57 protein-coding genes and 1 pseudogene (1 of these 58 running past the window's edge) are annotated in these 57,671 nt (G+C 39.7%); 26 read left to right on the top strand and 32 right to left on the bottom strand.

Annotation, left to right across the window (positions count from 1 at the left end; all coding sequences use genetic code 11):
- Together H5119_RS08545 and H5119_RS08540 are read right to left on the bottom strand one after the other, a co-directional pair.
- Positions 1–1,184 carry the 5' portion of a peptidase domain-containing ABC transporter gene (locus tag H5119_RS08545; protein WP_182701913.1) on the bottom strand. The gene continues 922 nt to the left of window position 1, outside the view, so only the first 1,184 of its 2,106 coding nucleotides appear in the window; the start codon lies at positions 1,182–1,184; its stop codon lies beyond the left edge, outside the window.
- 33 nt (positions 1,185–1,217) lie between these two features.
- Entirely contained in the window at positions 1,218–2,462 is a 1,245-nt protein-coding gene (locus tag H5119_RS08540) for an HlyD family efflux transporter periplasmic adaptor subunit (protein WP_182701912.1), read from the bottom strand.
- A 176-nt stretch (positions 2,463–2,638) separates the two neighbouring features.
- On the opposite strand from H5119_RS08540, the gene H5119_RS08535 reads away from it, so the two are divergent.
- Positions 2,639–2,827: a hypothetical protein gene (locus H5119_RS08535; RefSeq protein ID WP_182701911.1), complete on the top strand. Its 189-nt coding sequence runs from the start codon at positions 2,639–2,641 to the stop codon at positions 2,825–2,827.
- A gap of 54 nt (positions 2,828–2,881) precedes the next feature.
- Here H5119_RS08535 and glmU read toward each other — a convergent pair.
- The 20 genes and pseudogenes from glmU to rpmH form a co-directional block, all read right to left on the bottom strand.
- A pseudogene (glmU, locus tag H5119_RS20450) lies at positions 2,882–3,096 on the bottom strand (bifunctional UDP-N-acetylglucosamine diphosphorylase/glucosamine-1-phosphate N-acetyltransferase GlmU); the annotation flags it as partial.
- Positions 3,097–3,517: 421 nt separating this feature from the next.
- Positions 3,518–3,940, bottom strand: a complete 423-nt coding sequence (locus H5119_RS08530) for a F0F1 ATP synthase subunit epsilon (protein ID WP_077536550.1) — start codon at positions 3,938–3,940, stop codon at positions 3,518–3,520.
- A gap of 13 nt (positions 3,941–3,953) precedes the next feature.
- Positions 3,954–5,339, bottom strand: coding sequence for a F0F1 ATP synthase subunit beta (gene atpD, locus H5119_RS08525; protein WP_024611288.1), 1,386 nt, complete (start codon positions 5,337–5,339; stop codon positions 3,954–3,956).
- A gap of 33 nt (positions 5,340–5,372) precedes the next feature.
- Entirely contained in the window at positions 5,373–6,233 is an 861-nt protein-coding gene (atpG, locus tag H5119_RS08520; RefSeq protein ID WP_077536549.1) for a F0F1 ATP synthase subunit gamma, read from the bottom strand.
- A gap of 60 nt (positions 6,234–6,293) precedes the next feature.
- Positions 6,294–7,835 (bottom strand): F0F1 ATP synthase subunit alpha, encoded by a 1,542-nt coding sequence (atpA, locus tag H5119_RS08515; protein WP_138584863.1) that lies wholly within the window; start codon positions 7,833–7,835, stop codon positions 6,294–6,296.
- Positions 7,836–7,849: 14 nt separating this feature from the next.
- Positions 7,850–8,383: a F0F1 ATP synthase subunit delta gene (gene atpH / locus H5119_RS08510; protein WP_077536547.1), complete on the bottom strand. Its 534-nt coding sequence runs from the start codon at positions 8,381–8,383 to the stop codon at positions 7,850–7,852.
- Positions 8,384–8,399: 16 nt separating this feature from the next.
- Positions 8,400–8,870 carry a F0F1 ATP synthase subunit B gene (gene atpF, locus H5119_RS08505; protein ID WP_182701910.1) on the bottom strand — a complete coding sequence of 157 codons (471 nt, stop codon included), beginning with the start codon at positions 8,868–8,870 and terminating at the stop codon, positions 8,400–8,402.
- A 41-nt stretch (positions 8,871–8,911) separates the two neighbouring features.
- A complete protein-coding gene (gene atpE / locus H5119_RS08500; RefSeq protein WP_008112128.1) occupies positions 8,912–9,154 on the bottom strand; it encodes a F0F1 ATP synthase subunit C in 243 nt (80 codons plus the stop codon).
- A gap of 61 nt (positions 9,155–9,215) precedes the next feature.
- Positions 9,216–10,073 carry a F0F1 ATP synthase subunit A gene (gene atpB / locus H5119_RS08495; protein WP_077536545.1) on the bottom strand — a complete coding sequence of 286 codons (858 nt, stop codon included), beginning with the start codon at positions 10,071–10,073 and terminating at the stop codon, positions 9,216–9,218.
- A 15-nt stretch (positions 10,074–10,088) separates the two neighbouring features.
- The gene (locus tag H5119_RS08490; RefSeq protein WP_182701909.1) at positions 10,089–10,469 is read right to left on the bottom strand and encodes an ATP synthase subunit I; all 381 of its coding nucleotides are present in this window, start codon (positions 10,467–10,469) and stop codon (positions 10,089–10,091) included.
- A 142-nt stretch (positions 10,470–10,611) separates the two neighbouring features.
- Positions 10,612–11,538 (bottom strand): ParB/RepB/Spo0J family partition protein, encoded by a 927-nt coding sequence (locus tag H5119_RS08485; RefSeq protein ID WP_182701908.1) that lies wholly within the window; start codon positions 11,536–11,538, stop codon positions 10,612–10,614.
- A 19-nt stretch (positions 11,539–11,557) separates the two neighbouring features.
- Positions 11,558–12,343, bottom strand: a complete 786-nt coding sequence (locus H5119_RS08480) for a ParA family protein (RefSeq protein ID WP_077536542.1) — start codon at positions 12,341–12,343, stop codon at positions 11,558–11,560.
- Between the two features lie 14 nt (positions 12,344–12,357).
- Positions 12,358–12,978 (bottom strand): 16S rRNA (guanine(527)-N(7))-methyltransferase RsmG, encoded by a 621-nt coding sequence (gene rsmG / locus H5119_RS08475; protein ID WP_077536541.1) that lies wholly within the window; start codon positions 12,976–12,978, stop codon positions 12,358–12,360.
- Between the two features lie 15 nt (positions 12,979–12,993).
- Positions 12,994–14,883 (bottom strand): tRNA uridine-5-carboxymethylaminomethyl(34) synthesis enzyme MnmG, encoded by a 1,890-nt coding sequence (gene mnmG / locus H5119_RS08470; protein ID WP_077536540.1) that lies wholly within the window; start codon positions 14,881–14,883, stop codon positions 12,994–12,996.
- A 428-nt stretch (positions 14,884–15,311) separates the two neighbouring features.
- Positions 15,312–15,761 (bottom strand): FMN-binding protein MioC, encoded by a 450-nt coding sequence (gene mioC / locus H5119_RS08465; RefSeq protein ID WP_182701907.1) that lies wholly within the window; start codon positions 15,759–15,761, stop codon positions 15,312–15,314.
- A gap of 1,103 nt (positions 15,762–16,864) precedes the next feature.
- Entirely contained in the window at positions 16,865–18,229 is a 1,365-nt protein-coding gene (mnmE, locus tag H5119_RS08460; RefSeq protein ID WP_077538909.1) for a tRNA uridine-5-carboxymethylaminomethyl(34) synthesis GTPase MnmE, read from the bottom strand.
- A gap of 165 nt (positions 18,230–18,394) precedes the next feature.
- Positions 18,395–20,029, bottom strand: a complete 1,635-nt coding sequence (gene yidC, locus H5119_RS08455) for a membrane protein insertase YidC (protein ID WP_182701906.1) — start codon at positions 20,027–20,029, stop codon at positions 18,395–18,397.
- A gap of 8 nt (positions 20,030–20,037) precedes the next feature.
- Positions 20,038–20,307 (bottom strand): membrane protein insertion efficiency factor YidD, encoded by a 270-nt coding sequence (gene yidD, locus H5119_RS08450; RefSeq protein ID WP_077536537.1) that lies wholly within the window; start codon positions 20,305–20,307, stop codon positions 20,038–20,040.
- Positions 20,308–20,436: 129 nt separating this feature from the next.
- On the bottom strand, positions 20,437–20,859 hold the full coding sequence (gene rnpA, locus H5119_RS08445; RefSeq protein WP_077536536.1) for a ribonuclease P protein component: 423 nt from the start codon (positions 20,857–20,859) through the stop codon (positions 20,437–20,439).
- A 7-nt stretch (positions 20,860–20,866) separates the two neighbouring features.
- Positions 20,867–21,001, bottom strand: a complete 135-nt coding sequence (gene rpmH / locus H5119_RS08440; RefSeq protein ID WP_004335215.1) for a 50S ribosomal protein L34 — start codon at positions 20,999–21,001, stop codon at positions 20,867–20,869.
- A 517-nt stretch (positions 21,002–21,518) separates the two neighbouring features.
- Here rpmH and dnaA point away from each other — a divergent pair.
- From dnaA to H5119_RS08400, 8 genes are all read left to right on the top strand, one after another.
- The gene (dnaA, locus tag H5119_RS08435; protein WP_077536535.1) at positions 21,519–22,907 is read left to right on the top strand and encodes a chromosomal replication initiator protein DnaA; all 1,389 of its coding nucleotides are present in this window, start codon (positions 21,519–21,521) and stop codon (positions 22,905–22,907) included.
- A gap of 13 nt (positions 22,908–22,920) precedes the next feature.
- Positions 22,921–24,024 (top strand): DNA polymerase III subunit beta, encoded by a 1,104-nt coding sequence (gene dnaN / locus H5119_RS08430; protein ID WP_182701905.1) that lies wholly within the window; start codon positions 22,921–22,923, stop codon positions 24,022–24,024.
- A 15-nt stretch (positions 24,025–24,039) separates the two neighbouring features.
- Positions 24,040–25,134, top strand: a complete 1,095-nt coding sequence (gene recF, locus H5119_RS08425) for a DNA replication/repair protein RecF (RefSeq protein ID WP_182701904.1) — start codon at positions 24,040–24,042, stop codon at positions 25,132–25,134.
- A gap of 12 nt (positions 25,135–25,146) precedes the next feature.
- Positions 25,147–27,573, top strand: coding sequence for a DNA topoisomerase (ATP-hydrolyzing) subunit B (gyrB, locus tag H5119_RS08420; protein ID WP_182701903.1), 2,427 nt, complete (start codon positions 25,147–25,149; stop codon positions 27,571–27,573).
- A 142-nt stretch (positions 27,574–27,715) separates the two neighbouring features.
- Positions 27,716–28,618, top strand: a complete 903-nt coding sequence (glyQ, locus tag H5119_RS08415; RefSeq protein WP_007377648.1) for a glycine--tRNA ligase subunit alpha — start codon at positions 27,716–27,718, stop codon at positions 28,616–28,618.
- A 2-nt stretch (positions 28,619–28,620) separates the two neighbouring features.
- Positions 28,621–30,690 carry a glycine--tRNA ligase subunit beta gene (gene glyS / locus H5119_RS08410; protein ID WP_182701902.1) on the top strand — a complete coding sequence of 690 codons (2,070 nt, stop codon included), beginning with the start codon at positions 28,621–28,623 and terminating at the stop codon, positions 30,688–30,690.
- A 75-nt stretch (positions 30,691–30,765) separates the two neighbouring features.
- Positions 30,766–31,215: a hypothetical protein gene (locus H5119_RS08405; protein WP_182701901.1), complete on the top strand. Its 450-nt coding sequence runs from the start codon at positions 30,766–30,768 to the stop codon at positions 31,213–31,215.
- Between the two features lie 324 nt (positions 31,216–31,539).
- Entirely contained in the window at positions 31,540–32,064 is a 525-nt protein-coding gene (locus H5119_RS08400; protein ID WP_182701900.1) for an REP-associated tyrosine transposase, read from the top strand.
- Positions 32,065–32,126: 62 nt separating this feature from the next.
- Here H5119_RS08400 and tusA read toward each other — a convergent pair whose 3' ends face one another.
- The 3 genes from tusA to fadB all read right to left on the bottom strand — a co-directional run bounded on the left by tusA (position 32,127) and on the right by fadB (position 35,985).
- The gene (tusA, locus tag H5119_RS08395; RefSeq protein ID WP_007377644.1) at positions 32,127–32,366 is read right to left on the bottom strand and encodes a sulfurtransferase TusA; all 240 of its coding nucleotides are present in this window, start codon (positions 32,364–32,366) and stop codon (positions 32,127–32,129) included.
- A 285-nt stretch (positions 32,367–32,651) separates the two neighbouring features.
- Positions 32,652–33,821, bottom strand: coding sequence for an acetyl-CoA C-acyltransferase FadA (gene fadA / locus H5119_RS08390; RefSeq protein ID WP_004335189.1), 1,170 nt, complete (start codon positions 33,819–33,821; stop codon positions 32,652–32,654).
- Between the two features lie 4 nt (positions 33,822–33,825).
- Complete coding sequence (fadB, locus tag H5119_RS08385) at positions 33,826–35,985, bottom strand: fatty acid oxidation complex subunit alpha FadB (protein ID WP_138584851.1); 2,160 nt, start codon at positions 35,983–35,985, stop codon at positions 33,826–33,828.
- Between the two features lie 192 nt (positions 35,986–36,177).
- Between fadB and H5119_RS08380 the strand changes: the two genes are divergently transcribed.
- From H5119_RS08380 to H5119_RS08340, 9 genes are all read left to right on the top strand, one after another.
- Positions 36,178–38,064: a transglycosylase SLT domain-containing protein gene (locus H5119_RS08380; RefSeq protein WP_182701899.1), complete on the top strand. Its 1,887-nt coding sequence runs from the start codon at positions 36,178–36,180 to the stop codon at positions 38,062–38,064.
- A 114-nt stretch (positions 38,065–38,178) separates the two neighbouring features.
- Positions 38,179–39,501, top strand: coding sequence for a Xaa-Pro dipeptidase (gene pepQ, locus H5119_RS08375; RefSeq protein WP_182701898.1), 1,323 nt, complete (start codon positions 38,179–38,181; stop codon positions 39,499–39,501).
- Between the two features lie 73 nt (positions 39,502–39,574).
- Positions 39,575–40,189: a YigZ family protein gene (locus H5119_RS08370; protein ID WP_182701897.1), complete on the top strand. Its 615-nt coding sequence runs from the start codon at positions 39,575–39,577 to the stop codon at positions 40,187–40,189.
- Between the two features lie 95 nt (positions 40,190–40,284).
- Entirely contained in the window at positions 40,285–41,736 is a 1,452-nt protein-coding gene (locus H5119_RS08365) for a TrkH family potassium uptake protein (RefSeq protein WP_138584848.1), read from the top strand.
- Positions 41,737–41,769: 33 nt separating this feature from the next.
- The gene (locus H5119_RS08360) at positions 41,770–42,435 is read left to right on the top strand and encodes a flagellar brake protein (protein ID WP_182701896.1); all 666 of its coding nucleotides are present in this window, start codon (positions 41,770–41,772) and stop codon (positions 42,433–42,435) included.
- 457 nt (positions 42,436–42,892) lie between these two features.
- Complete coding sequence (locus H5119_RS08355) at positions 42,893–43,105, top strand: EF-hand domain-containing protein (RefSeq protein WP_182701895.1); 213 nt, start codon at positions 42,893–42,895, stop codon at positions 43,103–43,105.
- Positions 43,106–43,168: 63 nt separating this feature from the next.
- The gene (locus H5119_RS08350) at positions 43,169–43,381 is read left to right on the top strand and encodes an EF-hand domain-containing protein (protein WP_138584847.1); all 213 of its coding nucleotides are present in this window, start codon (positions 43,169–43,171) and stop codon (positions 43,379–43,381) included.
- A gap of 144 nt (positions 43,382–43,525) precedes the next feature.
- Positions 43,526–43,738, top strand: a complete 213-nt coding sequence (locus tag H5119_RS08345; protein WP_182701894.1) for a calmodulin — start codon at positions 43,526–43,528, stop codon at positions 43,736–43,738.
- A gap of 77 nt (positions 43,739–43,815) precedes the next feature.
- Positions 43,816–44,031, top strand: a complete 216-nt coding sequence (locus tag H5119_RS08340) for a calmodulin (RefSeq protein WP_138584846.1) — start codon at positions 43,816–43,818, stop codon at positions 44,029–44,031.
- 81 nt (positions 44,032–44,112) lie between these two features.
- On the opposite strand, the gene trkA is transcribed toward H5119_RS08340, so the two are convergent.
- From trkA to def, 4 genes are all read right to left on the bottom strand, one after another.
- On the bottom strand, positions 44,113–45,489 hold the full coding sequence (gene trkA, locus H5119_RS08335) for a Trk system potassium transporter TrkA (RefSeq protein WP_077536518.1): 1,377 nt from the start codon (positions 45,487–45,489) through the stop codon (positions 44,113–44,115).
- A 79-nt stretch (positions 45,490–45,568) separates the two neighbouring features.
- Entirely contained in the window at positions 45,569–46,867 is a 1,299-nt protein-coding gene (gene rsmB, locus H5119_RS08330) for a 16S rRNA (cytosine(967)-C(5))-methyltransferase RsmB (protein WP_138586673.1), read from the bottom strand.
- Positions 46,860–47,813, bottom strand: coding sequence for a methionyl-tRNA formyltransferase (gene fmt, locus H5119_RS08325; protein ID WP_182701893.1), 954 nt, complete (start codon positions 47,811–47,813; stop codon positions 46,860–46,862). The genes rsmB and fmt overlap by 8 nt, the downstream gene beginning before the upstream one ends.
- A 21-nt stretch (positions 47,814–47,834) precedes the next feature.
- Positions 47,835–48,341: a peptide deformylase gene (gene def, locus H5119_RS08320; protein ID WP_138586672.1), complete on the bottom strand. Its 507-nt coding sequence runs from the start codon at positions 48,339–48,341 to the stop codon at positions 47,835–47,837.
- A 118-nt stretch (positions 48,342–48,459) separates the two neighbouring features.
- Here def and H5119_RS08315 point away from each other — a divergent pair, with 118 nt between their 5' ends.
- The 6 genes from H5119_RS08315 (at position 48,460) to hemF (ending at position 53,410) form a co-directional block, all read left to right on the top strand.
- The gene (locus tag H5119_RS08315) at positions 48,460–49,581 is read left to right on the top strand and encodes a LysM peptidoglycan-binding domain-containing protein (RefSeq protein WP_182701892.1); all 1,122 of its coding nucleotides are present in this window, start codon (positions 48,460–48,462) and stop codon (positions 49,579–49,581) included.
- Between the two features lie 31 nt (positions 49,582–49,612).
- A complete protein-coding gene (gene dprA, locus H5119_RS08310; RefSeq protein WP_182701891.1) occupies positions 49,613–50,704 on the top strand; it encodes a DNA-processing protein DprA in 1,092 nt (363 codons plus the stop codon).
- 1 nt (position 50,705) lies between these two features.
- A complete protein-coding gene (locus tag H5119_RS08305) occupies positions 50,706–51,179 on the top strand; it encodes a DUF494 family protein (RefSeq protein ID WP_138586671.1) in 474 nt (157 codons plus the stop codon).
- Between the two features lie 114 nt (positions 51,180–51,293).
- The gene (locus tag H5119_RS08300) at positions 51,294–51,869 is read left to right on the top strand and encodes a type I DNA topoisomerase (protein WP_138586670.1); all 576 of its coding nucleotides are present in this window, start codon (positions 51,294–51,296) and stop codon (positions 51,867–51,869) included.
- A 25-nt stretch (positions 51,870–51,894) separates the two neighbouring features.
- Entirely contained in the window at positions 51,895–52,458 is a 564-nt protein-coding gene (locus H5119_RS08295) for an L-threonylcarbamoyladenylate synthase (protein ID WP_182701890.1), read from the top strand.
- Position 52,459: 1 nt separating this feature from the next.
- A complete protein-coding gene (gene hemF / locus H5119_RS08290; RefSeq protein WP_077536509.1) occupies positions 52,460–53,410 on the top strand; it encodes an oxygen-dependent coproporphyrinogen oxidase in 951 nt (316 codons plus the stop codon).
- Positions 53,411–53,526: 116 nt separating this feature from the next.
- Here the strand turns inward: hemF and H5119_RS08285 are convergent, their stop codons facing one another.
- Both H5119_RS08285 and H5119_RS08280 read right to left on the bottom strand, forming a co-directional pair.
- Positions 53,527–55,128 carry a methyl-accepting chemotaxis protein gene (locus H5119_RS08285; protein ID WP_182701889.1) on the bottom strand — a complete coding sequence of 534 codons (1,602 nt, stop codon included), beginning with the start codon at positions 55,126–55,128 and terminating at the stop codon, positions 53,527–53,529.
- 105 nt (positions 55,129–55,233) lie between these two features.
- A complete protein-coding gene (locus tag H5119_RS08280) occupies positions 55,234–55,671 on the bottom strand; it encodes a group II truncated hemoglobin (protein ID WP_182701888.1) in 438 nt (145 codons plus the stop codon).
- Positions 55,672–55,724: 53 nt separating this feature from the next.
- Between H5119_RS08280 and aroE the strand changes: the two genes are divergently transcribed.
- Both aroE and H5119_RS08270 read left to right on the top strand, forming a co-directional pair.
- The gene (aroE, locus tag H5119_RS08275; protein WP_182701887.1) at positions 55,725–56,549 is read left to right on the top strand and encodes a shikimate dehydrogenase; all 825 of its coding nucleotides are present in this window, start codon (positions 55,725–55,727) and stop codon (positions 56,547–56,549) included.
- Positions 56,546–56,800, top strand: coding sequence for a DUF1488 family protein (locus tag H5119_RS08270; RefSeq protein ID WP_007377622.1), 255 nt, complete (start codon positions 56,546–56,548; stop codon positions 56,798–56,800). Before aroE ends, H5119_RS08270 begins: the two co-directional genes overlap by 4 nt.
- Here the strand turns inward: H5119_RS08270 and H5119_RS08265 are convergent.
- Positions 56,792–57,337: a gamma carbonic anhydrase family protein gene (locus H5119_RS08265; protein ID WP_077536505.1), complete on the bottom strand. Its 546-nt coding sequence runs from the start codon at positions 57,335–57,337 to the stop codon at positions 56,792–56,794. The genes H5119_RS08270 and H5119_RS08265 overlap by 9 nt on opposite strands.
- Positions 57,338–57,671: the final 334 nt, after the last annotated feature.

Here is a 57,671-nt window from a genome sequence, read left to right as displayed (position 1 = left end):
TTATAATTTCCTAAACGGATGTTTTGGTTAATCGCATTTGCATAACGATTTTGCCACTGACCTTCACGCTTAACTTCAGAACCAAATAGTTTAATAGTTTGAATACCTCGAACCGTTTCCATAAAGTTAGAGTTTTCTTCTGCTCGTGCCATTATTTCTTGTTCGCTGATGGTGCGAAATGGTTTATACATCGCAATACGAACACCCGTATAAACTAATACCGCCACAAGTACCACAACCGAAAGTGTAGGGCTATAAAAGAAGATCATCGCTAATGTAATAATTGCCATTAAACCATCTATTATCGCTTCAATAACGCCTGTAGTAAGCAATCGCTTTACTTCTTGTAATGATCCAAACCGCGAGACAACATCACCCATATGGCGTTTTTCGAAATAAGAAAGGGGCAGGCGTACTAAATGATGAAATAAATTGGCTCCCAACTGTATATTCATCTGGTTACCAAAGTGCAACAAGGTAAAACCTCGTAAAGCGTTAGTGGCAATTTCAAATACCATCACTAGTAAAAACCCGACTGCTAGCACAGTAAGCAAGGAAGTATCAGAGGTCAGTATCACATCATCGATGACCAATTGAATATAGTAAGGCGCAGCTAAGGTAAATACTTGTAATAACATTGATAAAGTGAAAATTAATATTAATGATTGCTTTAAACCTGAGATCCGACTCCAAAAATCGGAAAACCTCAATGTCGGTTTCGTTTCTTGTTTTTCAAAGCTTTTAGTTGGAGTAAGCTCTAATGCTATACCTGTAAAATGTTTAGATGCCTCCTCAAAGGTTAAAGTTTTTTCACCCGAAGCAGGATCGTGAATCACAATACGTTTATCGTTGGCTTTTTTAAGGACAACAAAATGATTCATATCCCAATGCAAAATACAGGGTGTTTGCAGAGCGTCTAAATCTTCAAGTTCTATACGTAATGGCCGCGAAGAAAGCGCTAACTTTTCAGCAAACTGCATAATATCAAGCAATGTAGCTCCTTCTAAAGAGATACTAAAACGCTGTCTTAGTGAAACAAGATCACTTTGATGACCATGAAAAGAGGCAACCATTGCCAAACTCGCTAAGCCACATTCTGCAGCTTCTGATTGTAGAATGATCGGTAAAGAAGAACGCGACCAAAATTGTAATTTATTAGCGGGTAAATCGTCATCGTTATGCATAATAAGCTGACTTCCTATTGTTATTATTACAGCTTATAGCTGACCTTTAATACTAAATACAGGGTCAAATAACCAGCGTAATAATGAACGCTCTTCAATGACAATATCTGCATCGAGCATCATTCCAGCTCGCAATTCCATTGCTTTTCCGTAGGCTTGAATGGATTGCTCGTTTAATGCAACCACCACACGATAAGCTGGTTCAGTAATTATTCCTGGCGTGATAGTTTCTTCAGGTAATATAACACTGCTACTGACCTCTTTTATCTTGCCACTGAATACCCCAAACCTTTCGTATGGAAATGCATGGTACCTCAAGCGTATAACTTGCCCTCCCTCTATAAAGCCAAAAGCAGAAGTAGGAACATAAATTATGGCCTGCATTTCACTGTTTTCTGGCAATACAGTCAATAGGCTTTGCCCTTGAGTAACATTTTTACCCGCTTTAACTAATAAGCCACTAACAACCCCTGATTTAGGAGATAGTAACTCTCCCATACGCTGCTGCTCTATTGAAGAAAGTTGTATCTGCAGATCTGCTTTTTGCGACTCTAATTGCGACCATCTTTGCTTTTGCTCTAGTGGTAATTTTTCTAATTGGGATTGGAGCTGTTTAATTTGATTAGTTAATGTTAGGCGCTCAGATTTAATATTTGATGCTTGTTGCTTTAACGACAGAAAGGTATCTTTCTGTCTTTGTAATTCTAGCTCTGAAATATAACCAGACCCTTTCAAGGTGCTAATTTGGTCGATCATTCGTTGATTTAATTGCAAACGAATATTAAATGTTTGCGCTTGGCTATCTAGCTCAGCCAACCGAGCAATCGCATTACGTTTTTGTTCTTCTAGTTCTAATCCATCAAGCTCATCTTGGCCTCTTTGCTGTACAAACTGTGATTCTAAGTTCTGCAACTGAAAACTATACTGATTCATTAATGCTTGATTAAGTTCTAAACCTTGTTTTGAATGCTTTGCTGAGGCGATGCGTAAAATAGTTTGTCCAGCTTCCACAAACTCACCTTCTTTGACTAACACTTCAAAAATAATCCCGGTTTGTGAAGCTTGAAGGCGTAATAACCCTGTGTTTGGCTCAATCACACCACTTACCCGTTCTTTACGTGTATATTTTCCAATTGCAAGAAAACACAGACTAATAATAACAATTATTATAATTAAAAGAGTTAGCTTTTTAAAAACAGGTGGTTGTACTAAAGAAATGGCTCCTTCTAAACGATGACGTTTATTTTCTAGCACTTCTTTACGAAATAGGTTTTCCATAGGTTACTTCTTAAATGTTAACGATAAATTAACTTTGAAAATTAATGTATCACTTTCCTTGCTGCTTATAAATGCAAAATCTCTATTTCATGTAAAGCTATATGTCTGCAAATCAGATGTTGACAAAAAAGGAACGATAAATTAGTTTATAATTTAAACAAATAAGGAAAGATAAAATGAAATTAAAATTAAATAAAAAAACATTCAAAAAACTAAACTTAAATGGCGCTAACTTACCTGCAAAAATGACCCCTCGCGTAGGTGGAGGTGCTGGGCGACCTTTTACTCTTTTGTATGACGGTCAGGCAAGCGATTCAGCGGTCTGTGATCCCGTATGCATCATTCAGATAAACCCAAATGACTAACAATTAAGAAATATGAAGTAGCTTTAAAGCTACTTCATAGCAATGATATAAAAATTATTTACTGGACGCTTGCTTACTGCGCATAACGGCTAATTGCTCATTTTCTACTGTTGAAGTAATCACAAAATCTACACCGACTGGCGCAGCCAAAGCAGAGTTAATAATGATAAAAGCGTTATTGCCGATGACGGTTTTTTATTTATTAACGCCATCATAGTAATAAGTAATAGTATCTTTTCACCAACTTCAGCATCGCCTAAGTAAGATAATTAGCTTTTGACTTAGGTTTCTTTGAGCAAGTATCTCAAAATGACAACTACAGTTTGATCAGAAAAATTAAAACATCAACCCAATCGTTATATTAGATCATTGCGCTGGTATAGAACTTAAAGAAAAAAACTTTACTCAAGAAATTAGCAAGCTAATCTCTTGAATTAATAACACGCTGGAAGAAAAATGGAAATCACACGCTCTGTATTCCTTAAGAACTAAGCTATGAAGTTCCGTTAACACAGAGTCCTTATTATTTACTTGTATCTAAGTGTTACCCCAGTCAAAAAAACATCTTTAAACAAATCACTCAATCCTCTTCAATAAATCAGTCATAAATGTATAAACGCACTTCAGGACAAGACAGCAACAGGCACAAAAAAGCCCACATAAAGTGGGCTTTTAACAAACCGGATAGGCTTACTTGTGACGTAACTGCTGAATTACGCGTAACTGCGCAATTGCTTCTGCAAGTTGTACGGCTGCATGTTGATAATCCAACTCTGTTGCAGACGTTTTTGTCATTTGCTCTTCAGCTTCACGTTTAGCTTTTTGCGCAGAGTCTTCATCTAAATCTTCACCACGAACTGCAGTATCTGCAAGAATCGTAATGCGATTAGGTTGAACCTCTAACGTACCGCCAGCAACATACATCACGTCTTCGTGACCAAATTGCTTAACTAAACGTACCATACCAGGTTTAAGGGCAGTTAGTAATGGAGCGTGGCCTAGGTTTACACCTAGCTCGCCTTCACTACCAGATACTTGAATCGATTCAACAAGACCAGAAAATAAACTCTGCTCAGCGCTTACTACGTCAAGATGTACAGTCATAGCTGTCATACTACCCTCCTATTTACATGCCTTTGGCTTTTTCTTGAGCTTCTTCGATAGAGCCAACCATGTAGAACGCTTGCTCTGGAAGGTCATCAAACTCGCCGTTTAGAATACCTTTAAAGCCAGCAATTGTATCTTTTAGTGATACGTATTTACCCGACGCGCCTGTAAACACCTCTGCCACGAAGAATGGCTGAGATAGGAAACGTTGGATTTTACGCGCACGAGATACAAGTTGCTTATCTTCGTCAGAAAGCTCGTCCATACCTAGGATTGCAATGATGTCCTTAAGTTCTTTGTAACGCTGAAGAACTGTTTGAACGCCACGTGCTGTATCGTAGTGCTCTTGACCAATTACTTGTGGGTCAAGTTGACGTGAAGATGAATCAAGTGGATCTACCGCTGGGTAAATACCAAGTGATGCGATATCACGTGAAAGTACTACAGTTGCATCTAAGTGAGCAAAGGTCGTTGCTGGAGATGGATCTGTTAAATCATCCGCAGGTACGTATACCGCTTGGATTGATGTAATTGAACCCGTCTTAGTTGAAGCGATACGCTCTTGAAGCACACCCATTTCTTCAGCAAGTGTCGGCTGGTAACCTACCGCTGATGGCATACGACCAAGTAGTGCAGATACTTCTGTACCAGCAAGTGTGTAACGGTAGATGTTATCTACGAAGAAAAGTACATCGCGACCTTCGTCACGGAACTTTTCAGCCATAGTAAGACCTGTTAACGCTACGCGTAAACGGTTACCTGGAGGCTCGTTCATCTGACCATATACAAGCGATACTTTATCAAGTACGTTTGAATCGTTCATCTCATGGTAGAAATCGTTACCCTCACGTGTACGCTCACCAACACCTGCGAATACTGAGTAGCCGCTGTGCTCGATTGCGATGTTACGGATAAGTTCCATCATGTTTACAGTTTTACCAACACCGGCACCACCGAATAAACCAACTTTACCACCTTTAGCAAATGGACATACAAGGTCGATAACCTTGATACCAGTTTCTAAAAGTTCAACTGAACTTGATTGCTCTTCGTATGAAGGCGCTGCACGGTGAATAGACATACGGTCTTCTTCGCCGATTGGACCCGCTTCATCAATTGGCTCACCAAGTACGTTCATGATACGACCAAGCGTTGCTTTACCAACTGGAACTTGAATCGATTCACCTGTATTCATAACTAAAGCACTACGACGTAAACCGTCTGTAGTACCCATAGCGATAGTACGCACTACACCGCCACCTAGCTGCTGCTGGACTTCTAAAGTCAAGCCCGCTAAGTCGCCATCTGTTACTCTTAGTGCGTGATATACCGCTGGCACGCTATCTTGTGGAAATTCAATATCCACAACGGCGCCGATAATTTGGACGACCTTACCTAAACTCATGTCTATTCCTCTCGTTAATCTTTACCCGAAGCATTAAACTGCTGCTGAGCCAGAACAAATCTCACTAATTTCTTGTGTGATTGCTGCTTGGCGAGCCTTGTTATAAACAAGCTGTAGCTCATCCATAAGGTCACCTGCGTTATCAGTTGCAGCTTTCATTGCAACCATACGAGCAGCCTGTTCAGAGGCAGCATTTTCTACCACACCTTGGTATGCTTGAGACTCAATAAAGCGTACTAACAAAGACTCTAAAATAGCCTCTGGGTTTGGCTCATATAAGTAATCCCATGTGTGGGCAGATACATCTTCTTCAGCTTTTGGCAAAGGGAGTAACTGATCTATAATTGGCTCTTGCTTCATGGTATTAACGAATTTGTTATATACCAAGAATAAACGGTCTATTTTGCCTTCAGAAAATGCATCAAGCATTATTTTTACAGGACCTATAACGTCTTGTACTGAAGGTTTATCTCCTAGGCCCGCTTTTTTAGCGAGTAGTTGACCACCAAAACGTTGAAAGAAGCCAGCTGCTTTACTACCTAAAGTAGCAAATTCAGCATTAACACCTTTTTCTTTCCACGCTTTAACATCAAGTGCAACTTTCTTAAACTCGTTTGAGTTTAAGCCGCCACACAGACCACGGTCTGTAGAGATAACAATATAACCAACTCGTTTTACTTCACGTTCTTTTAAGAACGGGTGAGTAAAATCAAGATTTGCTTGAGCAACACGACCAATTACTTCACGTAATTTGTCAGCGTATGGACGGCTTGAAGCAACGCGTTCTTGCGCCCTTTTCATTTTAGACGCAGCAACCATTTCCATTGCGCTAGTGATCTTTTGAGTATTTTTAATACTCCCGATCTTGCTTTTAATCTCTTTTCCGCTGGCCATGACTCTCTCTCCGAATCAAGGTGTGCTTTAGTTTCCTAAAGCGCACCATTAATAACTAAATTACCAAGTTTGCGTAGACTTGAACTTCTCTAGAAGTTCTTTAAGCTGCGCTTCGATCTCGGCATTTAAGTTACCTGTTTCATTGATTTGAGCCACAAGCTCTGCGTATGTGCTAGTTGCATAAGAAAGTAAAGCCTCTTCAAAGTCACCGATTTTCGCGATTTCGATATCTTGAAGGAAGCCTTTTTCAGCAGCAAATAGCGACAAAGACATTTCAGCAACAGACATTGGCGCGTACTGCTTCTGCTTCATTAGCTCTGTTACACGCTCACCATGCTCAAGTTGAGCACGAGTTGCATCATCAAGGTCAGACGCGAACTGCGAGAACGCAGCTAATTCACGGTACTGAGCTAGGGCTAGACGAATACCGCCACCTAGTTTCTTAACGATTTTAGTTTGCGCAGCACCACCAACACGCGATACCGAGATACCAGCATTTACTGCCGGACGGATACCTGAGTTGAATAAGTCAGTTTCTAAGAAAATCTGACCATCGGTGATAGAGATAACGTTAGTCGGTACGAACGCAGAAACGTCGCCGCCTTGAGTTTCAATGATTGGCAATGCCGTCAATGAACCTGTTTTACCTTTCACTTCACCATTGGTGAACTTTTCAACGTACTCAGCGTTTACACGCGATGCACGCTCTAAAAGACGAGAGTGAAGGTAGAATACGTCACCTGGGTATGCTTCACGGCCTGGTGGACGCTTAAGTAGTAATGAAATTTGACGATAAGCAACTGCTTGCTTAGACAAATCATCATATACGATTAACGCGTTTTCACCACGGTCACGGAAGTATTCACCCATAGTACAGCCCGCGAACGGTGCTAAGTACTGAAGTGCCGCAGATTCAGAAGCAGATGCAACAACTACGATAGTATTTGCTAGTGCACCATGCTCTTCTAATTTACGTACTACGTTAGCAATAGTAGATGCTTTTTGACCAATCGCTACGTACACACACTTAACGCCTGTGTCTTTTTGATTGATGATTGCATCGATTGCTAGTGCAGTTTTACCTGTTTGGCGATCCCCAATGATAAGTTCACGTTGACCACGACCAACTGGAATCATCGCATCAATAGATTTATAACCAGTTTGAACTGGCTCATCTACAGATTTACGCTCGATTACACCTGGTGCAATTTTTTCTACAGGTTCAAACCCGTCGTTATCTAAAGCGCCTTTACCATCGATTGGTGCACCTAGTGTGTTTACAACACGACCAAGTAGACCAGGACCAACAGGAACTTCTAAGATACGACCAGTTGTGTATACTTTTACGCCTTCAGTAAGGTCAGCGTAAGGACCCATTACTACTGCACCAATTGAGTCGCGCTCAAGGTTTAGTGCGATAGCATAACGGCTGCCTGGAAGCTCAATCATTTCACCTTGCATACAGTCAGCTAGACCGTGGATGCGGATGATACCGTCAGTAACAGATACAATAGTACCTTCGTTACGAGCTTCACTTACAACTTCGAACTTCTCAATACGTTGTTTGATTAGTTCTGAAATTTCAGTGGAATTAAGTTGCATGCTCTTTTTCCCAATTACGATTGTAGTGTTGTGGCTAAGCGATTTAATTTACCGCGTAAAGAGCCGTCGATTACAGTGTCACCCGCCTTAATAATAAGGCCGCCAACAACTGTAGCGTCTTCACTACAATTCAGCTTAACTTTGCGTGCGAAACGTTTTTCAAGTGCCGCTACCAATGACTCCTGCTGCGTTGCAGCAAGAGGTGTTGCCGAAATCACGTCTACTTCGATTTCTTTGTCGTATTCTGCTTTAAATTCAGCAAATAACTGTGCAACTGCAGGTAGTGCTATCAAACGTCCATTTTCAGCCATCACCTTAACTAGGTTTTGACCTTGTTCGTTGAGCTGCTCTGCACAAATGCTGATAAATAATTCAGCTTGTGCATGAGCAGTAGGCAATCCAGATAGAATGGCTGATGCTTGTTCATCACCGGCAACGTGGCCAGCAAAGAACAACATGTCATTCCAACTTTCTATAGTGCCTTTTTCAACGGCAAGTTCAAAAGCCGCTTTAGCGTATGGGCGAGCGATAGTAGTCAATTCAGACATGCTCATACCCTCCTAATTACAGCTCAGCGACAAGTTTTTCAACGATGTCACTATGTGCGGCTTGATTAATTTCACGCTCTAAAATACGTTCTGCGCCAATCACTGCAAGAGTTGCTACTTGCTTACGTAGCTCTTCTGTTACACGATTACGCTCAGACTCAACTTCAGAGTGCCCTTGAGCAATGATATTTTCACGCTCTTGCTGTCCACGAACTGTTTCTTCGTCAACAATTAGCACTGCACGCTTTTTAGCTTGATCAATGATATCAGCCGCTTGAGCTTTTGCATCTTGAAGCTGCTGTGCAGCTTTCTTTTGCGCAAGTTCTAAGTCTTTTTCGGCTCTATCAGAGGCAGCTAAACCATCTTCGATTTTTTTCTGGCGAGCTTCAATTGCACCGTTTAGTGGTGGCCATACGTATTTCATACAAAATAATACGAACACCGTAAACGCAATCAATTCACCGATAAGAGTGGCGTTTAAATTCACAACCGCTCCTCCTTAAATAGTAAGCTGTTCAAAAAATAAAATTAAAGTACGAACAACAATACCATAGCGATACCAACACCAATCATTGCTACAGCATCGATTAGACCAGCAAGAATAAACATCTTAACTTGTAGCGAAGGTGCAAGCTCAGGTTGACGCGCACATGCTTCAAGGAATTTACCGCCCATGTTACCAAAGCCGATTGCAGTGCCGATTGCACCAAAACCGATTAGTAAAGCTACTGCGATGTATTTTAAGCCGTTTAATAATTCTAAAGCTTCCATTTATTTCTCCAAAGTTTCAATTGTAAAGTTAAAAGTAAAAGTAAAATTGTAAATCTAGTAATTAGTGGTTATCTGAACTTGCCATGCTTAGGTATACGATTGTTAGCATCATAAATACGAATGCTTGCAATACAATAACTAAAATATGGAATACAGCCCAAACAAAATGCAATGGTAATTGCATAAATCCAATAGCGCCGATCAATATGAAAATCAATTCACCTGCATATAAGTTACCAAACAAACGTAGCGCTAATGAAAACGGTTTAGAAACCAGCGCAATCAGTTCAAGTAATAAGTTAAATGGGATTAAAAGGATTTGTAGTGCCATGTTATTTGAGCTAAACGGGTGAAGTGTTAACTCTTTAATAAAACCGCCAATGCCTTTTATTTTAATAGAGTAACCAATCATTAAAATAAATACACCTAGCGCTAGCGCTGCCGTCAGATTGATATCTGTAGTAGGTACAACTTTCATGTACACATCGTGTGAATCCATACCAAATGCAGTCTCACCAACAAAGCCAGCAAGTGCAGGTAAGAAATCAACTGGGATTAAATCCATCAAGTTCATTAAAAATATCCAAACGAATATTGTTAACGCTAATGGTGCAATAAGCTTGCTTTTACCATGGAAGGTATCGCGTACGTTGTCGCCAACAAACTCTACGACCATTTCAATAAAACATTGAAATTTTCCAGGTACACCTAGTGTTGATTTTTTAGCGGCACTACGGAAGATCCATAAAAATATAAGACCTAAACCGATTGACCACGCGAGGGTATCTATATGCCATGTCCAGAATCCACTGTCCGTACATGCTTTATTGAAGGCGAGACCTGTATCGGTCGAGCACATCTTAGCATTGGTCAAATGGTGCTGGATATGGCCAGATAGAGTAACTTCTTCTGCTGCCATGTTATATCCCAAAAGTTAATGTTTAAAAAAAACGGGTGCAAACAATCCAGTAAATAACGCCAGTACATAACTACTAAAAAAAGGTAATAAAATTACCGGAAAATGCTTTAGTACTAGCGCAAACAATACGATTGTTAGCATAAATTTTAATCCGTTGCCGCGTTTTAACGAAGCATACGCTTGATCTGCTCTACTTGCTCCCATATATCTGAATGCATAGAGCGCAAATACAAAATGTGGAAGTACTGCTACAGCGCCACCAGCGAGTGATGAAAGTGCGGCATTGACTCCCGAACTAAAAAAAATAATTACAGCAGCAATTAATGCTACAACTCCCTGAAGACAAATTAACTTTAATGCGGCAAGTCGATATGGACTTGCTAACTTATTAGTCACTGTTAGTTAACCTTTATGGCGTTCTAATTGTTAGGGTGTTAAAACTGGCGAAATTATACTTAATCCTGCCAGTTTTGCAACTTGAGTAGACGGTTTGTAACACAAAATAGCTACAAATGTCTCTTTTCAGACATGTAATAAATTAATGGTGGATATTGTCGTGATTGATACGGTTTAAAATGCCGTCTAACTCATCTAAATTTGTATATGAAATAACCAGTTTACCTTTGCCTTTTTTGTTGTAGTTAATTTCTACTTTGGCACCAAGGTTTTCAGCGAGTTGTTGCTCTAACTGCTTAACATCTGGATCTTTTTCAATGACTTCTTTAGCTGGTATCGGCTCTAAAATTGAGCGTACTAGCTTTTCTGTTTCACGAACAGTGAGCGCTTTAGCTACGGCTAAACGAGCAGCATCGGATTGTGCTTCACCCTCAAGGGCTAATAAGCAACGCGCATGACCCATTTCGATATCACCATGCTCTAACAAAATTTTCACATCACCGTTTAAATTATTTAAGCGTAATAAATTAGTGACTGTGGTGCGTGATTTACCAACGGCATCAGCTACTTGCTGATGTGTTAATTCAAATTCATTAAGTAAGCGATTTAACGCAACGGCTTCTTCCATTGCATTTAAGTCTTCACGCTGAATATTTTCTATCAGTGCAATAGCAACGGCTGCTTCATCAGGTACATCTTTAATAATACAAGGTACCGTTTCAAGCTTTGCTATTTGCGCTGCGCGCCAACGACGCTCACCCGCTATGATTTCAAAACTATTGTGGGCAACAGGGCGTACAACTATTGGTTGAATTATCCCTTGTGAGCGAATAGAACTAGCAAGCTCTTCTAACGCTTCTTCAGACATGTCTTTACGAGGTTGATATTTACCTGAGTGTAAAAACTCAATAGGGAGTTTTTGTAATTCACTGTTATTAGGTCCAGCTGCATTTTGCACAGCTTCGGTCACATTTGATGTGTCTTGTTCCTTGCTTTCGATTGGTGCAGGCTTTGACGAACTTAAAAGTGCGTCGAGTCCTCGGCCTAAACCTCGTTTTTTAGCAGACATGTTATTTTTTACCTCAATGTTAGGCGACAACGGACGCTGTTTTTTCTTTTCTGCGCAGCATTTCACCAGCAAGTGCTAAATAGGCTTTAGCGCCACTTGATGCCCGGTCATAATACATAGCAGGAGTACCAAAACTTGGGGCTTCCGCTAAGCGAACATTACGTGGGATCACCGTGCGATATACTTTATCGCCAAAATGTTGTTTTAATTGTTCTGATACATCATTTGCTAAACGATTACGTGGGTCGTACATAGTACGAAGTATGCCTTCAATTTTTAAGCTAGGATTCACTAACTTAGCAAGTTGCGTAATCGTATCCATTAATGCTGTTAGTCCTTCGAGCGCATAATACTCACACTGCATAGGTACTAAAATAGAATCGGCTGCTGCCATGGCGTTAACCGTTAGCATATTTAGAGAAGGGGGACAGTCGATAAAAATAAATTCGTACTGATCCTGAATTTTTTCAAGCGCGTTACGCAAACGCACTTCACGAGCAAATAACTCCATAAGCTTAACTTCTGCAGCGGTTACGTCACCATTTGCAGCAATCATATGATATTCGCCCGACGTTTCTTTAATGATTACGTCTTCTATAGGTTTATCTTCAATTAGCAAATCGTAAATAGTTGGCACATCGCCATACTTATCCACGCCACTACCCATAGTCGCATTACCTTGCGGATCGAGATCAATTAACAGCACTTTACGTTTCGTTGCAGCCATAGACGCAGCGAGATTAACAGCGGTTGTAGTTTTACCCACTCCACCTTTTTGATTTGCTAATGCGATGACTTTTGCCACGGTGTCTCTGATCCCTAGTCTTTAGAAAGAATAATTAAATGTCGTTGTGCATCTAACTTAGGTACTTCTAATGCAATTTTTTGCTCAAACTTAACGCCAGCGGGTAATGACTCTAGCTCTTCGCTAGGGAATACCCCCTTGAGGGCTATAAATTTACCCGAATGATCAATTAAGTGCGAACACCAGTCAACCATATCTTGTAATGAAGCAAATGCACGACTGAGTACGCCATCTAATTTAACACTTGGTTGATATTCTTCAACTCTTGACTGCACAGGGGTGACGTTATCGAGTCCAAGTTCATGTTTAACATGCATTAAAAATCGTACACGTTTGCCCAAGCTATCTAATAACACAAAATGTGTATCCGGCAATGCAATCGCTAATACGATACCCGGTAAACCAGGTCCTGTTCCAACATCAATATAATGATGACCGGGTAAATGAGGCGCAACAACTAAGCTATCCATAATATGCTTAATCATCATTTCTTCTGGTAAGCGTACTGAGGTTAAATTATAAGCTTTGTTCCACTTATTCAGTAACTCGACGTAACGAACTAGCTGTTGCTGTTGTTTTTCTGTTAGCGCAATATCAGTTTGCGCTAACAATGTAGTTAATTGTTGCTGTAACACTATGTACCCTTACTGTTACGCAGATTTGCGTAATAAGCCTTGCTTCTTCAGATACACTAATAATAGCGAAATCGCCGCTGGGGTGATACCAGAAATACGCGATGCTTGACCAATAGTGTCAGGACGCGACTCAACAAGCTTTGCAACTACCTCATTTGATAAACCAGATACGGTTTTATAATCAAACTCTTTTGGTAAAATTGTTTGCTCATGACGAAGTTGTTTATTGATCTCATCTTGTTGACGCGCAATGTAACCGGCGTACTTAGTGTGGATCTCAACTTGTTCAAGTGCGGCTTTGTTTGTAAATTCAGATCCTAATCCATCAATAGCCATAAGATCGTTATAGCGGATCTCAGGACGGCGAAGTAATTCTTCTAAACTAGCTTCACGAGTAAGCGGTGTTTTTAGTAATGCATTAACTTGATCAATAACATTATGATCTTTGTGGATCCATGTATCTTTAATACGCTGTTTCTCTTTTTCGATCACTTCTATTTTTTCATTAAAAGCCTGCCAGCGTTCGTCATTAACAAGTCCTAGCTCACGGCCTTTTTCAGTTAAACGAATATCAGCGTTATCTTCACGAAGTAATAAACGGTATTCGGCACGGCTTGTAAACATACGGTACGGTTCTTTCGTACCAAGTGTTGCCAAATCGTCGATTAAAACACCTACGTAAGCTTCATCACGGCGTGGAGTCCAAGAATCTTTACCTTGCACTTTTAGCGCCGCATTCATACCTGCAATTAAACCTTGTGCACCGGCTTCTTCATAACCGGTAGTACCGTTAATTTGACCCGCAAAAAATAAGCCTTCAATAAATTTAGTTTCTAAAGACTGTTTTAAATCACGAGGATCAAAGTAATCGTATTCAATAGCGTAACCAGGACGACAAATATGTGCGTTTTCAAAACCTGTAATTGATTGCACTATTTCTAATTGCACGTCAAACGGTAAACTTGTTGAAATACCGTTAGGGTATAGCTCATAAGAGGTTAAGCCTTCTGGCTCAACAAAAATTTGATGTTTGTCTTTATCTGCAAAACGAACAATTTTATCTTCAATTGATGGGCAGTAGCGTGGGCCAATCCCTTCAATAACACCTGAGTACATTGGTGAACGATGTAAATTTTTACGAATTACATCATGTGTTTTTTCGTTTGTGTAAGTGATGTAACACGGTATTTGTTGTGGGTGATCTGATTGTTTACCCATAAATGAAAATACAGGTGTTGGTGTATCACCAGGCTGTGCTTCCATTTTTGTAAAATCAACAGTACGGGCATCAATACGCGGCGGTGTACCTGTTTTTAAACGATCCACTCTAAAAGGATGCTCGCGTAAACGTTCAGCCAATGCAATTGATGGAGGATCGCCAGCACGGCCACCTTTGTAATTTTCTAAACCTATGTGTATTTGGCCACCTAAAAAAGTACCTACGGTTAGCACCACACTCGGTGCACTAAAACGTAAACCCATTTGAGTTACTACGCCAGTGACACGATCGTTTTCAACAATAAGATCATCACACGATTGTTGAAAAATTTTAAGGTTATCTTGGTTTTGTAATGTTGTTTGAATTGCCGCTTTGTACAAAGCGCGATCTGCTTGTGCTCGAGTTGCACGAACAGCAGGTCCTTTTGAAGAATTCAGTGTACGAAATTGGATCCCGCCTTTGTCAATAGCTTGTGCCATTGCACCACCAAGCGCGTCAATTTCTTTTACCAAATGACCTTTGCCTATCCCACCAATTGCTGGATTACAAGACATTTGACCAAGGGTATCCATATTGTGAGTCAGTAGCAGGGTATTCATCCCCATTCGGGCAGCTGCTAATGCGGCTTCAGTGCCAGCATGTCCACCACCTACTACGATAACGTCAAAATTTTCGTGAAAAATCATTAATGGGATCCTACTTAAATCAAACCGGTAAACTTCAAAAGGGAGCGTATTCTACCTAGAAATTAGCAGAAGATAAATGATTAAACAGTGGCCAAGATCTAAGTATGTGATCTCTAATAATATAAAGGATCTTTTAAAGAGATCTTTAATTACTATTACTATTACTGATCGGCTTTTCTGTTGATAAGGTTTAGATCTTCATTTAAAACATGAAATTAGATCGGATCTAAAGGTGTTAATATGATCGGATCATCCAGCAAATAAGCTCTGATCAAAAAGGCACTTTATGCACAGGGCTGAATCAGTTAGATCTTATCCAATGGATAAGCATGCTTTAAGAAGCAGTTTATTCAATCTTTATCCACAAAATCTATTAAATTATTAGTAAATTGTGGGTAACTTTATATATAACATTTTACTTGATCTATCTATTTTAAGCCTGTTTGAGCTACCCAAGAGTCTATCCATGCTAATGCAGTATCTTCTGGTAGTGGTTCATCAAGAATATTAAGCTCTAAACGCTCTGCTACTTTCATAGCCCCTTTTTGAGTTAATAATGCATCTATATTACGTCCAGCAAGGTTATAAGTGTCATAACTGGTGTCGCCCAAAGCGATTACTGAATATTTTAAATGAGATAAATCATTTGCTTGTGTCAGATCTTCCACAAAACTAATAAGGTTTTCAGGGTAATCACCCGCACCATAAGTTGATGTACAGATTAGCCAAATAGTATTTTGCTGATCAATATTATTAAACTCAGGTTGATCATGCAGTTGACTCGTAATACCTCGATTATTAAGTTCATCGTTTAATTGCTCTGCAACATACTCGGCTGATCCCATTTGGCTGCCAACAATAAGATTTACTGAACTCATGAATATTAGTGATCACATTAGTTTTAATTGTTGCCTATGATAACCGAGTGAGTATAACAGTAAAGTTAAGAGTGTTATTTTGTATAACTATTTTTGTAGTAATTTTACACTGCTTTTTTAGAGAGCCTTTAACTTATTGATAATTAATAGATTAACAAATTATCTTTAAATGTAATCTTCTTATCAAGTTGTTGATAAGGTTGGGGGAAGCTATGTTTAAAGTGATTTTTAGGTTGTTTTATATTCGCTAAGCTATTGATATTACTTATTAGTCAAAAACTGAATTGCAAATTTTTCGATCGAAAATACATGTTGATCATAATGTGGATATAAAGCCTGTTGATAACCTCAAATACAGATCAAAAATAATTTTAAAAAATGATCTAATAAAGCAGATCTAATGAAATTAATAAAAAATAAGCTTATAAACAGGTAAGTTTTAATTGATCGCGAGGTTTTTGCGGCTGATTTACCTCGTTTTGGTATTTATTTGAGCAAAAAAGCTGGCTTTGTGGATAAGTGATCTGGATATTTTTAATTTAATGTAGGTTTAGAGCCGTTATTTAAAAATATTTAGTTGGTGAATTAGTAGATCAAAGGTTTAGTGGGCTTAACTGTTGAGTTGTTTTATTTAAATAATGGTAGTGATCATCAAATCATATAGTGTCAAAAGTAAGCTTTTTACACTATTAACCTGTGTTTTTTAGCTTTTTAATTGAGTAAAAAACATCATTTTTATGAGTTTGAGGTATGTTACAGAGTGTTTTGGCTAACTAAAATCAGTATAAAAAGGCAATTTATAACTATCTTTTGCATGAAGCATAACGCTTTAAAAGCGTGTTCTGGTTTGAAAAGTGTATCAGTTATGTATTAATAATAGATGTAAGTTGCGCTAATAATGCCTCCAAAGTGTACTCCTTGTTGTTTAACCTACGTAATCTGACCTCTCTTAGCATGTAATAAAGGTGACTTTGAATATGATTTTATTGGCAGTAATTCTCAGTTATTAGACCTATAAATAGCATATTTTAGAGCAGTATTTTTTATATAAAAAAGAGCACCTGAGTGCTCTTTATAATAAGAATATGTTTGTAATAAGGTGTTTATTTACCGATACAAAACGAGCTAAATATTTTGCCAAGTAAGTCGTCTGAAGTAAATTCACCTGTAATTTCGTTTAAATACTGCTGTGTTAAACGAAGTTCTTCAGCCAGTATTTCACCGGCAATGTGCATTTCTAATTGCGTTTTACCTGTATCTAAATGATACGCAGCACTTTCTAGTGCATCCAAATGACGGCGGCGCGCCATAAAGCCACCTTCAGTTGCGCCCTGAAAACCTATACAGGCCTTTAAATGCTCGCGAACGAGTTCAATGCCGTCGGCATTTTTGGCACTTAAGCTGATGACCGGGTATTGTTGCTCTTGCTCCATACCGACTATATCGCCCGACAAATCAGCTTTATTTCTGATGACCGTAACGCCCATACCTTCTGGTAATTTTGCCATAAATTCAGGCCAAATTTTGTGCGGGTCAGTATCTATCGTATCTGTGCCATCAAGCATAAATAAAACCCGATCTGCTTGGTTTATTTCATCCCAAGCACGTTCAATACCTATTTGCTCTACGCGATCGGGGCTTTCGCGTAGGCCTGCGGTATCTATAATATGCAGTGGCATACCATCTATATGTATATGCTCTCGTAGTACGTCGCGAGTGGTACCGGCTATTTCTGTTACGATTGCGGCTTCACGACCAGCTAGGGCATTGAGTAGGCTTGATTTACCCGCATTAGGGCGACCTGCAATTACAACACGCATACCTTCGCGCATGATGCTGCCTTGTTTAGCTTGATTGGTTACGGTATTGAGCTGATTTATAATGGCATCTAAATCACCAGATACTTTACCGTCAGATAAAAAATCAATTTCTTCATCAGGAAAATCAATTGCCGCTTCTACGTACATACGTAAGTGAATTACTTTTTCAACGAGTGTTTCTATGTGCTTAGAAAATTCACCTTGCAGCGACTGTAGGGCGCTTTTAGCGGCTTGTTCGCTGGTGGCATTAATTAAGTCGGCGATGGCTTCTGCTTGTGTTAAATCAAGCTTGTCGTTCATAAATGCACGCTCAGAAAACTCACCTGGCTTTGCTAAACGAACGCCGTCTATTTTACTAATTTCTTTAAGTAACATATCCAGTACTACAGGACCGCCGTGGCCTTGTAATTCAAGTACGTCTTCGCCAGTAAATGAGTTAGGGCCTGCAAAGTAAATGGCAATACCTTGATCAAGCTGTTCGCCAGTAAGGCTTTTAAATGGCACATAATCGGCGTAGCGAACTTTAGGTATTTTACCTACCACTTTTTCGGCAACACTTTTAGCAAGGCTACCTGAAACGCGAATAATACCAACACCACCACGTCCGGGGGCAGTTGCTTGTGCTGCAATTGTATCTTGATTGATCATGCTATTAATTTGCCAACGATGAGTAACTTTATGGCGGTATTGTAACCTATGAAATAAACACTCGCGAATACTCTGGTGAAAAACAGGCAATAAAAAAGGCGACCGAAGTCGCCTTTATATGAGTAATATACCCAAACCATCTTTATGTGGCTTGGGTATAGGCAATTAGCCTCTTACTTTAATTCCTTTCTTTTCCATGCCACGGTAGATGATTAGCATCTGGACAATAGAAATAAGGTTAGACACTAACCAGTAAAGAACCAAACCCGATGGGAACCATAAGAAAAATACAGAGAAGATAACCGGCATAAAGGTCATCATTTTTTGCTGCATTGGATCTGTCACCGTCATAGGTTGTAGTTTTTGCGTCACAAACATACTCAAACCAAATAAGATTGGTAGTACGTAGTATGGGTCTTTCGCAGAAAGGTCAGTTAACCAAAAAATAAATTCAGCATGGCGAAGTTCAGTAGACTCTAAGAATACGTAGAACAAGGCTAAGAAAATTGGCATTTGTAGCAAAATAGGGAAACAGCCACCCATAGGGTTCACTTTTTCTTTTTTGTACATTTCCATAGTTGCTTGGCCGAATTTTTGACGGTCATCACCAAACTTTTCTTTAAGGGCTGCCATTTTAGGCTGTAGGGCACGCATTTTTGCCATTGAAGTGTATTGCGCTTTGGTAAGTGGGTACATTAACGATTTAACGATAATAGTGATGGCAATAATGGCTACACCCCAGTTACCTAAAATGCTGTGTAACCATTTTAGCAATACAAATAAAGGCTGCGAAATAAACCATAACCAACCGTAGTCTACAGTTAAATCTAGGTCTGGGTGAATCGCTTCAAGAATATCTGATTCTTTCGGACCCATATAATAAATAGCAGTTAGTGTTTGCTCACTACCAGCTTGAATATTTACAGCTTCATCTTTAGCACCAATAATAGCGGCATTACTTTTTGTAATTAAGCTATAAATTGTATTTGATTGATCCTGCATTGGCACCCAAGCACTTACAAAGTAATGTTGTATAAAGGCAACATAACCACCTTGGGTGTTTTTGTTTAGGTTTTTATCAGCCATATCTGAAAAACTATATTTTTCGTAAGGTTCTTCATCAGTACCGTATGCAGCGCCTAAATAGTTTTGATCAACCATGCTGCCTTTTTCTTGTACTGTGCGCTTAATTTGCGTGTATAGCTGTACTTGAAGCGGTGCGCTGGTGGTGTTGTTAATTTTATATTCTAGACCAACATCGTATTGACCTTTTTTGAATACATACGTTTTAGTAAAGTTAACACCATTACTATCAGTAAACTGAAGTGGAACACGAAGCTCATCACCTGTTAAGGTATATGATTTTTGTTCGGTACTGTAAGTAGGGCGACCATTCGCTGATGCGTCAGGGCCATTTAAACCAATTAAGCCACTTTGTGAAAAGTATTGATTACCATCAAACTCACCAAGCAACATATAAGGCGTGTTACTTCCTTTGGTGTCTTCGTATTGAAGAAGGTCTGTTTCAACAATGTCACCGCCTTTGGTGTCAATTTTAACTTTAAAAACGTCAGTTGTAATTTCAATAACTGAACGTTTAGCTAAAGTTGCTGAAGTAGGTAATTCTGAATCTGATGATGAAGGAATATAATCATCTGACTCTGGTGAATTTGCTTTTAGTGTTTGTGTTGTGGCACTTGGATCGACTTTAGGCTTGTTGTAATCATTGTCCCATTCTTGGAACAATAAAAACGACACTAGCATTAGGCCAATTAATAAAAACGTGCGTTGCGATTCCATAACAGCTCTTATTTCTCGTGTTGGTGGTTAATATATTTTTCAGGGACGGGGTCATCTCCGCCTGAATGTAAAGGATGGCATTTTAATATGCGCTTTAAAGCTAACCAACTCCCTTTTACCGATCCATGCAATTTAATTGCTTGAATAGCGTAACTAGAACAGGTTGGATTAAAACGACAATGCGGACCTAACAGCGGGCTAATCCACTTTTGATAACCGCGGATAAATAACACTAAACAAAAAGTTGGTAAAGCAACAAGTGGTTTAAGTAACCTCATGATGTTTATGCCCCTACTTAAGTTTAGTGAGATAGATATCATGTATTTAAAGACTCAATTAGAAATTTTAAATGCATGATTAAAAGGTGAGCTAAAGATACATTAATTAACCCTGCAATTCTATTGCAATTAGGCTTGTTTATTAGATTTAGCTGATTTGTTAGGGCGTTTCTTAAAAGGTGGCGGTTTAGGTGCACCTGGTTTACAGCGTTCGTTAATTTTTCGCCATAATTTAGTAAGTTGCTTGGTTAATTCTTCATTAGACTGATCGTCAATACCATTTTTGACCATAAGCACAATATCAATATTATCGATGCTGTGTTGATTTAAACGAAAACTTTCGCGAGCGAGACGTTTAATACGGTTTCGTTGGCATGCCTTTTTTACACGTTTTTTAGCAACAGTAAGACCTAACCTAGGTTTATCTTGGTCATTTGGTTTAGCTAATAGAGTAAAGAAAGGGGTTGCAGCCCGAGCGGGTTCATTAAATATGCGAGAGTAATGCGAGGGAGTTAACAGACGTAACTCCCTGCCAAAGCTAAAGTCTTCCACTTATAAATTAAGCAGAAAGAACTTTGCGGCCTTTAGCGCGGCGACGTGCTAATACTTTACGGCCATTTACAGTTGCCATGCGAGCACGGAAGCCGTGTGCACGTTTGCGTTTTAAAACGCTAGGTTGAAAAGTTCTTTTCATAACAATCTCATCCGATCGGTTAAAGTTAAAACATCCTATACAGGTCGCGATCCTGGCATAGGTGCCATTGCGAGCGCGAGATATTATAGATGAAGTGACTTAAAGTCAATCATAATTACACTCTATACTAAGTGTTAGTTACTCTATTAATGGTGATCGAAAATTATGATCAACTAGGATCATCATAAATAAGAAGTTTTCCACAGCCCCTGTATAGAAAGTGAATAAAAGCGGGGGAAAAGTAAAGTGGATCGTAAAATTTGTTCGCGATCTTAGTGTTATTTTGTTATGATCTATCTTCTAGCTTTTAAATAAAAGCTCATTAAAATCAGTCTGTTAATGTTTTTATACAGCGATATCAACAATTTTATAAAAATCAATCTTTTACTTGTGGATAAAGTGCCTTCATAATACGCGGCCTTAGGCCACTTATTTGGCTATTTTAACGCAATAAATGCATGATTTTTAATCATTAATGATGTGCGGGAATAAAAATTATATCTCTGGGAGTTTAACTGTGTATCTGTCGGTTTGGCAAAGTTGTTTATATGTATTGCAAGATGAATTGCCTTCGCAGCAGTTCAGTATGTGGGTAAGACCACTTCAAGCAGAAAGTACCGAAGATACCTTGACGATTTATGCACCTAATCGCTTTGTGCTTGATTGGGTGAGAGAAAAGTACCTAAATAGAATTAACGAATTATTGGTTGAGATCTGTGGCGTTGAAGCACCAGAGCTGCGTTTTGATGTGGGAAGTAAACCTTTATTGAATGCGCAGGCTGCACCTGTTGTAGAAACTCAACTAGCGCCAAGTGCGCAGGCTTCAACAAAGCAACAGCCTCGAGAGCAAAAGCCGGTGGTTGAGCCTGCACCTAAGTCTGGTTATAAATCTAATATTAAAGAAAACTACACATTTGATAGTTTTGTTGAAGGTAAATCAAACCAATTAGCAAAAGCTGCGGCCACGCAAGTTGCAGATAATCCTGGTTCTGCTTTTAACCCTGTATTTATATACGGTGGTACTGGTTTAGGTAAAACTCACTTATTGCATGCTGTAGGTAATGGCATAATGGCTAATAAGCCGGATGCTAAAATTGTTTATATGCATTCAGAGCGCTTTGTTCAAGATATGGTAAAAGCGCTACAAAATAATGCGATTGAAGAGTTTAAGCGCTATTATCGAAGTGTTGATGCATTAATGATTGATGATATTCAATTTTTTGCTAACAAAGAACGCTCTCAAGAAGAGTTCTTTCATACCTTTAATGCCTTACTTGAAGGCAACCAGCAAATTATCTTAACCTCTGACCGTTATCCTAAAGAAATTGAAGGCGTTGAAGATCGTCTTAAATCACGTTTTGGTTGGGGGTTAACTATCGCGATTGAGCCACCAGAGCTCGAAACGCGAGTTGCTATTTTGATGAAAAAAGCCCAGCAGAGTAAGATAAACTTACCTCACGAAGTTGCTTTTTTTATCGCTAAGAAATTACGTTCAAATGTACGCGAATTAGAAGGCGCGCTTAACCGTGTAATTGCTAACGCTAACTTTACAGGTCGTCCAATTTCTATCGATTTTGTAAAAGAAGCGCTGCGTGATTTGCTTGCCTTGCAAGATAAACTGGTTACCATAGATAACATTCAACGTACGGTCGCTGAATACTATCGAATTCGTATATCAGACCTGTTGTCTAAGCGTCGCAGTCGCTCTATAGCGAGACCACGACAAGTTGCTATGGCACTGTCTAAAGAATTAACTAATCACAGTTTACCTGAGATTGGTGATGCATTTGGTGGACGCGATCATACGACCGTATTGCACGCTTGTCGTAAGATTAAATCGCTACGTGACGAAAGCCACGAAATTAAAGAAGATTACCAAAATTTAATAAGAACATTGTCATCTTAGGGCTGACTTTATTATGCAAATAACAATATCAAGACAACAATTTTTAAAGCCATTGGTACAAGTGTCTGGCGCCATAGAGCGTAAACACACGCTACCAATTTTATCTAACGTTTTGTTAGTAGTAGAAAACGGACAGCTTTCAATGACAGGGACTGACCTTGAAATTGAACTCGTTTCGGGCGTATTTGTAGGTGATGAGATTGCTGATACAAAACTAACGTTACCCGCTAAAAAGTTACTCGATATTTGTAAAAGTCTACCTGATGGTTCAGACATTACTTTGAGCTTGCAAGAGCATCAATTACTTTTGACTAGTGGTAAAAGTCGCTTTTCATTAACGACTTTATCGGCTGATGATTTTCCAAATTTAGAGCAGTGGGACGGAGAGGTTGAATTTCAACTAACTCGTTTAGAACTTCGTAAGTTACTCGAAAGCACGCATTTTTCGATGGCGAATCAAGATGTACGTTATTACTTAAATGGTATGTCGTTTGAAGTAGATAATACTGATATAAAAACAGTGGCCACTGACGGGCATCGTTTGGCTATAGCGCAAAAACAATTAACGCAATCGCTTAACACTCAGCGACAACTCATTATCCCTCGTAAAGGGGTGCAAGAAATTATGCGTCTAATGGTTGCTGATGACGAGTTAGTAACAATTCAGTTTGGCGCTAATCATATTCGCATTATTGACCTTGAATTTATATTTACTAGTAAATTGGTTGATGGACGTTTTCCTGACTATCGTCGTGTATTACCGCGCGGTGGCGACAAAGTAATTACGGCTAATCGTGAATGGCTGCGAAATGCTTTTCAGCGCGTATCTATTCTATCGAACGAAAAGTTTAGGGGTGTTCGTTTAAACTTATCAAATGGTTTATTAAAAATTACGGCTAACAACCCAGAACAAGAGCAAGCTGAAGAAGTTGTTGAGGTAAGTTACCAAGGCGACGATTTAGAGATAGGTTTTAACGTATCTTATGTATTAGACGTTTTAAATACATTAAAAACAGAAGATGTATTATTTACATTAGCCGATTCAAACAGCAGCGCATTAATTGAAGGTGCAGGCGATGAAGAAGCGATGTACGTTGTTATGCCTATGCGCTTATAAGACTATTAATATATAATGAGTTTAAGTCATTTGAGCCTCAAATATTTTCGTAATATTGAGGCACTGACGCTAGAACCAGTAAATGGCGTTAACATAATATATGGTGAAAATGGCAGTGGTAAAACTAGCCTTTTAGAAGCTATTTATTACCTTTCTCACGGCAAGTCTTTTCGTACTCCAAAACACAAAAGTATTATTGCGCACCAGCAAGAACAGTTTGTTATTCATGGTCGTAAAACAATACATGATTTATCTATTCCTATTGGTATAAGTAAAACCCAAACAGGCGAAACGAATTTAAAAATTCAGGGTAAGGCAAGTCGTAAAATATCAGAGCTCGCTCAGCTCATGCCAGTTCAAATAATTACACCAGAGAGTTATTCTTTATTTTTTGGTGGACCTAAAGAGCGTAGAAAGTTTTTAGATTTGGGTTTGTTCCACGTGGAACATGAGTTTTTTTACTTGTGGCAATCGTTTAATAAAGTATTAAAACAGCGTAATGCATTGCTAAAGACTAAGCCTAATAATTATTTTGACCAAATTAAGTTTTGGGACAAAGAATTTGTTAGACTGGCTGAACAAATAAATAAATTAAGAATGGCGTATATAAGTAGGTTTAAGCAGCAATTTTTTGATAAAATGTGTGCAGAATTAACGCTTATACGCGATTTAGAAATGAGCTTTAATGCAGGCTGGAAAGAGAATGAATCTCTTGCAGATGCATTAGAGCAAAACTTTGAGCGAGATGCTCGCCAAGGGTTTACAAGTAAAGGGCCGCATAAGGCCGATTTTAGTTTTAGTGTCGCTGGCAGTAGTGTAGAGAATACTTTTTCGCGCGGTCAATTGAAGCTATTACTGTATGCGTTAAAAGTAACGCAAAATAGCTTAATTGAGTCAGAGACAGATAAGCAATCAATATTGCTAATAGATGATCTACCTTCAGAGTTAGGCGAAGATACAAAAGAGAAAGTCGGACAGTTATTGTCTCACTGCAGTTCTCAAATTTTTATCTCTTCAATTTTGTCTGAAAGTATTTCTGCTGTGGTGGAACCCATGCAACGAGAACTACAAATGTTCCACGTGAAACATGGCAACCTAATAACAAGATAAGTGGGATTAACCATGTCTGAGAATTATGACTCGTCGAGTATTAAAGTACTTAAAGGATTAGACGCAGTAAGAAAGCGTCCTGGAATGTATATAGGGGACACCGATGATGGCACAGGCTTACACCACATGGTGTTTGAAGTAGTCGATAACTCTATCGATGAAGCCTTAGCTGGTCATTGTGATGATATTTATGTAACGATTCACTTAGACGGTTCTGTCTCAGTTCGAGATAACGGTCGTGGTATCCCAACTTCTATCCATGAAGAAGAAGGCGTATCTGCAGCCGAAGTTATTATGACGGTACTTCATGCCGGTGGTAAGTTTGATGATAACTCTTATAAAGTATCAGGTGGCTTACACGGTGTTGGTGTTTCTGTTGTAAATGCACTTTCAGAAAAACTAAAACTGACCGTTCGCCGTGAAGGTAAACTACACGAGCAGTTTTATACTATGGGTGTTCCAGATGCACCTTTAGCAATAATTGGTGACTCAGAAACAACTGGTACAGAATTACGTTTTTGGCCAAGCGCTGAAACATTCACAAATTTAGATTTTCATTACGACATTTTAGCTAAGCGTTTACGCGAGCTTTCATTCCTAAACTCAGGTGTGAGCATCATATTGAATGATGAGCGTGAAGAAAATAAATCTGACCACTTTAAATATGAAGGTGGTATTCAAGCTTTCGTTGAATACTTAAACCGTAATAAAACACCTATACATAAAGGTGTGTTCCATTTTACTCATGAACGTGAAGAAGATGGTATTAGCGTTGAAGTATCAATGCAGTGGAATGATGCATACCAAGAAAACATTTACTGTTTTACAAATAATATTCCACAACGTGATGGTGGTACTCATTTAGCCGGTTTTAGATCTGCGCTAACACGTACGCTTAACAACTACATGGAAAAAGAAGGCTTTAACAAAAAAGCTAAAACAACCAGTAATGCGACCGGTGATGATGCCCGCGAAGGTTTAACGGCTGTTGTTAGTGTTAAAGTTCCTGATCCTAAGTTCTCATCGCAAACAAAAGATAAGCTTGTTTCAAGCGAAGTTAAATCTGCGGTTGAGCAAGCAATGGCTGAAAAGTTCACTGAGTTTTTATTAGAAAACCCAGTAGATGCCAAAATTGTTGTTGGTAAAATCATTGATGCATCTCGTGCACGTGAAGCGGCGCGTAAAGCCCGTGAAATGACACGACGTAAAGGTGCAATGGACTTAGCAGGCTTGCCGGGTAAGCTAGCTGATTGCCAAGAAAAAGACCCAGCCCAATCTGAACTATATATAGTGGAAGGGGACTCTGCTGGCGGATCAGCCAAGCAGGGACGTAACCGTAAAAACCAAGCTATTCTTCCGCTTAAGGGTAAAATCTTAAACGTAGAAAAAGCACGTTTTGACAAGATGTTATCTTCGCAAGAAGTAGCAACGCTAATTACTGCATTAGGTTGTGGTATTGGACGTGACGAATATAACCCTGAAAAATTACGTTATCATCGTATCATTATCATGACCGATGCGGACGTGGATGGTTCTCACATTCGTACGTTACTACTAACATTCTTCTATCGTCAAATGCCTGAAATTGTAGAACGCGGCTATATTTATATTGCTCAGCCACCACTTTACAAAGTGAAAAAGGGTAAGCAAGAGCGTTATATTAAAGATGATCCAGCATTAGTTGAATACTTAACATCGCTTGCGCTTAATAATGCGGCTTTATATACAAGTGCAGATGCGTCGGCGCTTGAAGGTGAAGCACTAGAGACAATAGTTCATGATTACCAAAACACAGTTAAAGTAATCGAACGCTTAAAACGTAAATACCCAAGTACGGTAATGGAGCGTTTAATTTATCAAAGCGAACTGAAAAAAGAAGACCTTTCAGACGAAGCTAAAGTAATTGCATGGACTAAAGAGTTAATTGACGATTTAGTTACTCGTGATGAAGATGCAACTATTTTTAATGCTGCAACACAGCATGATACTGAACGTAACTTATACTATCCAGTTGTGAATATTCGCCAGCACGGTGTAGATAAGTCACATGTACTTAGTCATGACTTTATTGCATCACGTGACTATCAACGTATTGCTGCAACTGGTGCTAACATTGCAAACATCATTACTGAAGGCGCATATATTCAGCGCGGAGAGAAAACACTTCCTGTTGATAACTTTGTGGATGCTTTAGAATGGTTGATTGCTGAGTCTAAGCGTGGTTTATATATTCAACGCTATAAAGGACTAGGTGAAATGAACCCAAGCCAGCTTTGGGAAACGACAATGGACCCAGATGCACGCCGCATGTTACAAGTAACAATTGAAGATGCCGTTGGTGCTGATCAGTTATTTGCTACATTAATGGGTGACCAAGTAGAGCCACGCCGTGAGTTTATTGAAACTAACGCACTGCGCGTAGTTAACTTAGACGTGTAAAAAATAATACTTACTTCAAAAGAGGAGCCTGATGGCTCCTTTTTTATTTTCTTCAATTACACAAACTGCTTAAAACCTGAGTGTACACACGGTATACTAAAGGTAATTTTCACGCTACTTCTTAGATAGTAAAAAGCCAAATATGCAAAAATATGACGTAAAAACCTTTCAAGGTTTGATCCTGGCTTTACAGGATTATTGGGCGCAGCAAGGCTGTGTCATTATTCAACCACTTGATATGGAAGTGGGCGCCGGGACATTTCACCCGCAAACATTTTTAAAGTCTATTGGTCCAGAACCAATGTCGAGTGCTTACGTTCAACCGTGTCGTCGTCCTACAGATGGTCGCTACGGTGAAAACCCAAATCGCTTGCAACACTATTACCAATTTCAGGTGGTTTTAAAGCCATCACCAGATAACATCCAAGAGCTTTACTTAGGCTCGTTAGCGGCTATGGGTATCGATACGCTAACTCACGAAGTTCGCTTTGTAGAAGATAACTGGGAATCACCTACGTTAGGTGCGTGGGGCCTAGGTTGGGAAATTTGGTTAAACGGCATGGAAGTAACGCAGTTTACCTACTTTCAACAAGTTGGCGGTATTGAGTGTTCACCTGTAACGGGTGAAATTACTTACGGCCTAGAGCGTTTGGCAATGTACATTCAAGGCGTAGATAGTATTTACGACTTAGTATGGGCAGACGGTCCACTAGGGCGCGTAACCTACGGCGACGTGTTCCATCAAAATGAAGTAGAGCAGTCTACTTACAACTTTGAACATGCAAACGTAGAAGACTTATTTGCACAGTTTGATAAATGTGAAGCAGAGAGCCAAAAGTTAATTGAAGCAAACTTACCACTACCTGCTTACGAGCAAGTAATGAAAGCATCGCATGCATTTAACTTACTAGACGCACGCCACGCAATTTCGGTAACCGAACGCCAACGTTATATTTTACGCGTTCGTGCGTTATCAAAAGCGTGTGCACAAAGTTACTATGACAAACGCGAAGCGCTTGGTTTCCCGCTGTGTAAGGATAAGTAAGTATGTCAGCACAAAATTTATTAGTAGAAATTGGCACAGAAGAGTTGCCACCAAAAGCACTGCGTAAATTAGCAGAAGCCTTTGCTGCAAACTTAACTGCAGAGCTAGAAACACTAGAATTAGCACACCAAGGCGTAAGCTGGTATGCATCGCCTCGTCGTTTAGGTTTACAAGTAAAAGCGCTTGAAGCTAAGCAACAAGACAAAGAAGTTGAAAAGCGCGGTCCAGCCACTAAAGCTGCATTTGACGGTGACGGTAACCCAACAAAAGCAGCAATGGGTTGGGCACGTGGTTGTGGTATTGAAGTAAAAGACGCACAAACACTCGAAACTGACAAAGGCGCATGGTTATTGCACATTGCTAAAGTAGCAGGGCAAGAAACTAAAACGCTAATGACAGGTGCAATTACTAAAGCATTGGCTAAACTACCGATTCCTAAACCAATGCGTTGGGGCGCGAATAAAACACAATTTATTCGACCAGTGCATACGGTAACTATCTTGTTTGGTGATGAGCTACTTGAAGGCGAAATTCTTGGTAAGCAAATAACTAACCAGCTTCAGGGTCATCGTTTTCATCACCCAGAAAAAATTAGCATAAACCATGCGGACGACGTTTTTGACGTACTTAAATCTGCCTACGTTATTGCTGATTACGAACAACGTAAAGCGCAAATTCGTACACAAATAGAAGAAGCTGCAAAAGCAGTTAACGCTATTGTTGCTATGGATGAAGATTTACTAGAAGAAGTAACATCACTTGTAGAGTGGCCAGTTACTTTAACGGCAACATTTGAAGAAGCATTTTTAGATGTACCAGCCGAAGCGTTAATCTATACCATGAAAGACGATCAAAAATACTTCCCGTTATTAGATCAAAACGGCAAACTTTTAAATAAATTTTTGTTTGTATCTAACATAGAAAGTAAAGATCCAAGTGTGGTTATTTCTGGTAACGAAAAAGTAGTGCGCCCGCGTTTAGCCGATGCACAGTTCTTCTTTGAAACAGATAAAAAGAAAACATTAGAAAGCCGATTAGAATCGCTTGATAGCGTATTATTCCAAAAGCAACTTGGTACGCTTAAAGATAAGTCTGAGCGTATTAGTGAACTTGCGGGTTACATTGCTGAGCAATTAGGTGCTGATAAAGTGTTAGCGCAGCGTGCAGGCTTATTAAGTAAAACAGACTTAATGACTGAAATGGTAATGGAATTTACCGACGTACAAGGTGTAATGGGAATGCATTACGCTCGCCACGATGGTGAAGCCGAAGATGTAGCCGTAGCGCAAAACGAGCAATACATGCCACGCTTTGCAGGCGATAACTTACCTACAAACTTAATTAGCTGTGCAGTAGCTATTGCTGATAAGTTTGATACGCTGGTGGGTATTTTTGGTATAGGCCAGGCACCTAAAGGTGACAAAGACCCATTTGCTCTTCGTCGTGCTGCTATTGGCGCACTTCGCATTATGGTAGAAAAAGAACTACCACTTGATATTTTAGACCTAGTAGCTAAATCGCAAACATTGTTTGGCGACAAGTTAACTAACTTAAATGTATCAACTGACGTATTTGAATTTATGCTAGGGCGCTTCCGTGCTTGGTATCAAGACGAAGGTATTGAAGTAGACGTAATTCAAGCAGTGCTTGCACGTCGTCCGACTAAACCTGTTGATTTTGATCGCCGTGTTAAAGCCGTAAGCCACTTCCGTACATTAGACGCAGCAGAAGCGCTTGCAGCAGCTAATAAGCGTGTAGGTAATATTCTGGCTAAAAACGACATTACCAGCCAAGGTAGTGTTGATGAGAGCTTATTAAGCGACGACGCTGAAAAAGTATTGGCATCACAAGTAGCAAAATTTGCCACTGACCTTGCACCACTTTACGCAGATGGAAACTACCAAGAGGCATTAAGCCAATTGGCAGGTATTCGCGAAAGTGTTGATAACTTTTTTGACAACGTAATGGTTATGGCCGACGATGAAGCTGTTAAGCAAAATCGTCTTGCGCTGCTAAGCCAGTTAAGCGGATTGTTTTTAGGTATTGCAGATATTTCTGTTTTACAAAAATAACACCGATTAGCAATTTTAAAAGCCAGCGTTTTGCTGGCTTTTTAGTTTTCACTGTATGCAAAGGAAACCCCATTGATGATTTCTATGAAACGAATTTTAACCTTAGCAATTGCTGGTTTACTTACTGCCTGTACAAGCCAAATTTCGATTAACGATGTATTACCACAGCAAGAGCTTGACCGCACAATTTACTTACGTGGCGACTTTACACTGTGGGATGCAGAACCCCAGTATCAGTTTGCACCAGTTGGTCCAGCGCTTTATCAAGCACAAGTTAAATTTTCGACGCTTGGTAAAGTGTACGAATTTAAAATAGCCGATGCCGATTTTAGTGAAGGCTACAACTGTGGTTACAGCGACTCACAACCAGCAGGGCAAAGCCTAACACTGGGCCAGCCAGCTATCGCAGACTGTAATACTATTTATAACTACTTTAGTTTCACACCAGCAATAAAAGGCACGTACATAGTAAGTATTGATTACAGTGACTACGATAAGCCACAAGTGACGATAACGAAGAAGTGATTTTTAGCTATTAACAGCCCTAGTTGATTGATGGACTTGTGACAAGGACGTTGTAGTGTTTATTCAGCATTAACACCAAGGGGATTTCGTAGGTTGGGTAGAGTGAAGCGAAACCCAACATGTGTTGCGAATGAAACTATTTTGGTGGTTATTAAATACGTTGGGTTTCGTAAAACTAAACCCAACCTACGGCAGACACAAGTTTATGAGGTTGCTATAAGCGTGCAACAACATCGTGGATAAGTTTGACTTAAACTTGCCTTGATTATAATTAACAAAACTAATCTATACTCTTATTTATCTGTTTATTTTATGGATAAAAATATGCGTTATAAACGTATGTTAGAGGCGGGCGCATGTTATTTTTTTACGGTAAATTTGGAAGATAGATCTCAGCCTTTGCTTGTGGAAAATATAGAGTTATTACGTCGTGTATATTCAAAGGTGGCAAAAAAGCATCCAATAAAGACGATTGCAATCGTTATCATGCCCGATCACCTTCATGTTATTTGGCAATTACCAAAAGGCGATAATAATTACGCAATGCGTTGGCGGCTTATAAAATCAGGCTTTTCTCGAGAGCTTCCAGCAACAGAATTTTGTAATAAAAGTCGAATAGCGAAGGGAGAGCGTGGGATTTGGCAGCGTCGTTATTGGGAGCATAAAATTAGAGATGGAGAAGACTTAAATAACCATATTAATTATATCCACTACAACCCTGTGAAGCATAAATATGTTTCTGAAATCAGTAATTGGCCTTTTTCGAGTTTTCATCGATATGTCAAAGATTCAAAATTACCGAGTAACTGGGGGAGTGATAATAAGTTAAACGATATATATGATGAGTGAAATTATTTCGATTATTATAAGATATGTTGGGTTTCGTAAAACTCAACCCAACCTACATCAGTTTATAAACCTTTCTTCACCACATACCTATACGGTGCTTCTTCTGCATCTTTAGCCACCAGCGTGTGATCCATAAACGTACAAAAACTCGGAATGTCGCGAGTGGTTGATGGGTCATCAGCAGTTATTAATAACGTTTCACCATCACTCATTTTTCGAATAGCAGCACGTACCATCATTACAGGTTCTGGGCAGCGAAGGCCGATAGCATCTAATTGGTGATCGGGGTTATCAAAGCTCATAATAAATTGGCCTGTTTAAATAAAGTGGTTGCTGTTTACGCGAGTGCTTAAGTATAGCAATTAATAAGTTTGGCAGTTTAACGCAATTTTATGTGTAATTTAACTATTTTACTTAGATCTAGATCAGCATTTTATTTAATAATACGCCCGATCACATAATTACGCTGTTACATGCTTGTTTGATAAGGGGTCGTTTTCAGCTAATTGAAGTTAATAAAAAAGGCGAACTGAATAAAATCAGTTCGCCTTTTTAATCACCAAGATGATTTTACATGTTTAAACTAATTAGTCTTGAACACGTTCAAATACAGTCGCAATGCCTTGGCCTAAACCAATACACATAGTTGCTAAACCGTATCGTACATTTTTGTCTTCCATTAAGTGAATAAGCGATGTGCTAATACGCGAACCCGAACAACCCAGAGGGTGACCCAATGCGATTGCGCCGCCATTTAAATTCACTTTTTCGTCAACAACATCCATTAACCCTAAATCTTTCATTACAGGTAATGATTGTGCTGCAAAGGCTTCGTTAAGCTCTACTACGCCTAGGTCATCAATTGTAATACCGGCTTGTGCAAGTGCTTTTTTACTTGCTGGTACTGGGCCGTAACCCATAATTGATGGATCGCAACCAGCGACCGCCATTGCTTTAATGCGTGCACGAATCGGTAAGCCAAGTTCTTTAGCTTTTTCTTCGCTCATTACTAACATTGCAGATGCGCCGTCAGAAAGTGCAGAAGACGTACCGGCTGTTACCGTACCCGATGCAGGATTAAATACAGGGCGAAGCTTTGATAGACCTTCTACTGTTGTTTCTGGGCGAATTACTTCGTCGTCTTCAACTAAGATAAGCGAACCATCTGCTGCGTGACCTTCCATTGCTAAAATTTCGCGACGGAAACGGCCTTCAACTGTGGCAGCTTGTGCACGTTGATGTGAACGGTAAGCAAATTCATCTTGCTGCTCACGGCTAATGCCATGAAGCGTTGCAAGGTATTCTGCTGTTAAGCCCATAGAGCCAGACGCTTGTGCAATTGATGTTGCTAAGCCTGGGTGAAAGTCGTTGCCGTGAGTCATAGGTACGTGGCCCATGTGCTCAACACCACCAATTAGGTAAGTGTCGCCAGCGCCGGTCATTATTGCGCGTGCTGCGTCATGCAATGCTTGCATTGAAGAGCCACATAAACGGTTAACCGTAACAGCAGGAACGCTGTGCGGAATACCGGCAAGCAATGATGCGTTACGTGCTACGTTAAAGCCTTGCTCTAATGTTTGCTGTACACAACCCCAATAAATATCGTCAATTGATGCTGGATCAACTGCTGGGTTGCGATCAAGTAAGCCTTTCATTAAATGTGCGCTTAAGTCTTCAGCACGTTTATGTTTGAATACACCACTTTTAGAGCGACCCATTGGTGTGCGGATACAATCTACAATTACTGGATTATTCATGATATTAACCTTCCACCTTATAGAAAACACGACCTTCTTCGGCCCACTTGCGAGTTTGTTCAGATACTTGGTAAATCGCACCTAGGTGAGCGTATTTGTCTGCTGCTGCAACAAAGTTAGCTAAACCAGTTTGATCTAAGTAACGGAACGCGCCGCCTCTAAATGGAGGGAAACCAACACCGTAAACTAATGCCATATCTGCTTCTTGCGGAGAGGCAACTATGCCTTCTTGCAAACACAGTAGCACTTCGTTGATCATTGGAATCATACAACGGTCGATGATTTCTTGTTTATCAAATTCTTTTGGTGCGTCTGTAATTGGGCTTAATAGCTCAATTGCTGTCTCGTCATGAGACTTTTTAAGACGACCGCGACGATCTGTTTCGTATTTGTAAAAACCTGCTTTGTTCTTTTGACCAAAACGTTTTTCATTAGCAAAAATAGTAACAGGGTCTTTATCTGCACGCGCCATGCGCTCAGGGAAACCGTCAGCCATTACACCAGTACAATGGAACGCTGTATCAATACCTACAACATCAAGTAGGTAAGCTGGACCCATAGGCCAGCCAAATACGTTCTCCATTACTTTATCTACTTTCGCAAAGTTAGCGCCTTCAACCACTAATTTGCTAAAACCAGCAAAGTAAGGGAATAAAACACGGTTTACAAAAAAGCCTGGGCAATCGTTAACAACAATTGGTGATTTACCTAATTTAAGCGCGTAATCAACTACTGCATTAATTGTTTTATCTGAGGTTTTTGCACCACGGATAATTTCTACTAATGGCATTTTTGGCACTGGATTGAAAAAGTGCATGCCACAGAAGTTTTCTGGCTTATCTAGCGCTTGCGCTAGTAAATCAATGCAAATAGTCGATGTGTTTGAAGTAAGTACAGTGCCTTCTGGCATGTTCTTTTCAAGATCAGCGAGTACTGCTTGCTTAACTTTAGGGTTTTCTACAACGGCTTCAACAATAATGTTGGCGCTTTGTAAGTCTGAATCGTTAAGTGTTGGTTTAATTTTGCTAAGTGTTGCCAACATTTTTTCCATTGGCATGTGGCCACGCTTAACTTTTGCACCTAACAGTTTAGACGCTTCACCCATACCTAAATCAAGCGCATCTTGCTGGATGTCTTTCATTATAATAGGCGTGCCTTTATAAGCAGACTGGTATGCAATACCGCCACCCATAATACCTGCACCTAATACAGCGGCTTGTTTAATTTCTACATCACTGTGCTTAGCAAATTTACGTGCTTTACCTTTAATGTATTGATCAGCTAGGAATATACCTGTTTGTGCCGCAGCCTCTGGTGTACGTGCTAATTTAGCAAAGTTAGCGTTTTCGATTGCCATTGCTTCATCGCGAGTACAGTTTGCTGCTGCTTTAATAGTACGCACAGCCATAACCGGTGCAGGATAGTGGCCTTTGGTTTTACCCATTACCATACCTTCTGCCATTGCAAAGCTCATGCCTTGCTCAACACGGTTTAATTTAAGTGGCTGTAGTTTTACGTTGCGTTTTGCTTGCCAATCTAGCTTGCCAGCAATCGCTAACTCAAGTGTTGATACACTTGACTCTAAAAGTTTGTCAGTACTAACTACTGCATCAAATGCGCCTACTTTAAGGGCATCTGCTGCGCGATTTTCTGCGCCAGAAGTAATCCACATCATTGCGTTATCTGCGCCAATGATGCGTGGTAAGCGCACTGTGCCACCAAACCCTGGCATTATGCCTAGTTTAACTTCTGGTAGGCCCATTTTAGCTGTTTCGCTTGCTACGCGATAATCGGTAGCAAGTGCCCACTCACAACCACCGCCAAGTGCCAAGCCGTTTATGGCGCTTAGGGTTGGGAATGGTAAATCTTCGATTGCGTCGAAAATATCGGTCGCATTTTTGATCCACACTACTAATTCTTCTTCAGGTCTAGTAAATGTAGGTAAAAATTCGAAGATGTCGGCACCAATAATAAAGTGCTCTTTATCACTGGTAAAAATCATGCCTTTGATATCAGAATTGGCTGCTAGTTCTTTTAATGCTGCTGCGCAATCTGAAAGAGTTTTTTGAGATAATGTGTTTACAGAACCTGTAGCACAAAACTTAAACTCGGCGATGTTTTCCTTTAGGAAGCTAACTTCAAAGGAATCGCTTTTATATAACATTATTATTCTCCCTAGTTGACGAACTAAGACTGGTACGATGAGTTTGCATTTCAATCAGTGTGCTTGCTTTAAATTAAAAATGCAACGAAAAATTTAACTCGGTTACAATCGGTTGGTTAAAATATAGCTGGTTTGGTGCTAAGGTGGTTGAAAAGTTTTTATTCACTACTTTAATTTTTATTAAAGGACATTATGAAAAAATATTTATTAAACTTTGCGGCAGCTGCATTTATTTTCCCTCTTCATTCTGCCGAAGTGAGTCTAGATAATGACGCATTTGTAGATGCCGAAAAAAAAGTACGCCATAGCAGCTATCAAAATTTTAAAACGGCGGTTAATAATTTAGATCACCCTTTAAAACCTTATGTTGAAAAAACCTATTGGCAGCGTCATCCCAATATTAAGTATCAAGCCGAAATAGAAAGCTATTTAACTATTTATCAGCATACGCCTCTTGAATGGCCTGTGCGTGAGGCATGGTTAAAATATTTAAAAAGGAAAAATAAAAAAGCGGCATATATTAATAGTTATCGTGAAACATCTAATACAGCGCTTACGTGTACTTACTTAGATTTTCAGCGAGATTTAGGCGCGCCTGAAAAGGCGATATTAAATCAAGTAACCGATTTATGGACTGTTGGAAAATCGCAACCCGAAGAGTGCGATAGCCTTTTCTCGTTATGGCGAAAAAAAGGCTATATGAGTAAGGAAATAGTTTGGCAGCGAATTACACTTGCGGCCCAAGGGGGGAAGCAAAGTTTATTACCTTACTTAAAAACACTGTTACCTAAAGGCGAGCGTTACTTAGCTGATTTATATTTAAAGGTGCGTCGTGACCCGAGTGCTTCAGCAGGTTTGTATCGATACAAAAAAAAGTCAGTAAAAGAAGGGCAAATAGCACTTTATGGTGTTAAGCGTTTAGTGTGGCGCGATAAAGAACTCGCTTTAAAAGCGTGGGAAAAGCTAGAGAAAATTTTTAAATACAGTGATGAAGCAAAAGCCGATGTGTATTACACCTTTGCATTATCGCTTGCTTCAAGCGGGCATAACCAAGCCAGCTTTTGGCTAAATAAAGTGCCAAAAGAGCGCCTAGACAGCAAGCTTATTCAATGGCAGCTGGGCAATATGCTTAAAACCCAAGATTGGGAAGGTATAGCGGCATTTTTTACAGGCAAAGATAATTTAAGTTTGGGTCAGCAATATTGGTTAGCTTATAGCTATGAACAACGTGGTGAGCAAAAAAAGGCTGATAGTATTTTTGTAAATGTGGCCGCTAATCGTGACTATTACGGGTTTTTAGCTGCGGCACGCTTAGGGTTACCTATAGAGCTAAATAATCAAGCGCTGGTGGTTGATCAAAAACTGCTGGACAAGGTGAGTAATGCGCCCGGTTTTAAGCGAGCAAAAGCGCTTTATGAATTAAAACGTTTTACTGCAGCCCGAAGAGAGTGGAATTATTTAACCAATACCTCTAGTGATGACGAAAAGCTCGCCGCTTCAAAGCTGGCGGCAGAGCTAGATTGGTACGATAGTGCTATTTTTACTCTCGCAAAAATAAAAGCATGGGATTATGTTGAACTGCGTTTTCCGTTTGCATTTCAAGACGTGTTTGAACGTTACAGTAAACGCAGCAAAATTGACGTAGCGTGGAGCATTGCGATTGCAAGGCGTGAAAGTTCATTTGCACCTGATGCACGCTCGCATGCTAATGCACGTGGCTTGATGCAATTGCTACCAAGCACGGCTAAATACGTCAATAAAAGTAGTGTATCGAGTAATCGGTTATACCAACCGAAAACAAATATTAGGTTAGGCAGTAGCTATTTGCAGTATTTAAAAAAGAAAAATCATGGCAACGAAATACTCGCTACAGCCTCTTATAACGCTGGGTATCATCGTATTAAACGTTGGTTGCCTGATGAAGCTATTCCTGCTGAGTTATGGGTGGAGCTTATTCCGTATCGTGAAACTCGTGATTATGTAAAAAATGTATTTGCATATAGACAGGTTTATCATACTCGAATGGGCCGAGAAGGAAATGTACTAGCGCCGCTTCTGGAAATGAAAATGGGCGGTTAGTAAACATATGTTTAAAGTAGGGGGATATCTAATGTGATTAGATGCCCCCTTATTTAATGCAATTGGTATAAGTGGTAGACTCAGAGCAAGTTAAATTTAACAGATGGATTAACAATGAATAAATTAGCCGTTTTATACGCCGAACATATTGCAACACTGCAACAGCGTACTCGTACAATTTGTGAAAGCGAAGGGTTAGAGGGATTAGTTATTCACTCGGGCCAAGCTAAACGTCAGTTTTTAGATGATATGTATTACCCGTTTAAAGTTAATCCTCAGTTTAAAGCATGGCTGCCAGTTATTGATAATCCGCATTGCTGGATTGTGGTAAATGGTAACGACAAGCCAAAACTAATATTTTATCGTCCTGTTGATTTTTGGCATAAAGTGCCGGACGAACCTCGTGATTTTTGGGCTGAGTATTTTGATATAGAACTACTGCTACAACCTGATCAAGTTGAAAAGCTACTGCCATACGATAAAGCTAAATACGCTTATATGGGCGAATATATAGAAGTAGCGCAAGCACTTGGTTTTAGTATTATGAACCCAGAACCTGTACTTAACTATTTTCATTACCACCGCGCTTATAAAACGCAGTACGAGCTTGAATGTTTACGCAACGCTAACCGCATTGCAGTAGACGGGCACAAAGCTGCACGCGATACCTTTTTTAATGGTGGTAGCGAGTTTGATATTCAGCAAGCATACTTAATGGCTACACGTCAGAGTGAAAATGAAATGCCGTATGGCAACATTGTTGCACTTAACGAAAACTGCGCTATTTTGCATTACACGCACTTTGATCCAAAAGCACCACATACCCATAACTCATTTTTAATCGATGCTGGGGCAAACTTTAATGGTTACGCAGCTGATATTACCCGTACTTATGATTTTAAAAAGCAGGGTGAGTTTTCTGAGCTTGTGGATGCGATGACAGTACAGCAAATTGAATTAGGTCAAGGTTTGAAGCCTGGTATGCTTTATGGCGATTTGCACGTTGAGTGTCATAACCGTATTGCGCAAATATTAAGTGACTTTAAAATTGTTAACCTACCTGCGGCAGAAATTGTTGAGCGTAAAATTACCTCTACTTTTTTCCCGCATGGTTTAGGTCATCACTTAGGCTTACAAGTGCACGACATGGGTGGCTTTATGAGTGACGAAAAGGGTACTCACCAACCTTCGCCAGAAGGACATCCATTCTTACGTTGTACGCGCCTGATTGAAAAAAACCAAGTGTTTACTATTGAGCCAGGTTTATACTTTATTGACTCATTGCTTGGCGATTTAGCACAAACCGATAATAAGCAGTTCATTAACTGGGAAAAGGTTGAGTCGTTTAAACCGTTTGGTGGTATCCGCATTGAAGATAATATTATCGTTCATGAAGACAGCCTAGAAAATATGACGCGTGATTTAGACTTAGCTTAACGATACTATCTACGTTTGAATAATTGGGGCCATAAGGCCCCATTTTTTTGGTTGAATATTGGTTAAGTAAAGTATGTCAGAATATAAATACCCTGCAGCGGATGTGTTTCATCAAGAAGAAATTAAAAAAAGCACCTTTATTGTGCATATTGCACACACGCCAAATTTAGCCTGCGCAAAAGCATTTATTAAAAGTATTGAAGAAAAATATTCAGACGCTCGTCATAATTGCTGGGCGCACGTAGCGGGTAATCCAGGTGGTAGCCATGTTTATGGTTTTTCGGACGATGGTGAGCCAAATGGCACTGCGGGTAAGCCTATGCTTAATGTGTTGGTGGGTTCGGGCCTTGGCGAAATAACAGCTGTAGTGACACGTTACTTTGGCGGTATAAAGCTAGGTACTGGTGGATTAGTACGTGCTTATGGTGGCTCATTAAATAATGCATTAGTAAAATTGCAAACGGTGCTTAAAGTTCCCAGTATTGAAATTACAGGAAGTAGTGAATACAGCATGCAAGGCGCGATTGAGCAGCGGCTAAAGAGCAACTACCAAGTACTTAATATTGATAAGCAATTTACTGCTAATATTGAATGGGTGATCACGATTGATAGCCGCCAAGCACAACAAGCAATTAAAGATATTTTTGATTTAAGCCACGGCGCAGTTGAGTTAACTATTAAAGAGTAATAACCTACACAAGTTGCATTTAATGCATACCACTTAATTTGAACAGGCTGACACTACTTAGCCTGAATTTACTAATAATAAAAGCGATAAGCTAAATGCAATTTCGTACCATCATAAAAATTCTTGGCCAACTTGTTGCGCTGTTTAGTATTACCATGGTGCCACCGGCACTGGTGTCTTTAATTTATAAAGACGGTGGTGGTGTTCCATTTGTTTTAGCATTTATATTTAGTATTGTTATTGGCCTAATGGCTTATTACCCGAACCGCCACGAAAACGGAGATTTAAAAGCCCGCGAAGGATTTTTAATCGTAGTTCTGTTTTGGTTGGTATTAGGTGCATTCGCATCTTTACCGCTCATATTTTTACAAGAACCCAACCTATCATTTGCTGATGCGGTGTTTGAGGCATTTTCAGGCTTAACAACTACAGGTGCAACCGTACTGACGGGGATTGAATACCTCCCCAAATCCGTATTGTTTTATCGCCAGCAGTTACAATGGTTTGGCGGTATGGGGATCATTGTACTCGCTGTAGCGATACTACCTATGCTTGGTGTTGGTGGAATGCAGTTATATCGCGCTGAAATACCAGGGCCTGTAAAAGATTCTAAAATGACCCCGCGTATTGCTGATACAGCAAAACATCTTTGGTATATTTATGTGTCACTTACTACTGCGTGTATGCTTGCTTATTGGGCGGCTGGTATGGATTGGTTTGATGCTATTTGCCATGCGTTTTCAACCGTAGCCATTGGTGGGTTTTCTACTTATGATGCCTCGATAGGCCACTTTAACAGCCCAGTTATTAACTTTATTTGTGTGTTCTTTTTAATTATTGCAGCCATTAATTTTTCATTGCACTACGCAGCGGTAGCCAGTCGAAATGTACAGGTATATTTGCGCGACCCTGAGTTTAAAGTATTTTTGTGTATTCAATTAGCGCTGGTGGTTATTTGTTTTACGGTACTGTCATCAAATGAGATATACGCTAATGGTGATGAAACGCTAGATCAGGCTTTATTTCAAGCAGTATCAATGAGTACTACAGCGGGATTTGCTACCGATAACTTTTCAACATGGCCATTGTTTTTACCAATATTACTTATATTTTCGAGCTTTATTGGTGGTTGTGCGGGTTCTACCGGTGGCGGAATGAAAGTAGTTCGTGTGTTTTTACTCTATTTACAAGGTGTGCGTGAGCTCAATCGTTTAGTACACCCTCGTGCTATATATTCTATAAAGTTAGGCCGAAAAGCGCTTCCAGATAAAGTCGTCGAAGCGGTATGGGGATTTTTTTCTGCTTATGCATTAGTGTTTATTATTATTATGTTAGCGCTTATGGGGACTGGTATGGACAACATAACGGCGTTCTCAGCTACTGCCGCATGTTTAAATAACTTAGGCCCTGGTTTGGGTGACGTTGCATCACACTATGGTGCTATAACCGATGGCGCTAAATGGTTGCTTACTATTGCAATGGTGTTTGGTCGCCTCGAAATATTTACTCTACTGGTACTATTTACACCAACGTTTTGGCGTGGGTAAAAAAGTCAGTAAATACATCATTGGGAAAGGGATATGCCAGCAAATTTAGAAAAGCTAAAACATTTAGCATTAGGTAGTTTAGTCGACCTTGAAATATTAACACCTACAAGTAGTAAGCGTGTTAAAACTGAATTAGTTGGCTTGCTTGATGATAAGTTTATTATTTTAAATTACCCCAATTCTAAACGATTGCTTGCAGCCAGTGATTATTTGCGTGACGGTGTGATGGTGGTAGTAAGAGCGTTGATAGAAGGTAGTGGTGGGCAAGTGATAGCATTTCGTCAACAAGTTATGTCGGTTACTTCTCATCCTGCTCGGCTGGTTTTTATTCATTTTCCTAAACACGTGCAGTTATTTGATCTGCGTTCACAAGCACGTATCCCTACTTTATTGCCAGCTAAACTTAAGTTAAGTGACGAACGAGTGCTTGATGGAGTGATCAAAGACGTTTCATTAACTGGCGTTATGTTTGATATCAAAAGCGATCAAGCGCTTGAAAATATAAAAGATATGCAATGCACAGTTATGCTCGATAGCAGTGGTAAAAACTTTGCAGGTGAAGTGTGCAGCGTTAAAGGCTATTCGGCGGGCGCTAAGTGCGGTATTAAGTTATTAGCCAGCGAAGACGAAATGAGAACTTTTATGAGAGAGCACTTTATTGATCCCTCAATGCTTAACTCTGAACTTGATGAAAGCTAAGTTTCGCTATTATGCAACAAACTAGTAATTTATCATTTTTCTGCAGAAAAATTATTTAACCATCACCAAATAAAATAATAAACCATATAAAACAATAATTTAAATTTCAAAAAATCCTTCCAATTGTATTTATAAAAAAAAGTTCAGCTAAGGTTTAGCTAAATTTCAATGTTAAATCATCTTTTAAGTATCTAAATTTATAAACTGTAGTATTTTGAACATTTTTAACCTCATGTTTTTAAAGGTGTTTTTGTTTTAGCTTGAAACCCTGTTGCCAAAAAGCAACAAAAAATCTTGAACAATTTACTTTCCTCACTCCTAAAGTTAGTCAACTCATTGAAAATAAATAACTTTTAAAAGTTGGCATCTAAGTTGTAGTAGTTTGGGTGTACTAAACAAAACGTGATTTAAAGTGAACTACTTAATCGCATAAACATAACTTTGAAGGATACATATTATGAAACGCATTAATAAAACTTTAGCACTTATCGCATTAGCATCTTCTTCAGCTGCATTTGCAGCAACTGATTTCGATACGTTAGATGCTGATGGTAGTGGGGCCATTAGCCAAGCTGAGGCATCAGTAGATGCAAAATTAATGAGCATGTTCTCTGAACTTGATACAGACCAAAATGGTGAGTTATCAAAAGAAGAATTTTCAAAAGCATAAGCTTAACGCTACGGGGTGGCATAAGCGCCCTGACATTACTCAAAAATTTTAAGGATACACGTTATGAAAACATTAAATAAAGCACTAGCACTTATGGCAATAGCCTCTTCTTCAGCCGCGTTTGCAGCAACCGACTTTAATACATTAGATGTGGATGGCAGTGGCACAATTAGTCAATCTGAGGCATCGGTAGATGCAAAGCTAATGAGCATGTTCTCAGAGCTTGATACTGACCAAAATGGTGAGTTATCAAAAGAAGAATTTTCTAAAGCTTAATTAAAGGTATTGATCCTGAGTTGCCAAAGACAACCTAAGTAGGCAAGGGAGCTTACGAAAGAGGATAACAAGGAAGTGAAAAATTACGGTTTAAGTTCGAGATCTCATTTTTTTGATAGAACATTTAATATGAAGGATTAAGTTATGAAACATTTAAATAAAGCGTTGGCACTTATGGCTATAGCGTCTTCTTCGGTTGCATTTGCAGCATCAGACTTTAATAGCCTTGATATAGATGGTAGCGGCACGATTAGCCCAAGCGAAGCGGCAGTTGATACTGATTTAATGGCTGAATTTGTTGAGCTAGATACCGATGGTAGTGGTGAGCTTTCCAAAGAAGAGTTCGCTAATTACTAACTCACCTTTTTAAATTAAACATTTTTCACAATTAGGGATCTTTGAAAAGGACTTCCCATCTTATTAGGAATATTATTATGAAAACATTAAACACAGCACTTGCAGTTTTGGTTCTAGCATCTTCGTCAGTGGCATATGCGGCAGTAGATTTTGCCTCTTTTGATGGTAATGGCGATGGCGTAATTAGTATGGAAGAAGCAAAAGTAAATCCTCAACTTGTGAAAATCTTTGATGATTTAGATGCTGACGGAAATGGTGAGATTTCTAAAGAAGAGTTTTCTAAAGTACAATAATCAATATTTAAGCATACTCCATTGAAGCCGCCTTAGTCAGCGGCTTTTTTGTGTATTAAATTAACTAATTAGAGTAACTAGTTAAAGGAATATAGCACTTACCTGAAACAGTTTTTCTACTACGTTAATGTGCTTTTTATCGATTAAAAACATAATAACGTGATCGCCCGATAAAATAATGGTGTCGTCGTGAGCAATAAGCACATCGTCATTACGCACTATTGCACCTATGGTGGTACCCGCAGGGAGTTTTATATCAGCGATAGCCCGGCCAACGACCTTTGATGTATTTTCATCACCATGGGCAACGGCTTCAATCGCTTCGGCGGCGCCTTTACGTAGAGAATACACGTTAACGATATCACCACGGCGTACGTGTGTTAATAACGCTGATATCGTTGCTTGTTGTGGAGAGATGGCAATGTCTATTTCGCCGCCCTGTACTAAGTCAACGTAAGCGCCACGCTGAATAAGCACCATGGTTTTTTGTGCGCCCATACGTTTTGCAAGCATGGCCGACATAATATTTGCTTCATCGTCGTTGGTTACGGCAATAAATACATCAACTTGTTCAATATGCTCTTCTGAGAGTAGTTCTTGATCAGATGCATCACCACAAAACACCACGGTGTTGTCGAGCATTTCAGATAGTTGCTCAGCTCGCTCTTTACTGCGTTCAATGAGTTTAACTGTGTGATTTTTTTCAAGTGAGCGGGCAAGGCCTGCGCCAATATTACCACCACCCGCTATCATAATTTTCTTGTAAGAGCGTTCCAGTTTTTGCAGCTCGTTCATTACAGCGCGTATATGTTTTGTCGCGGCAATAAAAAACACTTCATCATCGGCTTCAATGACCGTTGTACCCAATGGTTTAATTGCTTTACCTTGGCGATAAATAGCGGCAACACGAGTTTCTACATTAGGAATGTGCTCTTTAAGTGCAGATAACGCATAGCCTACTAGCAAACCACCATAGTAAGCTTTTACGGCGACTAATGAGAGCATACCATCGGCAAACTGCAAGACTTGCAATGCACCAGGGTAGTCAATTAAGCGACGAATATATTTGGTCACCAGTGCTTCGGGGGCAATATAGTGATCGATTGGTAAATCATCGTTTTGAAATAGTTTTTCACGGTATTTTAAATATTGCTCAGAACGAATTCGGGCAATTTTTGTAGGGGTTTTAAAAATACTGTAAGCGACTTGGCATGCAACCATGTTTACTTCGTCTGAACTGGTTACCGCTATAATCATATCAGCATCTTCTGCACCAGCACGACGTAATACGTCAGGATGAGCGCTGTGGCCCATCACCCCTTGTAAGTCGTACTTATCTTGGAGTTCACGTAAACGGTTACCATCTATATCAACAACGGTTATTTCGTTTTGCTCACCGACTAAGTTTTCAGCTAGTGTGGCACCAACTTGCCCAGCACCGAGTATGATTATTTTCATTATTTACCAGTGTTATAAGTAGCTATTCAAAGCCATTTTAATTAAAAAATGGCTAATTATCGAAAGTATTTAAGCTAAACTATTTAGACTTTTTCACTAATTTCGCATAATAAAAGCCATCACTTTCGCCAGGCAGTAATTGTAGCCCTGGTGTTGTAATAGTGTCTTTATCATGAAGAGGAATATGCTCTACGTCGTCGTTATTAGCCAAAAACTTAGCAACTTGTTGTTGGTTTTCCTGTGGAAGAACCGAACACGTAGCATATACCAATGTACCACCTGGTTTTAAAAGTGGCCAAATGCTATTGAGTATATCGCCTTGAAGTGCGGCTAAATCTACAATGTCTGATGCGCGACGAAGCCATTTTATATCTGGATGACGACGAATAACGCCAGTTGCAGAACAAGGTACGTCTAATAAAATACGATCAAACTGTTGATCATCCCACCATGTGTGCGGTTGCGAGGCATCGCCACATTGTAGGTCTGCACCTAAGCCAATACGCGTTAAGTTTTGCTTAACACGTTCAAGGCGAGTTGAATCGCTATCGAGAGCAAGTACGTCTGCATCAGCAAGCTCTAATATGTGACATGTTTTACCGCCAGGTGCTGCACAGGCATCTAAAATAGTGTCGCCATCTTTTGGTTCTAAAAAGCGTGCTGCAAGTTGTGCTGCGGCATCTTGTACTGAACATGCACCTGTATCAAACTCAGGCAATGAAAATACATCACGCGGTTTAGCAAGCTTAATCCCATCTATAAAGTCAGGGTTTAAGGTGTGTTCTATATCGTTCGCCGTTAGCATATCGCTGTATTCTTGCGTGCTATATTGTGCTTGATTTACACGTAACCACATAGGTGCTTGTTGTTGGTTTTCTGCAAGTAAGTCTTCCCAGCTATCAGGGTAGGCTTCTTTTACTTGTTTAATAAACCAATTTGGGTGGTTGTATAAACACACCGGAATAAGCTTCGCTTTTTCTTCAAGCTCAACTTGTTGGCGTTGAAAGCTACGTAAAATAGCGTTAATAAGCCCTTTTAAACCTAAAGCACGTAATTGAGCAAGTGCATTGACTGTTTCTGAGATTGCTGCATGTGGCGGTACACGCATGTGTTGTAGCTGATAAATACCTACATACAATAAAAATTGAAATATTCTGCGCTTACCTTTCAGTGGATCTTCCACTAAATGTTGGCAGTAGTTTTCAAGGCTAGGTAAGTAGCGTAAAACGCCATAACAAATTTGTTGCAGTAGTGCTTTGTCTTTTGGTGGCAAGCCTTGGCTAGCAAATGGTAGTTCTTGATTAAGCGAAGCGCCTTTATCAACTACGTTATATAAAGTTTCAGCGGCAAGCGCTCGTACGTTTTGGACATTACTCATTATTTTCGCCTAATACTGTGCCAGGGGTAACCCAGTCACCACGACCATTTAAGAAGTCGTTAATTGCCATTGGTTTTTTACCTTGCGGTTGTAATTGCGTAATACACAAAGCATGTTCACCACACGCTACTACGACGCCATTTTTATCGCTTGATAAAATTTGTCCTGGATTGCCCGATTGCAGGACAACCTGCGCTTGGTAAACCTTTACTGTTTGCTCGCCCATTTGAGTAAAGCACACCGGCCATGGGTTAAAAGAGCGAATGTTTCGCTCAATTTGCAGCGCACTCATAGACCAGTCTATATTTGCTTCCTCTTTAGAAAGCTTTTTAGCATAGTTAGCAAGTTCATCATTTTGAGGTTCTGGTGTGATCTCGCCATTCGCTAGTTTGTTAATGGTTTCAATTAACGCGTCTGGGCCTAGCTCAGCAAGCTTTATATATAAACTAGCGCTAGTTTCTGTCGTGCTAATAGGGCAGCGACTAATATGCAACATATCGCCGGTATCTAAGCCTTCATCCATTTGCATTATTGTTACGCCGGTTTGCTCATCACCCGCCCAAATAGCGCGTTGAATAGGTGCCGCACCGCGCCAGCGCGGCAATATAGAGCCATGCACATTTAAACAACCTAAGCGTGGGGCTTCTAATATCGCTTTAGGTAAAATTAAGCCATATGCTACAACAATCATAATGTCGGCATTTAAGCTTGTTAGTTCTGCTAATGCTTCATCATTTTTTAATGATTGTGGCTGAAAAACAGGGAGGTTGTACTCAAGCGCTAGCTCTTTTACTTCACTGGCTTTTAGTTTTTTACCTCGACCAGCAGGGCGGTCGGGTTGGCTGTATACACCAACAATTGTATGTTTGCTTTGTATCAGCGCTTGTAAATGACGTGCGGCAAAGTCCGGCGTACCGGCAAATATAATGCGTAATGGTTGAGTCACTGAGTTTTCCTAAGGTGCTTATTACTGTTCTGCAAATTTAGCTTCTTTTTCAAGCTTTTTACGAATACGTTGGCGCTTTAATGGTGATAAGTAATCAATGAACAATTTACCTTGCAGGTGATCTAGTTCATGTTGAATACAAATAGCCAGTAATTCGTCTGCATCTAGTACAAACTCTTCACCGTTTTCGTTAAGTGCAGAGACTGTTACTGTTTCTGCGCGGTCAACTTTTGCATACGAATTAGGCACTGATAAACAGCCTTCTTCGCTAATGGTTGAGCCATCTTTTTTGATGATTTGTGGGTTAATTAATACCAGAGGCTCATTTCGCTCTTCTGATACATCAATCACAACAATTCTTTGATGAATGTCTACTTGTGTAGCAGCTAGTCCGATGCCATTTTCATCATACATAGTTTCCAGCATGTCTTTAACAATTTGGCGTACTTGGTCGTCAACTTGCACAACTTCTGTTGCTATTGTACGTAAACGCTCATCCGGAAATCTTAAAACTTCTAACCTAGCCATAGTTACCTTTTTCACTTGTGCTTAATTTAGGGTATTGTATGCTCTTATTTTAGCCATTCACGTTCACCTTTAACAGGTTTTGGTCAATAATAATGAAAAAACAATATGAGGAAGCTCAATGAAATCTCCGTTAGTCGCAGCCATGTTTGCATTAAGTGCTGCTTTTCCTGCAATTGCTGATGTGCTCGAAATAAAAAAAGATGCACCAAAACAGTATGTTGTAAAAAAAGGAGACACGCTTTGGGGAATTTCTGATATTTATTTGAGCGATTCATGGCTATGGCCAAAGTTATGGGAAATGAACTCTCATATTAGTAACCCTCACCTAATTTATCCTGGGGATGCACTTACTTTAGTTTATGGTGCAGGTGGAACACCTCGCTTAGTGTTAAATAAAGCTTATAAAAAGCTTTCGCCAAAAGGTTATATTACTGCTAAAGGTAAAGATGCAGTGACGACTTTGCCGTTAGAATTAATTAAACCTTATCTAACTTATGAGCAGGCGCTTAATAACGAAGAAATAGATGGGAAACCCTATGTATTAGGTGCCAACCAAAACACGAAGACTCAAACTCTCGATCATATTTTATATGTTAATGGCGATTTAAAGCTTAATCAGGCTTATGCTATTTACCACAAAGGTGAGGCTTACACCGATCCAGATACAAATGAAATTTTAGCTAACCGAGCAAGTTATGCCGGCATGGCTCGCGTATTTAGACGGGGCGATATTAGTAATGGCATTCCTTCATCAGTAAGGGTTGAATCGGTTAAGCGAGAAATTAAACAAGGTGATTTTTTATTGCCTGCTATGCAGGGACAAACGTTACCCGCATATTTTAATATGCATAGACCTAAACAGCCTTTAGAGGGCAAAGTGATAGCCTCTGCAAATCATGTTAGAGAATTCAGCACAATGGATATTGTGGTGCTAAACTTAGGGGCAGAACAGCAAATTGAACCTGGTCATGTGTTAGATATTGAACGCCAATCGCCTGGTGTAATTGATGGGCAACGAGGCCCTCGTTACCCAGAGGATTCAAGTAAGTTAGAAAGGCTTATATCAAGTACGAGTGAGCTTTTAGGGTTAGAGCCAGACGAAAATAGCACTGTGTGGTCTATGCCAAAAGAAAAAGTTGGCGAGTTAATCGTATTTAAAGTGTATGACAAAGTTAGCTATGCATTAATTACTAAAAACCAGCACCCAATTCGCGTTGGAGATTTTGCAGTTATTCATTAAGAAGTAGCGAGTCGGTGCTCTAGGAGAGAGCATGGATCAGTCATCTGGCAAGTTAGCCCACTGGCTTGCCTTTTATATGTGTAAAGGGTTAGGTATAAAAACTCTTTTAGCATTATCTACAAACCATTCCCTTGAGTCTTTATTCGACTTATCTCATGATCAGCTTTTACAACTTGGATTAACCGCTAATCAAGCTAGTAACTTACTTAATACTAATTGGCAGCAAGTAAGTCATTATGAGCAATTAATTGCACAGCACCATATCATTGCAGTGTGTATTTTTGACGCGCTTTATCCTGAAGATCTCCGGCAGATAGCCAGTGCTCCTTTATTACTCTTTTGTAGGGGGGATGTCTCGTTATTATCTACTCCACAAATTGCAATTGTAGGGAGTCGTAATGCCACACCTACCGGGCTTGAAATAGCATCAGAGTTTGCATACGAGTTAACTTTAGCGGGTATTACGGTTACTTCAGGTATGGCCAGAGGTATAGATGGCGCTGCACATAAAGGCTCGCTTGCAGGTACTGGTAAAACCATCGCAGTGCTCGGTACTGGAGTTGATGTTTACTATCCTAAGCGTCATAAACTATTAACAGACCAAGTTTTAGAAAGCGGCCTGTTGGTGAGTGAATTTTTACCAGGCACTGCAGCTCATGCACATAATTTTCCACGTCGTAATCGTATTATATCTGGGCTCGCGTTAGGTGTGCTTATTGTTGAGGCTGAAATTAAAAGCGGTTCATTAATAACAGTTCGTTATGCGTTAGAGCAAAATAAGGAGGTGTTTGCTGTACCTGGATCAATTAAGAATCCGTTAGCGCAGGCTAGCCACTTTTTAATAAAGCAAGGTGCTAAATTGGTAGAAAATGTAACCGACATTCTTGATGAAGTGAGTTTCACTTATCAAGAAGATATATATACTAAAGAGCAGCCTATTCAAGCTAATTCTCAATGCGAAGTTTTAAATAGTATAGGGTTTGAAGTAACTAGCGTAGACGACATTGTGCGTCGTGCGCAGTGGCCAATAGATAAAGTACTCGCTAGGTTGCTCGACTTAGAGTTAGACGATCAGATAGAGCGAGTGTTAGACGGTTATATTAAGTTAAGCGCAGGGAAGTAATATGTTTGATATTCTTATGTATCTTTTTGAAAATTATATTCATAGTGAAGCGGATATTTTTGCAGAGCAAAATGAGCTAACCGATGAGTTATTGCGTGCGGGTTTTAATAAGCCAGAAATATTCAAAGCGCTCGACTGGCTAGAGCAATTAGCCGACTTACAACACAATGATGAATCTCCCTATCTTATAGCGAATCCTCAACACGCAATGCGTATATTTACTGAAAGCGAATGCCAAAGGCTGAGTGTTGAATGCCGCAGTTTTTTAATGTTCATTGAGCAAATAGGGGTTATTAATAGTGTGACTCGCGAAATGGTAATGGATCGCTTAGCCGCACTTGATAAATTAAACATAAGTTTAGAGGACTTAAAATGGATTGTGCTTATGGTTTTATTTAATGTCCCCGGTTCAGAAAAGGCATATGAACAAATGGAGGATTTAATTTTTGATGAACCCAGCGAGCTTCTTCATTAATAATTACCTTTAGTAAATTACTCAGGTTACTTAAACGGATAAGCACACCATTACTTGTATCTTTAAGTGGTTTGGGTATATTAGGCGAAAATTCACTAACCCTTTAGGATCACCATGAGTAAAATCGACCATTCGCTTTTCTCGGCGAACAAACACGCCCTCGAAAAAGAATACGAGATATGCCCGCAGTGTGGTTCAGAATTAGTGATCCGCAATAGTAAGTCTGGCCCATTCTTAGGTTGCGCAAGTTACCCTAAATGCGACTTTATTAGACCGCTGGCACATCACGACAGTAACGAAATAAAAATTCTTGAAGATTCAGCATGCCCGCAGTGCAGTAAACCGCTGGTGGTTAAAAATGGTCGTTACGGGATGTTTATTGGATGCACTGGGTATCCGCAGTGCCACTATATTGCTAACGAAAACGAAGAAAAACAAAATGAAGAAGTGTTACCAAGTTGCCCTAAATGCAAAAAAGGTCACTTAGTCGCGCGTAGTAATAAGTTTGGTAAAGTGTTTTATTCTTGTGATTGCTACCCAAGCTGTAAATACACGCTTAATAATAAACCGGTTGAACACTCGTGTCCTGAATGCAACTGGCCAATCGTCATAGAAAGAAATATGGCAAATGGTACACTATTGCAATGCCCACAAAAAAGTTGCATGCATAAGCTTGCCTCAACTGAATAACGTTTAATTATTTCTGGAGACTATTTTGTCAGACGTTTCAAATACGCCCACTGCAATAACATGCTTAACGCAAGGCGAAGTTATTTTATACCCAACCGAAGCTGTATATGGTTTAGGTTGCGATCCAGATAATCAACAAGCCGTTGAAGCACTATTAGCAATTAAGCAGCGACCAGTCGAAAAAGGCCTTATTTTAATTGCTGATAACTATGGGCAATTATTAAAATACGTAGATGACGCAAAAATACCGATGGATAAACGCGCTGATATTTTTTCGAGTTGGCCTGCTGCAATTACGTGGGTTATGCCGGCTTCTAAAAATACACCAAAATGGTTAACAGGGCAGTTTGATACTATCGCAGTAAGAGTAACAAACCATCCAACAGTAAAACGTTTGTGCCAAGAGTTTGGCAAACCGCTGGTATCAACCAGTGCAAACTTAACAGGTCAGGAAACGGTCACTAGTATTGAGCAAGCTAAAGCGCAATTTGCAGAGCAAGTTGGTTTTTATGTTGACGAGCCGTTAGGTGGAAATACTCAACCAAGCACAATTAAAGATGCCATGACTGGAAAAATATTTAGAGGTTAATATGCACAGCGAATTATTAGATCAAGTAAAAGCATACTTTATGGCTTTGCAAGACACTATTTGCCAAGGTTTAGAAGCAGCAGATGGCAGTGCTAAATTTATAGAAGATAATTGGCAACGAGCAGAAGGCGGTGGTGGCCGTACACGTGTAACCACAAATGGCATTGTAATAGAGCAAGGTGGAGTTAACTACTCACACGTATTTGGTGCTTCAATGCCAGGCTCTGCAACAGCGCATAGACCTGAGCTTGCAGGGCGCAGCTTTCATGCATGCGGTGTATCGTTAGTTATTCATCCAAAAAACCCACATGTGCCAACCAGCCATGCCAACGTACGTTTTTTTATAGCCGAAAAAGAAGGCGAAGAGCCAATATGGTGGTTTGGTGGTGGGTTTGACCTCACTCCTTTTTACCCCGTATTAGAAGACGTACAACATTGGCATCAAGTTGCTCACGATCTGTGTGCGCCATTTGGCGGTGAAGTTTATCCAAAATACAAAACATGGTGTGACGAGTATTTTTATTTAAAACACAGAGATGAAACACGAGGCGTTGGTGGTTTGTTTTTTGACGATTTAAACGAACTCGGCTTTGAAAAGAGTTTTGCGTTTATGCAATCTGTGGGTAATGGCTTTTTAGATGCCTATTTACCTATTATTGAGCGTCGTAAAAATGATGAGTACACAGCGCAACAACGTGATTTTCAACTTTACCGTCGCGGACGCTATGTAGAATTTAACCTAGTATGGGACCGAGGTACGTTATTTGGCTTACAAAGTGGTGGACGTACAGAATCTATATTAATGTCTATGCCACCATTGGCACGCTGGGAATATAATTTCAAACCAGAGCAAGGTAGTCCAGAAGCTAATTTATATCAGTACTACTTACGACCACAAGAGTGGCTAAGCAGTGAACCTGTACAATTGATTGCTCGAGACTGGCAATTGTAATAACAAGGCGCTAATCTACTGGCCTATTGCAAGTAAATTCAACGCAGTTAGCGCTGCAAATAGCTGCTCGAGATAGATTTATTATCCAGAGTTCAGGTTATTTAGCGCCTTGTTTTTTAAGTTAATTTAAAACGCCTGACTTGCTCATCCAGCGAACGGGCAAGTGATAATAGTTCTTCACTTACTTTTTGATTATCGTTGGCATCCACTAATGATCGCTCCGCATTATCGCTAATGGCTACCACACTTTGGTTTATTTCTTCCGCAGCTAAGCTTTGTTGTTCTGTTGCATCCGCTATTTGCACATTAAGCTGATTGATTTCACTCATTTGAGAGGAAATATCTTTTAAAGCTTGTGCGACTTTTTTTACTTGTTGCGCTCTATCGTCTGCTTCTTCACATGAGTTACTCATCATTGTTACTGTGTGCGACGCTTCCGATTGCAGTTTGTCAATTGTGCGTTTAATTTCGTCAGTAGAATCATGGGTACGTGTTGCTAAAGTGCGTACTTCATCGGCGACAACGGCAAAACCTCGACCTGTTTCTCCCGCTCGAGCCGCTTCTATTGCGGCATTAAGTGCAAGTAGATTTGTTTGTTCCGCAATACTACTGATCACTTCAAGTATTTTTCCTACCTCTAAAGTTTGTGCCTGCAGCTGACTTACTTGTTGGGCTGCGCTACGAACATCATCTGCAAGTTGATTTATGCTTATCTCAGTATGCTCAGCAACACGCAAACTTTGTTGTGCAAGCAGATTACTACTTTCTGACTTTTCGGAGGCAAAGTGAGTGGTATTTTTAACTTCGTTAGAAGAGCTTTCAAGCTCATTAATTGCAGCGGCAACAGAGTCTGTCCCTTGCTTTTGACTCAAAATTGCTTGTTCAGTCGCATCGGCTGATGCATAGATGGCTTCGGCAGAATGAATGAGCACTTTTGAAGAGTGTGAAACTTGCGCAATATTTTCTTTAAAGGTGGATATCATCTGGTTAAAGCTATTTGCTAAAGAGCTTAACTCATCGTTATTGTTATCCTCAATTTTGAGACTTAAATCATTATTGCTGGTGGCGAGATGCATCATGCGATCAATGTTATTAAGACGTTTAATAAATATTTTTCTAAAAAGTAAACCCAGTAACAAAAAAGCAGTGATAAAGAGCGTTGATAGCAGGGCTGTATTAATAAGTGTATTACGAGTTACAGCTGTTTCAATATCTGCGAGGGAATAACTGATTTTTACTACACCTAATACATCACCTTCTTGTGCTTGATGGCAGCCAAGACAGTTAGTTCCTTTATGATCACTACTTGCAAGCATCGGCTTTAAGTATGTCATATAGCGAGTACCTTGTTGCTGTTCGATAAAAAGATTTTCTTTGCCTTCAAGTGCTGCAATTTCTGCATCATTACTCGGGGTTTGGTTAGCAGCGCCTAATCCATAGAGCTTGTTTACAATAGGGCTGCGGATTATATGCGCGTCTTCTATGTTGGGATGGCTACGTAATTTACTGCTTAGTATTTCACGATTCGCCATTGTGCCAGTCAACATCATGGTGTTAATGGAATCAAAGTAGTTATCAGCAAGTAACTTAATATTGCTAGCGATTGTTTCCTGAGCAAGTGTGTGCTGTTGATTAGAACTGCTGATCAGGCTTGCACAAAGTACCAGCACACCCGTAAGTGCTAGCAGTGCATAAATTTTATGTTGAATTAATTTCACGTGCGTAATGCTCTCCCAAACAAGATAGCGTTATTATCTGTATTTGGAAGAATGAGGCATTGATATAGCGCAAACTTAAAAGATTAAAGTAACGGTTGTTCAGTTTTAATGTTGATTAATCATATGACTTGCTAATTGGCCAAACGATTGCTTCAAGCCTTCTCGTAATAAAGGGTTATCTATTTCAATATCAAGTGCTTTATTCATGCAATGCATCCATTGATCACGCAGGTCTTGATCAACAGGGAATGGCATGTGCCGTTTACGAAGCATTGGATGGCCATGTTTTTCAACAAATAAGTCTGGTCCACCTAACCAACCAGATAAAAATTCAAAAAATACTTGGCGAATTCGATCTAATGGCAGAGGATGCATATTATATAATGGTTTAGCGTATTCATCGGTCTCCATTATGTCGTAGAATCTATTAGAAATAGCACGAGCTCCTGTCTCTCCACCTATTATTTCGTAAGGTGTTTTTTCTGGCGTAGGTGCTTGTGTTACTGATACCGATTTAGATTTTGAAAAAAGTCGTTTAATCATATTATTTATCATCGTTAATAGGCAGTATATAGCTGCAAAGAGGTTGCTTTAAAATGGACAAATATGCGGTTTTTGGAAATCCAATTAAACATTCAAAATCCCCCGCGATACATAAACAATTTGCAGCCTCATTGGGTGAACAAATCGACTACCGCGCAATTTTAGCACCTATCGATAGTTTTGAAAAAACAGTATTGTCTTTTTTTAATCAAGGTGGCAAAGGGGCCAATGTGACCATGCCGTTTAAAGAGCAAGCCTATGCAATAGCAAGTGAGCTTACGCCATTAGCTAAAATTGTAGGGGCTGTTAATACGCTAAAAAAACGAGATGATGGCACATTATTAGGTGATAACACCGATGGTGTTGGTTTTGTAAATGATTTACTCGCTAATAAAGTAGCCATTACTAATAAGCGAATTTTAATTATTGGTGCGGGTGGGGCTGCCCGAGGTGTTATTTTACCTTTACTAGAGCATAACCCTCAGGAAATAATAATCGTTAATCGCACCGCACAAAAAGCAAAAGAACTCGCAGAGCTGTTTGCTCAATACGGGTCTGTATCAGCCTTCGGTTTTAATGATTTACCAGTAAGCAATTACTCACTAATCATAAACTCTACGTCTAGCAGTATGAATGATGAGTTGCCAGCACTCGATAAAAAACACATAACTAATTGTGAAGTCGCTTATGACATGTTTTATTCACTACAAAATACCATTTTTATGAATTGGGTTGCGCAGCACAATGTTAACGCTAAGCTTTTAGATGGCAGCGGTATGTTAGTGGGTCAGGCTGCTCAAGCATATTATGTGTGGCGTAATAAAATGCCAAAAATACTCCCCGTAGTTGATGCGCTTAAACAAGGAACGCTTAAATGAATCAGGCAATACAATTTATAGATAGGCTAGAGTTTAGAGAGCCCGATCATCAGTTAGTCTTTTTTGCACAAGTTAGTGGCATGCTGGTGGAGTGTATAATAGAAGTAAATACACTTAAATTAACAGACGAAAGCCATGCAACAGAGTATTTTGAACAATATCGTTTTGATTACGAAGAACGTGCCGAGGAGCTTATCGAAGAAGAGAGCTATAACTCGGCAGGCCAAATTGAAGTAAGCTTATTAACTTAAGTTAGCGATTTCAGCTAAGTATTCATCTTTAAGTGATACATAGTTATCGGCAGATATTTTTAAGAAGGCAAGTTCTTGCTCTGTAAGAGGGCGGGCTTGCTTAGCTGGACTTCCTACATATAAGTAACCAGACTCTAAGCGTTTGTTTGGTGGCACTAACGAGCCGCCACCAATAATTACATCATCTTCAACAACCACGTTATCCATAATAATAGCGCCCATACCTACAAGTATACGGTTTCCTAATACACATCCGTGCAGCATTACCTTATGACCCACAGTTACATCGTCACCTATAATAAGTGGATAACCATCAGGGTTGCTTTTAGTTGCACGGGATAAATGTAATACACTGCCATCTTGTATATTGGTACGATCACCAATGCGTATATAGTTAACATCACCTCGTGCTGCGACCAATGGCCACACACTACAGTCACTGCCTAATGTAATATCACCGACTAGTACTGATGACTCATCAACATAAACAGACGCATTAAACGAAGGTGTTACACCTTTATAAGAACGGATTGCCATATTTGCACCTTTAAATAATAGTTTTTGTATTAATGAGTGTAACAGTAGCGCTAATTTAAGTACCGCTAAAGCATAATTTGATTATAAAACTATCAGTTTTGGGTGCTTTAGGTTAGTAACTGACCGAACAGCACTTTATTTACAGTTTTCTTAAAAAAGTGCTTGCGTAAAAATCTGTTCTCCCTATAATGCGACCCCACTGAGACGGGAAACGCCGAAGCATAGCAAAGCAGCAACGACTCAGAGAGTTAAATAAAACTTAGGTTTTAAATCTTCCAAAAGAAAGTTTAAAACTAAGTGTTGACTCGAAAAATAAAGGGTGTATTATTCGCAT

The sequence above is a fragment of the Pseudoalteromonas sp. SG45-5 genome (assembly GCF_014164085.1).
GTDB lineage: Bacteria > Pseudomonadota > Gammaproteobacteria > Enterobacterales > Alteromonadaceae > Pseudoalteromonas > Pseudoalteromonas aliena.
Note: the sequence above shows the minus strand (reverse complement) of the source record. Positions and strands in the feature narration are given on the sequence as shown.

Coding starts and splice junctions, on each gene's coding strand:
- H5119_RS08370 (WP_182701897.1), top strand. CDS start 39,575: ATGTCAGAATATAAATACCCTGCAGCGGATGTGTTTCATCAAGAAGAA.
- rsmB (WP_138586673.1), bottom strand. CDS start 46,867: ATGAGTAATGTCCAAAACGTACGAGCGCTTGCCGCTGAAACTTTATAT.
- H5119_RS08305 (WP_138586671.1), top strand. CDS start 50,706: ATGTTTGATATTCTTATGTATCTTTTTGAAAATTATATTCATAGTGAA.
- rpmH (WP_004335215.1), bottom strand. CDS start 21,001: ATGAAAAGAACTTTTCAACCTAGCGTTTTAAAACGCAAACGTGCACAC.
- mnmE (WP_077538909.1), bottom strand. CDS start 18,229: ATGATCAATCAAGATACAATTGCAGCACAAGCAACTGCCCCCGGACGT.
- glyQ (WP_007377648.1), top strand. CDS start 27,716: ATGCAAAAATATGACGTAAAAACCTTTCAAGGTTTGATCCTGGCTTTA.
- H5119_RS08380 (WP_182701899.1), top strand. CDS start 36,178: ATGAAAAAATATTTATTAAACTTTGCGGCAGCTGCATTTATTTTCCCT.
- trkA (WP_077536518.1), bottom strand. CDS start 45,489: ATGAAAATAATCATACTCGGTGCTGGGCAAGTTGGTGCCACACTAGCT.
- fadA (WP_004335189.1), bottom strand. CDS start 33,821: ATGAATAATCCAGTAATTGTAGATTGTATCCGCACACCAATGGGTCGC.
- atpG (WP_077536549.1), bottom strand. CDS start 6,233: ATGGCCAGCGGAAAAGAGATTAAAAGCAAGATCGGGAGTATTAAAAAT.
- pepQ (WP_182701898.1), top strand. CDS start 38,179: ATGAATAAATTAGCCGTTTTATACGCCGAACATATTGCAACACTGCAA.
- H5119_RS08350 (WP_138584847.1), top strand. CDS start 43,169: ATGAAAACATTAAATAAAGCACTAGCACTTATGGCAATAGCCTCTTCT.
- yidC (WP_182701906.1), bottom strand. CDS start 20,029: ATGGAATCGCAACGCACGTTTTTATTAATTGGCCTAATGCTAGTGTCG.
- H5119_RS08300 (WP_138586670.1), top strand. CDS start 51,294: ATGAGTAAAATCGACCATTCGCTTTTCTCGGCGAACAAACACGCCCTC.
- H5119_RS08280 (WP_182701888.1), bottom strand. CDS start 55,671: ATGATTAAACGACTTTTTTCAAAATCTAAATCGGTATCAGTAACACAA.
- def (WP_138586672.1), bottom strand. CDS start 48,341: ATGGCTAGGTTAGAAGTTTTAAGATTTCCGGATGAGCGTTTACGTACA.
- recF (WP_182701904.1), top strand. CDS start 24,040: ATGAGTTTAAGTCATTTGAGCCTCAAATATTTTCGTAATATTGAGGCA.
- H5119_RS08365 (WP_138584848.1), top strand. CDS start 40,285: ATGCAATTTCGTACCATCATAAAAATTCTTGGCCAACTTGTTGCGCTG.
- glyS (WP_182701902.1), top strand. CDS start 28,621: ATGTCAGCACAAAATTTATTAGTAGAAATTGGCACAGAAGAGTTGCCA.
- atpD (WP_024611288.1), bottom strand. CDS start 5,339: ATGAGTTTAGGTAAGGTCGTCCAAATTATCGGCGCCGTTGTGGATATT.
- hemF (WP_077536509.1), top strand. CDS start 52,460: ATGCACAGCGAATTATTAGATCAAGTAAAAGCATACTTTATGGCTTTG.
- atpE (WP_008112128.1), bottom strand. CDS start 9,154: ATGGAAGCTTTAGAATTATTAAACGGCTTAAAATACATCGCAGTAGCT.
- dnaN (WP_182701905.1), top strand. CDS start 22,921: ATGCAAATAACAATATCAAGACAACAATTTTTAAAGCCATTGGTACAA.
- tusA (WP_007377644.1), bottom strand. CDS start 32,366: ATGAGCTTTGATAACCCCGATCACCAATTAGATGCTATCGGCCTTCGC.
- H5119_RS08340 (WP_138584846.1), top strand. CDS start 43,816: ATGAAAACATTAAACACAGCACTTGCAGTTTTGGTTCTAGCATCTTCG.
- H5119_RS08405 (WP_182701901.1), top strand. CDS start 30,766: ATGATTTCTATGAAACGAATTTTAACCTTAGCAATTGCTGGTTTACTT.
- H5119_RS08485 (WP_182701908.1), bottom strand. CDS start 11,538: ATGTCTGCTAAAAAACGAGGTTTAGGCCGAGGACTCGACGCACTTTTA.
- gyrB (WP_182701903.1), top strand. CDS start 25,147: ATGTCTGAGAATTATGACTCGTCGAGTATTAAAGTACTTAAAGGATTA.
- aroE (WP_182701887.1), top strand. CDS start 55,725: ATGGACAAATATGCGGTTTTTGGAAATCCAATTAAACATTCAAAATCC.
- H5119_RS08535 (WP_182701911.1), top strand. CDS start 2,639: ATGAAATTAAAATTAAATAAAAAAACATTCAAAAAACTAAACTTAAAT.
- H5119_RS08345 (WP_182701894.1), top strand. CDS start 43,526: ATGAAACATTTAAATAAAGCGTTGGCACTTATGGCTATAGCGTCTTCT.
- dprA (WP_182701891.1), top strand. CDS start 49,613: ATGGATCAGTCATCTGGCAAGTTAGCCCACTGGCTTGCCTTTTATATG.
- H5119_RS08530 (WP_077536550.1), bottom strand. CDS start 3,940: ATGACAGCTATGACTGTACATCTTGACGTAGTAAGCGCTGAGCAGAGT.
- H5119_RS08360 (WP_182701896.1), top strand. CDS start 41,770: ATGCCAGCAAATTTAGAAAAGCTAAAACATTTAGCATTAGGTAGTTTA.
- atpA (WP_138584863.1), bottom strand. CDS start 7,835: ATGCAACTTAATTCCACTGAAATTTCAGAACTAATCAAACAACGTATT.
- fadB (WP_138584851.1), bottom strand. CDS start 35,985: ATGTTATATAAAAGCGATTCCTTTGAAGTTAGCTTCCTAAAGGAAAAC.
- H5119_RS08315 (WP_182701892.1), top strand. CDS start 48,460: ATGAAATCTCCGTTAGTCGCAGCCATGTTTGCATTAAGTGCTGCTTTT.
- atpH (WP_077536547.1), bottom strand. CDS start 8,383: ATGTCTGAATTGACTACTATCGCTCGCCCATACGCTAAAGCGGCTTTT.
- H5119_RS08270 (WP_007377622.1), top strand. CDS start 56,546: ATGAATCAGGCAATACAATTTATAGATAGGCTAGAGTTTAGAGAGCCC.
- mioC (WP_182701907.1), bottom strand. CDS start 15,761: ATGAGTTCAGTAAATCTTATTGTTGGCAGCCAAATGGGATCAGCCGAG.
- H5119_RS08355 (WP_182701895.1), top strand. CDS start 42,893: ATGAAACGCATTAATAAAACTTTAGCACTTATCGCATTAGCATCTTCT.
- H5119_RS08540 (WP_182701912.1), bottom strand. CDS start 2,462: ATGGAAAACCTATTTCGTAAAGAAGTGCTAGAAAATAAACGTCATCGT.
- atpB (WP_077536545.1), bottom strand. CDS start 10,073: ATGGCAGCAGAAGAAGTTACTCTATCTGGCCATATCCAGCACCATTTG.
- H5119_RS08265 (WP_077536505.1), bottom strand. CDS start 57,337: ATGGCAATCCGTTCTTATAAAGGTGTAACACCTTCGTTTAATGCGTCT.
- H5119_RS08400 (WP_182701900.1), top strand. CDS start 31,540: ATGCGTTATAAACGTATGTTAGAGGCGGGCGCATGTTATTTTTTTACG.
- mnmG (WP_077536540.1), bottom strand. CDS start 14,883: ATGATTTTTCACGAAAATTTTGACGTTATCGTAGTAGGTGGTGGACAT.
- yidD (WP_077536537.1), bottom strand. CDS start 20,307: ATGAGGTTACTTAAACCACTTGTTGCTTTACCAACTTTTTGTTTAGTG.